Here is a 56901-nt window from a genome sequence, read left to right on the forward strand (position 1 = left end):
AACAGGACCGTGAAACGCCTTAGCGCCGATGATAGTGCAGATACCTGTGTGAAAGTAGGACACCGCCAGACGCCCCATTCAAACGCCCAGACCACCGGTCTGGGCGTTGGTTTACCCCGCGAGGTAAACAACAGTTTTTTCTGGTAACCATAGCAGAGTGGCCCCACGCCTTCCCATTCCGAACAGGACCGTGAAACGCTCCAGCGCCGATGATAGTGCCGATTGCCGGTGTGAAAGTAGGACATTGCCAGAACCCCATAATGAAGCCCGGACCAAATGGTCCGGGCTTTTTGCATTGGGTTGGCGCCACACGGGTGGTATCCTTGCGCGATTACAAAGAGATGATGGCTATTTGTGGCCTTGGCGACACGAATGGCAGAAAGGATAAGCATGTCGTACCCCATGCCGGATTTTGAACAAAAGATTTGCCCGCCTGAGCAGCTGGCTGAAAAACTCGCCGCATTGCCGCGGCCTATTGTGTTTACCAATGGCTGTTTTGATATCTTGCACCGTGGGCATGTGACTTATCTGGCGCAAGCCAGGGCTTTGGGTGCCAGCCTGGTATTGGGGCTGAATACGGATGCGTCGGTCAAGCGGCTGGGTAAGGGCGATGATCGCCCGATCAATAACGAGCTGAACCGTGCTGCGGTACTGGCGGCGCTGGCGTGTGTCGACCTGGTTACTTGGTTCGATGCAGATACCCCGGCCGACCTGATTGAGCTGGTGCAGCCGGATGTACTGGTAAAAGGCGGCGACTGGTCGGTGGACAAGATCGTGGGGAGTGCTGAAACGCTGGCACGTGGTGGCAGTGTGCATTCCATCCCTTTCCTGTTTGATACATCGACGACGGCCACTATCCGCAAGATTCGCACTGTGGAAGGCCAATGAGCGACCTGGCTTTTGCCGTACTGCGCACGCTGGCTGATGGCAAGTTCCACTCCGGCGAGGCCATGGCGCAGCAGCTGGGCTGCTCGCGCACGCTTGTGTGGCAGGCGGTACACCACCTGGAAAGCGAGTTTGGCCTGACGGTGTTCAGCGTACGTGGCCAGGGCTACCGGCTGCCGCAGCCATTTGCCTTGCTGGATGTGGCGACTATCCGTGCCCAGCTGGACGACCATGCGGCCAACGTTTTTACGTTGGCGCTGGCCGAGCAGATTGATTCTTCCAACACCCAGCTGATGACCCGTGCTGCGCAAGGTGCGCCGCATGGCTTGGTGCTGGCGGCCGAGCGCCAGACGGCCGGCCGCGGCCGCTTGGGGCGGCGCTGGCAAATGCGCCTGGGGGCGGGGTTGACGTTTTCCCTGCTGTGGCGCTTTGAGCGGGGTTTGTCCGGTTTGGCAGGCCTGTCCCTGGCGGTGGGGGTGGCTATGGTGCGCGCGCTGCGTGAGTTTGGTGCCCCGGTCAGCCTGAAGTGGCCCAATGATGTCTTGCTGGGTGGCCAGAAGCTGGCCGGTATCCTGATCGAGCTATCTGGCGATGCCCTGGGCCCAGCTACCGTTGTAATTGGTATGGGCCTGAATGTGGCGCCGCCCGGCGAGGTAGACCAGCCGGTGGCCTGCCTGGCGGATGCCGGCATAATGGTTGGCCGCAACGCGCTGATGGCGGCCTTGCTGAACCAGCTTGCCCAAGTGCTGAGCCAGTTTGATCGCGAGGGCTTTGCGGCTTTTCGTGCGGAATGGCTGGACATGGCATCGTACCTGCAGCAGCCGGTGCGGCTGACTTTCAGCCATGGCGAGCCGGTAGAGGGTGTGGCTGTGGGCGTGGATGAAACGGGTGCCTTGCTGGTGCAAACCTCAGGCGGCGTGCGCGTATTTCATGTGGGTGAAGTCAGCCTGAGGCCGCAAGCGTGAAGCTGTTGGTAGACGCCGGCAATAGCCGGGTGAAGTGGGCGCTATGGGATGGAACGGCACTGTCCCCCGTACATGCGCTGCCCCATGCCGACCTAGGGCAGTTGGCCGCATATTGGCAAGATTTGGCAGTGGATGCCGTCTTGGCGGCCAACGTAGCCAGCAGTAGCGTGCGTGCTGCCATTACCGGCGCCGCGCCTTTGCCAGTGCAATGGCAGCGGGCAGTGCCCGCGGCACTGGGCGTGCGCAACCACTACCGGCAGGTGGCTGAGCAGGGGGCAGACCGCTGGTTGGCCGTGCTGGGCGCCCGCCAGCTATGCACAGGGGATGTGGTTATCGCCAGTGCGGGCACCGCCCTGACGATTGAAGTGCTCACTGCCGAGGGCGACTATCTGGGCGGGGATATTCTGCCGGGCTACCGCCTGATGCTGCAGGCGCTGGCGCAAAACACGGCCCAGCTGGACCGTGTCGCTGGCCAGGTGTGTGACTTCCCCCAGGGTACGGAAGATGCGCTGGCGACCGGGGTGGTCGATGCACTGTGCGGGGCAGTAGAGCGGGTGGTGCGCAGGTTGGCCGCACAGCGGGGCCATGTGCCCCAAGTGTTGCTTACCGGCGGGGATGCGGCTTTGTTGCTTGCGCATCTCCCGTTTGATGCCCTTATCGTGGATAATCTTGTCATCTATGGTTTAGCAAACGTGGCGAACGGCTCATGAAGTGGTTTATTGGAACGCTGGTAGTGGTCAACCTGTTGGCCGCGCTGTATGGCGCGCTGAAACAAAAGCCAGAGGTGGATATCCACGCGCAGGAAGTGAATGCAGCCCAGCTGAAAATGCTGCCGGCCAACTGGAAACCACCTGTTGCCAGTGCCCCGGAGGCCAGCGCGCCGGTGACCGATATTGCCAGCAGCATGCCGCAGGCCGAGGCTGTGACCGTTGTGCCCACGGTGAGCAGCGCCACCACAACGGTCGCCACGCCGAAAGAGGCCAAGCCAGCCACGGTTGCCGCCAAGCCTGAAACCAAAGTGCCGGAAGCAAAAGCCGATGACAAGGCCGTAAAGCAGGCTGATATCAAGGTTGCCGAGACCAAGCCCGTGGCCGCCACACTGTGCTATAGCTGGGGTGGGCTAGACCCGCAGCAGCTAGCGCGTGTGCAGGGTGGTGTCCCCTTGCTGAAGCTGTCCAGCCCGCCACAAGCCAGCGTGGTGGACCAGCGTCGCGGCTCGGGCAAAGCCTGGGTGTTTTACCCGCCGCTCGCTACCCAAGCCGAGACGCAGACCCTGGTGGCCGAGTTGAAAGCCAAGGGTTTTGACAGCTATATCGTACAGACAGCAGGCGATTTCAAAGGCTACTTGTCTCTGGGGCTATTTGGTCGGGAAGAAGGCGCACAGGCGCTGGTGAAACGCCTGAAAGCGGCCGGTTACGACAAGACCAAAGTGGATAGCCGGGCTGAAGTGGTCAAAGTCACCACACTGAGCTTCCGCCAGCTGGATGAAGCCACGGCAGGCAAACTGAAGGCACTGCAGAAGCGCTTGTTACCAGGCATACCGCTACAAGCGTGCCGCTAGCAGCACTCATGCAAGATGCTTAACCAAGAGGCGGACGACAGTCTGCCTTTTTTATTGCCAGTAAACATGACTTGTCATGCGGCAGACACATTGCCTTGATCGCGCTGTCACAAAGATACCTTAAGGTTGCAACGTTTATTCAACGCTTGCCGCGATGGGGTTCCACATGTCTGACAGTTACAAATTCAAGCAATATGGTGTCAACGACACCTCCAATACCTGTAACAACCCGGCACTGTCCGATGTGCTGGAAGCGCGTTTTTCCCGCCGTGGCATCTTGCAGGGTACGGGTGCGCTGGGCGTAGCCGGCCTGTTCTCCGGCACCTTTGCCACCCTGGCCGAAGCCGCGCAGGGCGTGGGTAACCTGCCGGTACCGACACTGGGCTTTGCCCCGGTGCCATTTGGTTTTGAAGATAAAGTTGTCGTGCCAGCCGGCTACAGCGCCGAAGTCCTGTACGCCTGGGGCGACCCGGTAGGGATTCCGGGCAATATGCCCGCCTTCAAGCAAGATGCCTCCAACACCGCGGCAGAACAAGCCGCCCAGGCTGGTATGCACCACGATGGCATGAGCTATTTCCCGCTGCCAATGGCCGCCACCGGCTCCAAACACGGCCTGCTGGCCATGAACCACGAATACACCGACGATGGCCTGCTGCACGTAGGTGGCATGAAGCCGTGGAATGGCGAAAAAGTGCTGAAATCGCAGCACGCGCACGGTGTATCGGTGATCGAAGTAGAAGCGACTGGTAAAGGCTGGAAGGTAGTACGCCCGTCCAAGTACGCGCGCCGTATTCATGCCAATACGCCTGTTGCCATCAGCGGCCCGGCCCGTGGCCACAAGCTGATGCAGACCGAAGCCGACCCGAAAGGCCTGGAAATCCTGGGTACCTTCAATAACTGCGCCAACGGCCAGACCCCGTGGGGCACCTACCTGACCTGTGAAGAAAACTGGGATGGTTACTTCATCAACAACTCCGGTAGCCTGAACGCCAACGAAAAACGCTACGGCATCAGCGCCACCGGCGCTGGCTACGACTGGGCGGTAGAAGATTTCCGCTTCGACCTTCAGCTGAACCCGAACGAAGCCAACCGCTTTGGCTGGGTAGTGGAAATCGACCCGTTCGACCCGAAATCCAAGCCGGTAAAACACACTGCGCTGGGCCGCTTCAAGCACGAAGGTGCCACCGTTACCATCGCCCCGAGCGGCCACGCCGTGGTGTACATGGGCGATGACCAGCGCTTTGAGTACATCTACAAGTTTGTCTCCAAGAACAAGTACAACCCGAAAAACCGCAAGGCCAATATGAGCCTGCTGTCGGAAGGCACCTTGTACGTAGCGCGTTTCGATGCCGATGGCAGTGGTACCTGGCTGCCGCTGGTACACGGCCAGAACGGCCTGACCGCCGAAAACGGCTTTGCCGACCAAGGTGAAATCGCCATCATGGCGCGCCTGGCTGCCGACAAGGTAGGCGCTACCAAGATGGACCGCCCGGAGTGGATCGCCGTGAACCCGCGCAAAGCGGGCGAGGTGTACTGCACCCTGACCAACAACAGCGACCGTGGTAAAGAAGGCAAGCCGGGTGCCGATGCGGCCAACCCGCGTAACGGTAACCTGTTCGGCCACATCATCCGCTGGCAGGAAAACGGTGCCGATGCCGCTGCCGCCGGTTTCAAGTGGGACATCTTCGTACTGGCTGGCCGCCCAGACGCCGCCAAGCCGGAACACGCGGGCAATATCAAAGGCGACGCCTTCGGTAGCCCGGATGGCTTGCTGTTCGACCGCCTGGGCGTACTGTGGGTGCAAACCGACGTGTCTACTTCTACGGTGAATGCCAAGGAATACAAAGACATGGGTAACAACCAGATGGTAGCCGTGGTGCCGGAAACCGGCGAATTCCGCCGCTTCCTCACTGGCCCGAATGGTTGCGAGATTACCGGCCTGGCCTTTACGCCTGACAACAAGACCATGTTTGTGAACATCCAGCACCCAGGCGAGCCGGCTAACGAACGCAACGACCCGGCCAAGCCAACCGCTATCTCCGCGTGGCCTGATGGCCCGCAAGCTGGCCGCCCACGCGCCGGCACCGTGGTAGTACGCAAGCTGGACGGTGGTGTGATCGGTAGCTAAGCCGGCTTAAGCCAATAAAACCGCCCCGAGTGATCGGGGCGGTTTTTTTCATGGCAGCTTGTCAGGGTAATGGTGGGCAGCGTTGGCCCAGCGGGTGGCTGCGTTCTTCGGTATCCGGGTGGCTGGCAAACCAGCCCCCGCTGCTGATCACTTCGCTGCCGTGTTGTTGCTGCATCGCGGTTTCGATGCGCTGCAGGCTGTAACCCAGCAGGCAGGGGGACAGGCCTTGCGCCTGCAGGGCGGTGTAAGCAAAACGGTCGGCCTCGCGTTCGTGCTCGCGGCTGTAACTGGCACTGGCCAGCGCAACCGGCAGGGCCAGCGTCAGGCTGCTGGTATCGCCGGTGATCAGCGTCAGTGCTGCCAGCACCCCCACACTTTCTACTGCGCTACGCAGGCCATGGCGGTGTTCCACGTGGCCAGCTTCGTGCGCCAGGATGGCCAGGATTTCGTCTGGTCGCGTAACAACCGTTAGCAGCTGGTCGGTTACCACGATGGTGCCGCCCGGCAGCGCAAAGGCGTTGGGGCCGATGTCTGGCGCGTGGCGCAGCAGCACGCTGTAGCGGTAGGGGCTGTTGGCCGCTTGTAGCTGCTGGATGCCAGCCTGCAACGCTCTGGCCCGATCGCCAGGCAGGCGGCTGGCGGACAGCTCGCCACGCTGTTCCAGCCATGCCAGTGTCTGTGCGGCCAACTGTTGCTCTGCGCTGACCGGGATCAGCGGCAGCAGCCAGCCAGCTGCTGCCGGCAGGACGAAGCGCCATCCCAGCCACAGGATGGCGGCAGCGGCGGCCATGCCGCCGGCCAGTACGTGCCAGCTTTGCTGCAGCCAGTGGCTGCCGGCCTGTAGTGGTGGCAGCCCGCCTAGCAGGCGGCGGATGGCGGTTTTTTGCGCCACCTCCAGCGTGCCACCGTCGGGCAGGTGCACGCTGTCGGGCAGGGTATCGATACCGGCTTCCAACTGGCAGTTGGCCAGTAAAAAGCGGCGCTGGCCGCTGCTGGTATTGATCACCAGTTCGTCGCCGTCGCGGCCAAGCTGTACGGTTTGCGGGTGCGGGGTGTGGCCGTTGTGCCACAGCGCTTCGATGTCTACCATCCCAGATCCAGTGCCAGCATGTCGGCCAGCTCGTCGCCACGTGCGTCGTATTGCGATTGGCCCTGTGCGTATAGCCGGGCCAGGTCGGGGCCGCCTTGCAGCGTTAATTGGTTAAACGTGGTGCGCAGGGTGCGGATGCGTACCCACGGCCACGCCAGGCCCAGGCTGAAGGCCAGTGCCAGGGTGTTGGAGAAGAGCAGGGCAAGCAGGGTACGGTTTGGCAGCACCATGCGCAGGCGGTATGCGACGTTTTCGACCATCAGGCTCGTATGGTTCAGTAGCACGCGCTGGAGGGCCATACGTGCGTAAGCCAGTGCCGCTAGTAACCACAATATGCCCAGCATGCCGCCAAAGAAACCATCGATGACACGCATGCTGCCGTGACCGAAGTGGGCGTTAACCCAGGCGGGTAGATTGATGGCATTGCCAGCAAACCAGATTACCCCGCCTAGTGAGGTAAAACCGACGCCATAAAGCACAGCGGCAAACAGGCTGCCAAAGCCCGCCAGATAAAGCTTGCGCACGCAGGGCGCGATAGTCAGACTGGCCTGCCCCAGCCGGCTGTGCGGTAGCAGATAGCGCTGTTTTTGCAGCGTAGCCAGCGGCCACAGCAGGCCCAGCGACAGCAGCAGGGTGAGCCAGGATTTCAAAAAGGTACGGTAGGCATCCCCGGTGCGGCCGTCAAAATGCAGCCGCATGCCGCTCCAGCTGGTATTGGCCAGCCGGAAGCGCATCGCCTGTACCGCTAGCCACGGTGTTAGCAGCAGGGCGCCCGCACCCAGTAGCCCTTGCAGCAGTGGCGAAAACTCGGCCGAGAGCTGCCATAGCACAAACAGGCCCACCATCAGCGCGCGGCCTTTCAAGATGGCGATCGGGCTGGCGTGGTAGCCGAAGCGGCCACCGGCCACTTGGGTATGGCCGTACAGGTATTTGAGGTTGCGTACCTTGGCCCAGGCCGAGTACACGCCCAGTGTCAGGATGGACAGCACCAGATTGCTTAGCCATAGCCTGGCGTAGCCGCCGGTGGTAGCACTAAAAGCGAAAGGCAGCGTGTGCGGGATAGGGTGCATCTGCTCATCGGCCGGGTGTGTCATGGGGAGGTGCCTGTGGCTAGTGGGTGACGGATTATGTCATGGTGATGTTTGGCGATAAAACTTGCTGTCGTGCTGCGCTGGCGGCACACTTCGGGCTGCGTGCCGCGGGGTGCGCCAGCCTCAAACCGTCGGCTGTACAGATGGACGGTAATCGCCGTGGCGTCACTGCGGCGTGCTCTTTTTGTGGAGCGAACATGTCTGACGATCAAATCCGTGGCGACGGTGCCATCCGCCGCCAAAGCCTGTACGGCTCTTCCATCGAAAACACCTACGCCGGCGTGCTGTCTTTCATGCGCCGCAACTACACGCGCAACCTGGAAGGCGTGGACGTAGTGGTGTCCGGCATTCCGCTGGACCTGTCGGTGACCTTCCGCAGCGGCGCGCGCATGGGCCCGCAGGCTATCCGAGCCGCCAGCGTGCAGCTGGCCGAGCTCAAGCCCTACCCGTGGGGCTTTGACCCGTTTGAAGACCTGGCGGTAGTGGACTACGGCGACTGCTGGTTCGACGCGCACAACCCGCTCACCATCAAGCCGTCCATCATCGAACACGCCCGCACCATTCTGGCCAGCGGCGCCAAGATGCTGACCTTCGGCGGCGACCACTTCGTCACCTACCCGCTGCTGATTGCACACGCCGAAAAGTACGGCAAGCCGTTGGCGCTGCTGCACTTTGATGCCCACTGTGACACCTGGCCGGACGACGAGCCGGACAGCCTGAACCACGGCACCATGTTCTACAAGGCGGTGAAAGAAGGCCTGATCGACCCGGCCAAATCGGTACAGGTGGGTATTCGTACCTGGAACGACGATTTCATGGGCCTGAACGTGCTGGGCGCACCGTGGGTACACGATAACGGCGTGGACGCCACCATCGCCGAAATCAAGAAAACCATCGGCGACGCGCCGGTGTATGTCACCTTCGATATCGACTGCCTGGACCCGTCCGCCGCGCCGGGCACTGGCACGCCGGTACCGGGTGGCCTCACCACCGCGCAGGCGCTGAAGATCATCCGCAACCTGGGCGACCTCAACATCGTCGGCATGGACGTGGTAGAAGTAGCGCCTAGCTACGACCAGAGCGAAATCACCGCCATTGCAGCAGCGCACATCGCCTGTGACATGCTGTGCCTGATGCGCAACAAGAAGGTAGCGGGCACGTTGTAAGCCAGCTGCTGCGGCCAACGTTGGCCGCACTACCCGCACCGCGCCCGGCAGCCCGCCCGGCGCGGTTTTTATGCTTTATAGCGTGCGCGCCGCCACCACCAGCGCCAGCAGTAGCAGGCTCTCGCACACCTCGATGCCGGCCCCCAGGCAGTCGCCGGTCATGCCACCCAGTTTGCGCTTCAGGTAGGCCCACCAGAACAGCCCGGCCAGCGGCGCCAGCAGCAGCACCGGTGCTAGCCAGGCGCTGGCGGTGGCCAGTAGCAGGGTACACAGCCAGAAGCTGGGCCAGTGCGGGCGCCAGGCAAAGCGTTCGCCGCTGCCGGCCGCCAGGCTGGGTAGCGTGGCCGACCACGCCACGGTAAACAGCCGCGCCCAGGCTGGCACCAGCACCAGCCCGCCCAGCGCGGCGGCCAACCCTGCCAACGCGGTGATGCCGGCCTGGGCGCTGTGGTAGCCCGGATAAGCCGCAGGCGCATCCGGGGAAAGCGGCGCTAAGCTCAGCTTCACCAGCAGCATCAGCAGCACCAGCTTGACGATCAGCTGCGTGGCCAGGCTCAGCACGCCAAAGCTGCCCAGGTGCGGGTCTTTCAGCACCTCAAGAAAGCGCTCGCGCGAGCGGTGCGCCGCGCCCTGTGCATCGGCCAGGTCGGCCAGGCCGTCGATGTGCAGGCCGCCGGTCACCCACAGCCAGGCCAGCAGGCCGGCCAGTGCGGCCAACCAGGGGTCCACCAGGCTGCCGGCCAGCACCGCCAGCCACACAATGGCGCCCACCAGCAGGCCTACCGGCGCAAACCAGCGTGCGGCGTCGGCCAGCCACGCCGGGTCGAAGGTTTTAAGCTGCGGTGTGGGCAGGCGGGTAAGAAACTGGATCGCCAGAATGAGGGTGCGCATGGGCAATAGGCTGTGGATAAGGTTGTGGGTAAGCGGTGGGCTGCCCGTGGGCAGCCTGTGCATGGCCTGTGGGCTAGCTGGCCGGCTGCGGGGATTCCAGCCGCGTCAGGTAGGCCGGGTGGCCGTCCAGAATCGACAGCTGGGCAAAGCCGCCGCGTTGTACCGCCATCAGTCGGGCCACGTTGAACTCGGTGCCCAGCAGCTCGGCCAGCAGCACGTTGATCACGCCGCCGTGGCTCACCAGTACGCGGTGGCTGCCGCGTGCCTGCTGCATCCACTCGGCAAAGCCGGTGAGCACGCGGGTGCGGAAGGTATCGAAGCTTTCCCCGCCTTCCGGGGTAAGCAGGCCGCGCGCCAGCAGCGTTTGCCAGTCTGGCGTGGTGGCGCTGATATCGGCTAGCGGGCGGTTTTCCCACGCGCCAAAGTGGCATTCGGCGAGCTGCGGGGCCACGTGCAGCGGCACGCGGCTGGCCAGCGCCTGCTGTACGGCAAACTCGCGGCAACGCAGCAGTGGCGAGGTGGCCATGCAGCTTACCGGCGCCAGCTGCACGATGCGCTGCCAGCTGGCGGCCATGTCGGCCTGGCCCTGCGCGGTAAGCGCCAGATCGGTATGGCCGATTAGCCGCCCCTGGTGGGGAATGTCGCCGTGGCGCAGCAGGGTGAGGGTGTAAGGGTTCATGCAGCAAGCCTCCTGGCCACGAAAGCACACAGAAAATATGTAAAAACCGCCGCTGGCGCGCTGGGCTACCGGGCGGCGGCTTGGCAAGCATACCCGCCAACGGGCAGCGGGGCGATGCTGCCCGGCGGTCAATCAGGCATTTTTGCCGGCCACGCCGGCCTCGGCAAAGGTGGCCATGCCCGCGTGCAGCGCAATGGCCTGTTGCAGCAGCGGCAGCGCGGCGGCGGCACCGCTGCCTTCGCCCAGGCGGAAGCCCAGGTCGACCAGCGGGCTCAGGCCCAGCGCCTGCAGGGCCAGTGCGTGGCCGGTTTCCTGCGAGCAGTGGCTGGCCAGCAGCCACGGGGCGATGTCGGCGTCGATGGCGTGTGCGGCCAGCGCGGCGGCGGTGCTGATGAAGCCATCCAGCAGCAGCGGCACGCCCTGGCGGGCGCCTTCCAGATAAAAACCGGCCATGGCGGCGATTTCCAGCCCGCCCAGCTCGGCCAGCACGCCGTGGCCGTCCAGCGTTTGCCCGGCCACGCGGGTCAGTGCGTCGGCCACCACCTGGCGTTTTACTGCCAGGCCAGCATCGCTCACACCGGTGCCGCGGCCAACAATGGCGTCCACGCTGTGGCCGGTAAGGCGGCAGATCAGCGCGGCAGACGGTGTGGTGTTGCCAATGCCCATATCACCGGCAATCAGCAGGGTGGCGCCGTCGGCAATGGCGCGGCGGGCGGCGTGGCGGCCAACCTCTAGCGCAGCCAGCGTGTCGTCGTGGCTCATCGCCGCCTCGCGGCGCAGGTTGCCGCTGCCGGCGCGTACCTTGGCGTGCACGATGGGCAGGGCGGACAGGTCGCTGGCGACACCGGCGTCTACCACCTCCAGCCGCGCCTGGTTCACGCGTGCCAGCACGCTGATGGCGGCGCCACCGTGTACAAAATTGGCCACCATGGCGCCGGTGACTTCCGGCGGGAAGGCCGATACGCCTTCGGCGCACACGCCGTGGTCGCCGGCAAACACGGTAATGGCCGGCGACAGCGGCAGCGGGATCTCGCGCCCCTGCAGGCCAGCCAGCGTAACGGCTAGCTGTTCCAGTTTGCCCAGGCTGCCGGCGGGTTTGGTCAGCTGCTGCTGGCGGGCGTCGGCGGCTTGGCGGGTAGACAGGTTGGGGGCGGGGATACGTGGCATGAGGGGTCCTTGCATGATTTCCTGGCCTGCTGGGCAGGCGAACCGGCAGACCATACGACAGCCCGGCGCGGCTGGCAATGGGGGCTTGATGCCTATGGCTTAATTTCCCATGCTGGCGTTCTGCGGCGCAGCATCCCGCTATAATGGCGGCTTGCAGGTGTCTGCCATGCCCATGCGGCCATGGCAGGTGAAACGGGAAGCCGGTGAGAATCCGGCGCTGCCCCCGCAACGGTAAGGCCTGAGCGTACGCGCTCCAGGCATCGTATTAGCCACTGCCCCGCAGGGTGGGAAGGCACGATGCCGTATGGCCCAGCCCGGAGACCGGCCTGCACTGGACGCGGCGGAATCGCGTCTTGCTGGAGTATCGCGGGGAGGCGATCAGACAGCCTGCTGCCGGTGCCTGCCGGCAGTGCGCTTGTGTCCTTTTATTTCTCCGCACTCCCTTTTTGTCATTACGGAGTGTGTCTACATGTTCAAAAGCAAACCGCTGGCCGCGCTGGTAGCGCTGGCTTGTGCCCAGGCCGCCATGGCCAATCAGCCTGTTACCCTGGATGAAGTGGTGGTTACCGCCACACGCGGCCAGGACAAAGTACGTGAATTGCCAGTGAATGTTTCGGTGATTACCGCCCGGGATATTGCCAATAGCACGGCGCGTACGGTGCAGGATGTCTTGTCCGGGCTGGCCGGTATCCAGATACGTAACAGCACCGGCGCTGCCGATACGGCAGCGGTGGACCTGCGTGGCTTTGGCATGACCGGTATGAGCAATACCCTGATTCTGGTTGATGGTGTCAAACAGAACACCAACGATCTGTCGGCACCCAACTTGGGCGTGGTCCCGCTTGGCCAGATCGAGCGTATCGAGGTGGTACGCGGTAGTGGTGCCGTGGCCTATGGTGGCGGTGCCACCGGCGGGGTGATCAACATCATTACGCGTAATGGTTTCAGGGCGGCCGATGGCGTGCAGGCTACATTGACCGCGGGTAGCTATAACCTGAAAAAAATCGACTTGTCCGGCCATGCCAGCAGCCAGCAGGTGGCGCTGGATGCCTATGTGAAATCCCTGACCACGGACAATTACCGCCAGAACAATGCCGAGCGTAACGATAGCGGCGGCCTGGCGGCCATGGTGCGCCACGAGGGTGGCACCCTGCGCTTTTATGCCCGCACGGCCAACCAGGACACGCGTTTGCCCGGTGTCCGTAGTGTGGACGCGGCTAATGGGGTGGACGAGTTTGCCCGCAACCCGCGCGGAACCAACAAGCCCGACGATTACATGAGCACCCGCACCGACACGTGGGGTGTGCAAGCGAAGCAAGCTGCAGGCGAGGGCATGGTACTGCTGGATGTGGCGAGCAGTACCAAGAAACTGCAGGCCGAAGCTATCAGCGCCAGCTACAGCAGCAAGCGCCAGCAAAGAACCGAAGAGCTCACCGCCAGCTTGCGTTATGAGCAGGATGTCGCGCGCCATCGTCTGGTACTGGGTGTAGACGCCATGTCCGGTGATGCCGCGGTGGACAGTGTGGATACCTACGGTACGGGCAGCAAAAAGATCAAGCAGCGCCACGCCGGCGGGTTTGTCGATGTGTTGCTGCGGCCAGCCCAGGGTACATCGATCAATGCGGGTGTCCGCTCGCAGCATGTTGAAGACAGTGCCAAGGTGCATAGCGGCTATGAAAACAGCTACGGCAGCAATAAAGAGCTACGTGCCTGGCAGCTGGGCGTGCGCCAGGCGCTGATGCCGCAGCTGGATGGCTATGCCAAGCTGGGCCAGAGCTTCCGTCTGGCCAATGCCGACGAGCAGGCGTATGTCAGCACCCCGCTGTTGCCACAGCTATCGCACGACAAAGAGCTGGGGTTGTCCTGGCAGCACCAGGGCCAGGCCTTGCGGGCGGCATGGTTCCGTTATGACCTGAATCGTGAAATTCATTTCAACAAGCTCAGCTCGGCCAACGTTAACCTCGACCCGACCCGGCGCCAGGGTGTTGAGCTGGAGGGCAAGACACCGCTTGCGGCCAACCTTGACCTGAGCGCCGCCGTGACATGGCAGCAAGCCACCTTCCGCAGTGGCGTGGCCAACAACATTAGCCTGGCGGGGAAAACCGTGCCCTTGGTACCCCGGCATATGGCTAACCTGTCGCTGAGCTGGGCACCGTACGAGTCAACCCGTCTGGGCGTGCAGTGGCAGTATGTGGGCTCGCAGCGGCTGGATAACGACCAGGCCAACCAGTTTGCCAAGAAACTGGGCGCTTACAGCCTGATCAATGCCAAGCTCAGCCACGATTACAGCAAGACCGTGGGGGTGTCGCTGAGTGTGAATAACCTGCTGGACAAACAGTATGCGTCCTACGCTATCCGCTCTGGTTCTACCGGTGCGACAGGCAAATACAATCTGTACCCGGAAGCTGGCCGCAATATGCAGGCGGCCGTGACCATCCAATACTGACCACGCGCCACCCGCCCCGCCGGCAGGTTCTGGCCAGCGGGGCGTATGTTTCAGCCAGGTACACCAATGTGTCATGACTGCATCCAGCAGGGGTGGCACACGGTATAATGCGCGCTTGCAGGTGTCTGCCACGCCCGTATGGGCATGGCAGGTGAAACGGGAAGCCGGTGCAAGACCGGCGCTGCCCCCGCAACGGTAAGGCCTGAGCGTACACGCTCCAGGCATCGTATCAGCCACTGCCCCGCAGGGTGGGAAGGCACGATGCCGCATGGCCAAGCCCGGAGACCGGCCTGCACTGGACGCGGCGGAATCGCGTCTTGCTGGAGTATCGCGGGGAGGCGATCAGACAGCCTGCTGCCGGTGCCTGCCGGCGGTGCGCTAGTGTCCTTTTATTTCTCCGCACTCCCTTTTTGTCCTTACGGAGTGTGTCTACATGTTCAAAAGCAAACCGCTGGCCGCGCTGGTAGCGCTGGCTTGTGCCCAGGCCGCCATGGCCAATCAGCCTGTTACCCTGGATGAAGTGGTGGTCACCGCCACCCGTACCGCCACCCCGGTCGCCAAAGTGCTGTCCGATGTGACCGTGCTGGGCCGCGAAGAAATTGCCCAGTCCGGCAGTGTGAACCTGCCTGACCTGCTGAGCCGTCAAACCGGCATCGATATGGTCAGCAATGGCGGCGAGGGCACCGAGGCGCGCCTGAGCCTGCGTGGCAGCCGGGCAGATCATGTCATGGTGCTGATTGACGGCGTGCGTATCGTGTCGGGCACCAAAGGCACCACGTCGCTGGAGCACATTCCCCTGGCCCTGATCGACCGTGTGGAAATTCTGCGTGGCCCGGCCTCCAGCTTGTACGGTGCGGACGCGCTGGGTGGCGTGATCCAGATCTTTACCAAGCGCGGTAGCGATCGCCCTGCGCTTAGCCTGCATGCGGGTGCCGGAGCCGAGGGCAAGCGTGTCGCCGGGGCGGGGCTGGCGGGCAAGGTAGACCGTACCGCCTTCAGCCTGGCGGTAGATCATAATCAGTCTGACGGTTTTTCTGCGCGCCCACGACCGTATAACAGGGATCGTGATGGCTATGAAAACACCACCTACACCGCGAACGTGCAGCACGAGCTGGCGCCAGGGCATACCGTGGGGTTGAACGCCTACCATGCCGATGCCGTCAGCGAATATGACAGTGCGTCCACTGGCGTGGCCGCTACCCAGGCGGATGAAGGCCACTCACAAATGTCAGCCCAGAGCATCGAGCTGAAAAACCGCATCAATACCATCTGGCATAGCACGCTGCGTTACAACTACAGCACGGATAAATCGCAGACCTATACCAAGAGTAATTTCCTGACCCCTAGCGGTACCTTCGACACGCGTTTGCGCGAGTGGCAGTGGCAAAACGACTTGCAGCTGGGCCAAGCAGGCCAGCTGACCCTGGGTGCGGCCAACGTCGAGCAGTTTGTCCATGGCAGCGCCAAGATGAACCAGCGCTATCGTCGTGTTGACTCGGTATTTGCCGCGTATCAGGGCGAGTTTGGCATCCATCGTTTGCAGGGGAGTACCCGTTACGACGATAACAGCCAGTTTGGTGGCAAAACCACCGGCCAGCTGGCGTACGGCATGGTACTGAGCCCGGCGTGGTCCTGGCGTGCAGCCTACGGTACCGCGATCAAGGCCCCGACCTTTAACCAGCTGTACTGGCCGGACGTGGCACCGAATTATCGTGGTAACCCCGATCTGCAGCCCGAAACCTCCAGCACGCGCGAGCTGGGCCTGACATGGCAACAGGCAGGGCAGTACGCCAAGGTGGTGGCGTTTGATAACCGCATAGACAATATGATTGCCAACAAGTCTGATACCGACAAATTGCAAGTCAACCTCGACCGGGCCCGCATTCTGGGCGAGAGCGTTGAGGTCGGCACGGTCATCGGCGAGATCAGTCTGGCGGCCAACGTGACCTCGCAACGCGCGCGCGACGTGAAAACCGGCCGGCTACTGGCAGCGCGTGCTAAACGCTTTGGTGGTATGACCCTGGGCTGGCAGCTAGACCGTACCCTGCTCAGTGCAGAATGGCGTGCCAGCAGCAAGCGCGTGGTCGATGCAGGAAAAAACCAGTACCTGCCAGGCTATGGCGTGGTGAACCTGGGTGCCGACTACCAGCTGGACAAGCAGTGGACGCTGAATGCCAAGCTGACCAACGTGGGTGACAAGCGCTACGAAACGGTAAAAGACTACAATCAGCCGCGCCGTGGCTGGTTTGTGGGCGTACGCTACGCCCAGTAAGCCTTGTTATCATCAGGCCATGCGGCTCGCCCTTGCCGGGCGGGCCGTTTTTATTGAAAGCAGACACAGCATGACCACTACCCACCTGATCAGCGGCGGTGCCCGCAGCGGCAAAAGCCGCTACGCCGAAAGCCTGGCGCTGCAGCACGCCGGCGCCGTATGCTACGTCGCCACCGCCGAGCGCCGTAGCGACGCGGCGTTTGCCGAGCGTATCGCCCACCACCAGGCGCGCCGCCCGGCGCACTGGGGCCTGGCCGAGGTTGGCCGCCACCTGGGCGAGGCACTGCAGCACGCCGCGCCAGGTAGCCTGGTGCTGGTGGACTGCCTGGGCATGTGGCTGATGCGCTTTTTTGACGAGCACGGCCAGTTCGACGCCGCCGCCTGGCAGCAGCAGCGCAGTATCTTGCTGGCCGTGTTGGCCGCACCGCCTGCTTCTGTGGTGCTGGTGAGCAACGAAGTAGGCTGGGGCGTGGTGCCGCTGGGCGCGGAAACCCGCCATTTTGTAGACGAGCTGGGCCGCCTGAATCAGGATATTGCCCAGGTGTGCCAGCGCGTGACTCTGGTAGCCTGCGGCCAACCTTTGGTATTGAAAGGCGCAGCATGAGGCGGCTGCTGTGGTGTGCCGCAGCCCTGCTGGCCGCCCCGGCGCTGGCGGCGGTGTCGGTACGCGATGCGCAGGGCAATAGCGTGGTGCTGCCCGCACCCGCCCGCCGTGTGGTGGCGCTGGTGCCGCACGCGGTGGAGAACCTGTACGCCATTGGCGCCGGTAGCCAGCTGGTGGCGGCGGTGGATTACAGCGACTACCCGCCCGCGGCCCGCCAGCTGCCCCGCGTTGGCGGCTATAGCGGTCTGAGCATTGAAGCCATCCTGCAACAACAGCCGGACCTGATCGTGGCCTGGCGCGACGGCGGCAACCCGCGTACCGTGCAAAAGCTGCGCGAGATGGGCTTGCCGGTGTACATCAGCGCGCCGCTGCAGCTGGCGGATATCCCGCGCGAGATGCGCGACCTGGGCCAGCTTACCGGCCACGCCGCCCAGGCCGAGGCACAGGCCGCGGCGTTTGCGCGCCGCATCGCCAGCCTGCAGCAGCGCTACCGCCGCAGCGCGCCGGTGTCGGTGTTTATGCAAATAGGCGACATCCCCATTTTTACCGTCAGCAAGCACAGCTTTCTGGGCTCGCTCATTACCCTGTGCGGTGGCCACAATGTGTTTGCCGACGCCGCCCTGCCTGCGCCGCAGGTCAGTATCGAGGCCGTGGTGCTGGCGCGGCCACAGCTGATGCTGGCGTTTAATGCGGCCAACCATGCCCGTTGGCAACGTTGGCCGCAGCTGCCGGCGGTAGCGCAAGGCTTGCAACTTACCCTGGATCAGGACACGATAAGCCGCCCGGGCCCGCGTCTGGCCGGGGCTGCCGAACAACTCTGTACCACTCTGGACCATGCCAGGCGCAAGCTGGGTTTGACGCCCCCGTAGCGCTTGGCTATTCTCGCCGCCATGGAACACGAACTCGAATATCTGGAAGGCCGTGTCGCTGCGCTGATTGCGCGCATTCACGAGCTGGAAACCCAAAACAGCCGCTTTGCCTCGGCGCTGGCCGAAGCCATGCGTGAAAACGCCGAGATGAAGTTCAATCTGGAAGAAACGCGCCACCGCGTTACCCTGCTGATTGACCGCTTGCCGAAGGAGGAAGAAGCATGAGCGACGTGGTTCAGGTGGATGTCACCCTGCTGGGCCGCCATTTTTCCATTGGCACCCCGGCAGAAGAGCGCGAAACACTGGAGCAGGCTGTGCGCCTGCTGGGTGAAAAAATCGATAGTATTCAGGCCACTGGCCGCGTGATGGATACCGATAAGGTAGCCATTATGGCTGCGCTGAACATTGCTCACGATCTGTTGAAAGTGAAAGTAGGCGATGGTGGCTTGGAGATGGCCGCAATCCAGCGTAAAATACGCAGTATGAGCGAGGCAGCAGACCAGGCGCTAAGCGCCGGCCAGCAAGGCCTGCTCTCGTAGTACAGAACATCCGTCTACCCCCTGCGGTGTTCGAGAAGGCTCCCAAATTCCTTTGTACCAATGCGTTCGCTACGGTTGCTAGCCATGGTTGCAGGTGTGCCGCGTCCCTTAGCCGGATGTGCCCGAAGCAACGGGCGGGCGACCACCCTGGAAACAGGGTACAAGCGAATTTTGCCGGATCGACACTCGCGGGGGACTCCCCCCGTTTTCCCCTGTTAGCCACCCCATGACCCGCGCCGACCCGCCCAGCGACAAGGCCCTGCTGCGCAAAACCCTGCGCCGCGCCCGCATGGCCCTGCCACGTGCTTACCGCCAGCAGGCGGCGCGTGCCATGGCGCGCCATGCCTCGCGCTTGTTGCGCCGTGGCAAACACCTGGGTGCCTATATTGCCGCTGGCAGCGAGCTGGACATGGCACCGCTGATGGCCACCGCCCGCGCCCGTGGTGCTGCGCTGTACCTGCCAGTGATTCCGCAGCGCGGCCGCCGGCTGTGGTTTGCGCGCCTGGGTGCGGCCAACCTTTGGTATACCCACCCGCGCTACGGCATTGCCGAATACGCTGGCCCGCAGCTGCGCGCCGAGCGGCTGGATGTGCTGTTCGTGCCGCTGCTGGGTATCGACGCCGACGGCTACCGCATGGGGCAGGGTGGCGGTTTCTACGACAGCACGCTGGCTTTTCGCCGCCGCCACCCGCGTTATGGCAAGCCGCTGCTGGTAGGCGTGGCGTACGACTGCCAGCGCGTGGCCCGCGTGCCGCGCGAGCCGTGGGACGTGCGCCTCGATTACCTGCTGACCGAAAGCGGCTTGCACCGCTTTGCCTGAGCGCAGTGCGCGCGAAAGGACACCCCATGGCCTACTGGCTAATGAAATCCGAGCCCGACGACGTGGGCATCCAGCACCTGCAAGCCCAGCCGCAGCACCACTTTGTGTGGACCGGCGTGCGCAACTACCAGGCGCGCAACTTCATGCGCGACCAGATGCAGCCGGGCGACTTGCTGCTGTTCTGGCATTCGTCCTGCCCCGAGCCGGGCATTGCCGGTATCGCCGAGGTGGTGGCGCCAGCGCACGACGACCCCAGCCAGTTTGACCCGGCCAGCCCGTATTTCGACCCCAAATCCCACCCCGACAAGCCGCGCTGGCAATGTGTAGACGTGCGCTTCGTGCGTCGCACACGGCTGGTGTCGCCCACCGAGCTGCGCCAGCATGCCGCGCTGCACGACATGACCGTGCTGGCGCGCGGCAACCGTTTGTCCATTACCCCCGTCACGCCCGAGCAATGGGCCTATCTGCAGGAGCACGTTCTCTGATGCTGTCTTTAACGATGTTTGCCGTACTGTTGGGTTTTGGCGCCATTGCCGGTTTTTTGGCGGGCTTGCTCGGTGTGGGCGGCGGCCTGGTGATTGTGCCGGTGGTGGTGGGCGTGCTGGAGGCCGCCGGGCTGGGCGGCAATTATGTACAACACCTGGCCGTGGGCACTTCGCTGGCGGTGATGGTGTTTACCAGCGTGGCCAGCGTGCGCGAGCACCATAAAAAGGGCGCGGTAAGCTGGGGCATCGTGCGTGGCATGGCCCCGGCCATGGTGCTGGGTACCTTTGCTGGCAGCCTGCTGGCCGGGTACATCCCCAGCAACGGGCTAAAGTGGTTTTTTGTGGTATACGCCTATGTGATTGGCGCACAAATGTTTCTGGGTGCCAAGCCGCCAGCCAGCCGCAATATGCCGGGCCTGGCAGGCAAAAGCGCGGCCGGTGGCGTGATCGGCATGGTCTCCAGCTGGGTGGGCATCGGCGGTGGCTCCATGAGCGTACCGTTCATGAGCTGGTGCAATGTGCCGGTACACACCGCTATTGCCACCAGCGCTGCGCTGGGCTGGCCGATTGCGGTATCCGGTGCGCTGGGCTACCTGTCCAGTGGCTGGGGTGTGGCGGGCTTGCCGTGGGGCAGCCTGGGCTTTATCTATTTGCCGGCCATGGCGGCGCTGATGCTGATGACGGTGCTGTGCGCGCCGCTGGGCGCCCGCGCCGCGCATACGCTGCCGGTGGCCAAACTGAAAAAGGCCTTCGCCGTGCTGATGGTGGTGATGGCCAGCGAAATGCTGTGGACGCTGCTGCGCCATAGCTGAAAGGACACACGATGAAGCGCATGTTGACCGCGTGGCTGCTGGCAGGGTTGGCCGCAGGGGCGGCCAGTACCGCCGCCGCCGAAAACGGCCCGTTGTACACCGGCCAGCCCGGCGAGCTGCCGGTACAGGTGGCCATGGCTTATCTGGCGCCGGATATGGGGCGTGACGGCCAGTTCGAGTACGCCCGCCTGCGCATCAGCCAGCGCAGCCAGCCGGAATCGTTCGACCGCGTCAGCGTGAGCATCCAGCAGGATGGCTTGCTGGACGACAGCGTGCGCGCGCGGCGCTGGTCGCTGCAGCTGATCCGCGGTGCCGACAGCCGCTGGTACGTTACCCGCCAGCTGGCCGAGCAGCGCTGCTACCGCGGGCCGCAAGGCTGGCAGCGCAAGCCCTGCCCCTAACGCTAATGCCAGTCAGTTAAGCGCTTGACTAGTGGGAATCACTATCTTGGCTAACAGCCAACATGTTGGTCTGCGCCCCATCCCGTTGGCGCGAGCCGGTCAAAATGGTGTGCCCCAGGGTTGTGCTGAGCGAATCGAAGATTCGCACGCGCAAGACGCCGATTTGTTTGAGCCCCGAGCCGTTAGCGAGGGGCGAGTTCGGCGGCGCCTGGGGCGTGCCATTTTGAATGGGGTTTCGAGCAGCCCCGGGTTGCGGGGGAATGAAAAGGGGGCGGCAATCCGCCCCCTTTCCCGTCTGCCGGGCGGAACCGGCATGTAAGCATCGTCCGCATAGCGGACTCGCAAGCCGCCTTAACACAACAAACCGCCAGCCAAAAAATGCCAATCAGCGTTAACTGACTGGCATTAGCCCCTAAACGCGTCCTGTGCGCCGGCCGGTCTTTTTCGCCAGGCTGCCAGCTGCCGTGTAGGCACTGGCAGCCTGCGTCGTTATAATGTCCCGATTGAATTTTCACGCTTTTTTGCGCCAAGAGATCCCCATGCAAGAACAATACAGCCCGCGCGAGCTTGAAGCCGCCGCCCAGCAGAAATGGCAAAAAACCGCGGCCTTCAAGGCCGTGGAAGACAGCACCCGCCCCAAGTACTACGCCTTGTCGATGTTCCCTTACCCGTCCGGCAAGCTGCACATGGGCCATGTGCGTAACTACACCATTACCGACGTGCTGGCCCGCTTCAAACGCGCGCAAGGCTTCAATGTGCTGCAGCCCATGGGCTGGGACGCTTTTGGCCTGCCGGCAGAAAACGCCGCCATGAAAAACGGTGGCGCACCGGCCGCGTGGACCTACGCCAACATCGACTACATGAAAAAGCAGCTGGACAGCCTGGGCTTTGCCCTGGACTGGGAGCGCGAGCTGGCTACCTGCAAGCCCGACTACTACCGCTGGGAGCAATGGCTGTTCACCCGCCTGTTCCAGAAGGGCATCATCTACAAGAAAAACGGCGTGGTGAACTGGGACCCGGTAGACCAGACCGTATTGGCCAACGAGCAGGTAGTAGATGGCCGTGGCTGGCGCTCTGGCGCGCTGGTGGAAAAGCGCGAAATTCCGATGTATTACTTCGCCATCACTAAGTACGCTGACGAGCTGCTGAATGACCTGGACAAGCTGGACGGCTGGCCAGAACAGGTGAAAACCATGCAGCGCAACTGGATCGGCAAGAGCTTCGGCTCCGACGTGTCCTTTGCCTACGATGTAGACAGCATCGGCCACGCCGGCGAAATGAAGGTATATACCACCCGCCCGGATACCCTGATGGGCGCCACCTACGTGGCGGTGGCTGCCGAGCACCCGCTGGCCACCCAGGCCGCTGCGGCCAACCCTGCGCTGCAGGCGTTTATCGCCGAATGCAAGGCCGGCTCCGTGGCCGAGGCTGATGTCGCCAAGATGGAAAAGAAAGGCGTGGACACCGGCCTGTTCGTGGTACACCCGCTCACCGGCGCCAAGCTGCCGGTATGGATTGCCAACTACGTGCTGTGGGGCTACGGCGAAGGCGCTGTGATGGCCGTACCGGCACACGACGAGCGCGACTTCGAGTTTGCCAACAAGTACAGTCTGCCGATTACCCAGGTATACGCCCCGGCTGCCGGCGAAGACAACTTCGACGCCACCACCTGGCAAGACTGGTACGGCGCCAAGGAAGGCCTGATCACCCGCAATAGCGGCAAGTACGACGGCCTGGCCTTTGCGGCTGCCTTCGACGCCATCGTGGCCGACCTGGAAGCCAAATCCGCCGGCGCCAAGAAAACCCAGTACCGCCTGCGCGATTGGGGTATCAGCCGCCAGCGCTACTGGGGCTGCCCGATTCCTGTCATCCACTGCCCGAGCTGCGGCGACGTGCCGGTGCCGGAAAAAGACCTGCCGGTAGTACTGCCGGAGGACGTGATTCCCGATGGCGCCGGTAGCCCGCTGGCCAAGATGCCGGCCTTCTACGAAACCACCTGCCCGACATGTGGCGGTGCCGCAAAGCGCGAAACCGACACCATGGACACCTTCGTGGAGTCCAGCTGGTACTACGCCCGCTACGCCAGCCCGCAGTGCGACACCGCCATGCTGGACAAGGCTGCGGCCAACTACTGGCTGCAGGTAGACCAGTACGTGGGCGGTATCGAACACGCCATCCTGCACCTGCTGTACGCACGCTTCTTCCACAAGCTGATGCGCGACGAAGGCCTGGTAGACAGCGACGAGCCGTTCAAGAGCCTGCTGACCCAGGGCATGGTGATCTGCGAAACCTTCTACCGCGACCTGCCTAACGGCAGCAAGGACTGGATCGCGCCGCAAGACGTGGTGCTGGAGCGCGACGCCAAGGGCAAGATCATTGGCGCAACCCACCGCGTAGACGGCCTGCCGGTAGTGGTGGGCGGCGTGGAGAAGATGTCCAAGTCCAAGAACAACGGCGTGGACCCGCAGGAATTCATCGAAAACTACGGTGCCGACACCGCGCGCCTGTTCATGATGTTTGCCGCCCCGCCAGAGCAGAGCCTGGAATGGTCCGACGCCGGTGTGGAAGGCGCGTTCCGCTTCCTGAAACGCCTGTGGAAGCTGAGCCGCGAGCACGTGGCCGCCGGCATCACCGCCCCGTACAGTGCGGGCGAGCTGAACGCCAGCCAGAAAGAGCTGCGCTTCAAGCTGCACAGCACCATCCAAAAAGTGGCCGACGACTACGGCCGCCGCCTGCAGTTCAACACCGCCATCGCCGCCGTGATGGAGCTGCTGAACACCTACGACAAGGCCGATACCAGCGGTGACGTTGGCCGCGCCGTGGCGCAAGAAGTGCTGGAAGCCGCCACCATCCTACTGTCGCCTATCGTGCCGCACGTCACCGACGCTATCTGGAGCGCCCTGAAACCGGGTACCGAGCTGCTGGCCCAGGCCTGGCCGCAGGTAGACGAGAGCGCGCTGGTGAAGAGCGAGATCGAACTGATGGTGCAGGTATGCGGCAAGCTGCGTGGCAGCGTGACCGTGGCCGCCGACGCCGGCAAAGACGTGATCGAAGCCGCTGCGCTGGCGCACGAAAACGTGATCAAGTTCATGGAAGGCAAGCCGGCCAAGAAGATCATCGTGGTGCCTGGCCGCCTGGTCAACATCGTGGTTTAAACCCGTACCCGCGCCCCGACACACCCTGTCGGGGCGGGTACACGGCGCGGCCTGGCCCGCGCCGTTTTTATCGGTAACACGCCATGAAGCGAACTTTGCACTGTGCTGTTCTGGCTTTGGGTATCAGCCTGCTGGCGGGCTGCGGCTTTCACCTGCGCGGCATGTCTGCCCCGCTTGCGCCGCTGTCGTTTAGTAGCCTGAGCCTGCAAAGCACCGGCTCGCTGGACGAAGCCCTGCGCCTGGCGCTACAGCGCGATGGCCGCCTGACGCTGCTGGACAGCCAGGCCCAGGCTACGCTGCGCGTGGTGGATGAAGAAAGCCGCAAGGATATTCTCACCATTAACCGTGGCGGTAAGGTCAACGAATACCTGCTGATTTATCGTGTGAACGCCACCGTGCAGCGCCTGACTGACGACGCCCCCGAGGCCATGTCGGTGGTGGTGCGCCGCGAGCTGAGCTATAGCGACGCCGCGGTGCTGGGTAAAGAGCGCGAAGAAGCCCTGCTGTGGGCCGATATGCGCCGCGACGCTGCCGAACAGCTGGTGCGCCGCCTGTCCTACCTGCCGGCGGTCACGCCTGCCAAGCCTGCCCATGCCAGCCCTCAGCCCTGACGCCCTGAAAGACCAGCTGGCGCGCAGCCCGCTGGCGCCACTGTACGTGGTGTATGGCGAGGAAGCACTGCTGGCGCTGGAGGCGGCCGACAGCCTGCGTGCCACCGCGCGCCAGGCCGGCTATCTGGAGCGCGAAGTGCTGACGGTGGAAGGCGGCTATTTTGACTGGTCGCGCCTGCGCGATGCCATGAGCAGCGTGTCCCTGTTTGCCAGCCTCAAGCTGCTGGAAATCCGCATCCCCGGCGGCAAGCCGGGCGTGGAGGGTGCCGAGGCACTGCAACAGTTGGCCGCCAACCCGCCGCAAGACACCATCACACTGATCCAGCTGCCCAAGCTGGACAAAACCCAGCAAAAAGCCAAATGGTTCGTCGCGCTGGAAAAGCACGCCGTACTGGTAGAAGCCCGCCCGGTAAACCGTAACGATCTGCCCGCGTGGATCAGCCGCCGCCTGAAAGCCCAGGGCCAGAGCGTGGCGCACGATAGCGCAGCGTTCTTTGCCGACCGCGTAGAGGGCAACTTGCTGGCGGCCAAGCAGGAAATCGACAAGCTGGCCTTGCTCTACCCCAAGGGCGAGCTGAGCCTGGCCGATATCCGCGATGCGGTGGCCAACGTGGCGCGCTTTGACGTATTCCACCTGTCCGAAAGCTGGCTGGCAGGCGATACCGCCCGCGCCACCCGCATGCTGGACGGGCTGGAAGCAGAAGGCGAGGCCCCGGTGCTGGTGTTGTGGTCGTTTACCGAAGACGTGCGCATGCTGATCAAGCTGGGCCGTGGCCTGAAAGAAGGCCGCCAGGTGCGCGACATGGCCGGCGAGCTGCGCCTGTGGGGCGACAAACAAAAGCTGGCTACGCCGGCGGTACAGCGCATTGGCCCACGCCGCCTGACCGACGCACTGGCTGCCTGCGCGCGCATAGACCGCCAGATAAAAGGGGTAGAACAAGGCGACGCTTGGCACAGCCTGAAAAGGTTGGCCGCGAGCCTGGCGGCACGCTAAAGCAGAAAATAAAAAAGCCGGATCTTGCGATCCGGCTTTTTTGTTGCGCATGGCGCAAGCGGGTTTACAGCGGGGTATCCGCCGGGAAGGTCACGTGTACCCGGCCACCCACGGTGGCGGTTGCCGCAGATAGCAGGCTCTGGCCTGTACGCTTCTCGTAGGAAGCCAGTACCTTGGCCACGTACATCCGGGTTTCCGGGTAGGGCGGGATACTGTTGCGGTATTTGCTGACACTGCCCTCGCCGGCATTGTAGGCGGCGATAACCAGGGGCATGTCCTGCTTGAACGCGGTCAGCAGGAAGCGCACATAGCGCGCACCGGCTCGCAGGTTGTCCAGCGGGTCTGCCGGGTTGCTGGCGCCAAAGCGGGCGGCAGTTTGCGGCATCAGCTGCATCAGGCCTTGTGCGCCTTTGGGCGACAGGGCTTCCGGGTCGTAGCCCGATTCCACCGCAATGATGGCGTGCAGCAGCTGGGGATCGACTTTTTGCTCGCGGGCAACTTTTGCGATCAATTTGTTGAAAGTGGCAGCCTGGCGCGCATTGTACGATGGCGCTTTCACTACCGGGATATCGAGCGCTTTGATGGCTTTGACGGCCGGGGGCTTACGGAAAGGCGGTACTGCCTCCGGGTTTAGCTTGGTACCCAAGCCCGGCGCAATGGCGTCATCCAGCTCGCGGTAAAGGCCTAAAGCGTGATCGGTTTGGATATCACTCCAGCTGTCGGCCCAAGCCGCAGGCAGGGTGGCAAAGGCGATCAGCCCGGCCAGTATCGGTCGTATAGTCATGAGTAAAGAACCAATGCCCTTGCGGGCGGAACATGCATGGTACTGATTCTCTTGGGTAATTTCCAGTTTTTGCGTGAATTTATCAAAGCCGAGTGTGTAATGCAGGGTGATTCTTATGGCTTAAAGCTTGCTATAGCTGGCTTTGCGGGGTGCTGGGCTGGCAAAATTTTTTTGCCTAAAAAAAAGGCAAAAGGGTGCCGCAGCACCCTTTTTTGTCACCTTGCGGCCAGCTTAGTGGCTATGCGCCGGGCTGGCTGGCGGGGTCAGTTTTACCCCGGTAGCCGGTTTGGCCGGCTTGCTGTCGGCCGCTGGAATCTCGTCCCAGCGGGTTTCACCGCGCACGCATTTTTGTACCACTTTAAACCAGGCAGTTTCGCCAGCCTGCGCAGGCAGGGTGCCGCGGAAGACGAACTCGTCATAGAAATCGTCGGGTAGGTTGCCGCCACGCCATTCGATTTCGCTTACGTCCTCACGCACGGTGGTGCCATGGTTATCGAAAGGCACCACGGCTTTTTTGACGGTAGCCAGCTGCCAGCCTGCTTTGGGCATGGGTTTGGCCAGGCGGAAACCTGCCGGCAGCAGCACGCGCACGCTGGTGGTGGGGCTGCCATCGCAGCCATGCGGTACGCGCAGTACGGCTTTGTAGCCGCTGCCGGCAACCGCCTGCTGGGTTTCCAGTGATACATGGGCCAGGGCGGGCAGGGTGGCCAGCGCCAGAAGCGGGGCGAGCAGGAAAGCTTTCATGGGATGCATGCCATCAGTCGGGGATATGGCGTGGCAGTGTAGCCACGCACCCCGTGGCTGCCCATGTGGCAAATTGTCGCAGTGCGCGCCGTGCTATTCGCGGTGGTAAGGGTGGTTATTCAGGATGGAATACGCCCGATACAGCTGCTCGGCCAGCAGCACACGCACCATGCCGTGTGGCAGGGTCATGGCAGACAGCTGCAGCATGATGTCGGCGCGGGCTTTCAGTGGCTGCGACAGGCCGTCGGCCCCGCCGATAACGATGCAGATGTCGTCGCCGCCGGCCATCCAGTCTTTCATGGCGCCAGCCAGCTGTACCGATGTCCAGTTTTTGCCGCGCTCGTCCAGGATGACCAGCTTGCTGCGCGGCGGTATGGCCGCCACGATGCGCTCGTGCTCGGCGGCAATGCCTTTTTCGGCGGTCACGCCGCCGCCGCGTTTTTCCGGCTTGATTTCTTTGAGCTCGAACTGGATGTCGCGGCCAAAGCGTTTGGCGTAGTCGCCAAAGGCGTCGTCTACCCAGCGCGGCATCTTGCTGCCGACGGCTAGCAGGGTGATTTTCATGGGTGCGTCCCCAAAAAGGTTGGCCGCAGCGCCTTGCGGGGCTGCGGCCAACGGTTTACTGCACGGGCCTAGCTTAGACGGCAGCGTTCCACGGGCGGCCGCCTACCGGCACGAAGGATGGCTTTTCGCCGCCCCACAGTGCTTCGATATCGTAGTAGTCGCGTACCGCTGGCAGCATCACGTGGATCACCACGTCGCCGGCGTCTACCAGGACCCATTCGCCGCTTTCGTGGCCTTCGGTACCCACCAGGTCGATGCCTTTTTCTTTCAGGGTCACGGCGACGTTATTGGCCAGGGCTTTGACCTGACGATTGGAGTCGCCGGTGCACACGATCAGGCGTGCAAACAGCGAGGTCAGCTGGGTGGTGTCCAGCTCGACGATATCTTTACCTTTTACGTCTTCCAGGGCTTCTACAGCCAGCTTGGCGATGTCTTGAACTTGCATGGTATTCCTTGAGTAGTGTGTCGGGGACGTAATGTCACGTCAGCGTCCGGTGCCAACAGAGGTCCCGTAAAGAGCAAACGGCCGCGGGACGGCGGCACGTGCAATTCATAGCCTGCCACCGTCTACCGGTATAGCTGGTGCTGGCGGATATAGGCCAGTACCGGCTTGGCAATCAGCCCGCTGCAGTCGCTGCCACTGGCGAGACGGGCTCGCAGTTCGGTGGCAGAGAGGGGGACGGGTGGCAAGGTCAGGGCGCGGATTGTACCGGAAGGCGCGCTGTTTGAAAAATCAGATACTTGCGCGGCCTGCCACAGGCTGGCGATATCGGGGTGCAGGCGGCCAGGGTCAAAGCCCGGGCGGGCGGCTACGGCCAGGCTGGCGAGCTGCAGCAGTTCGCGCCAGCGGTGCCAGGTGTGCAGTTTTTCCAGCGAATCGCCGCCTACCAGAAACCACAGCGTGCACGCGGCGGGCAGCTCGGCGCGGATTTCTTCCAGTGTTTCAATGGTATAGGCGTGGCGGGCGCGCTGTACTTCGCGGCCGTCGGCCAGCCAGCCGGGCCGGCCGGCAATGGCCAGCTGCACCATGGCCAGGCGCTGGGCGGCGCTGGCGGCGGGGCCTTGCTGGCGGTGGTAGGGCTGGCCGGCGGGGATCAGGTGCAGGCGCGTGAGCGCGCATTGCTGCCAGAACGCGTCGGCCATGCGCAGGTGCGCCGCGTGGATGGGGTCGAAGGTGCCGCCAAACACGCCCACGCAGCACGGCGGGTGCTCAGTTGGCGTAGCCATCCACGATCAGGTCGAGCTGGCCGGTGGCAGGGTGAATCACCAGGCCGTGTACCGGGATGTCTTTGGGCATCAGCGGGTGGTTGCGGATGGTGTGCACGGTGTGGCGCACGCTGTCGTGCACATTGTCAAAACCCTTCAGCCAGGCGTCCAGGTCGATGCCGGCGCCGCGCAGGGTGGTGATGGTGTCGGCGCTGACGCCGCGCTCCTGGGCATTGGCCAGAATGCGGGCGGGGTCGATGGCGCGCATGCCGCAGTCGTGGTGGGCTACTACGCAGATTTCTTCAGCACGCAGCTCGTATACCGCTACCAGCAGGCTGCGCATCACCGAACCCCACTGGTGGGTAACCAGCGCGCCAGCGTTTTTGATCAGTTTGGCGTCGCCGTTTTTCAGGCCCATGGCCTTGGGCAGCAGCTCTACCAGGCGCGCGTCCATGCAGGCCAGTACGGCCAGGTTTTTATCGGGGAATTTGTCGGTTTCGAATTGTTCGTACTCGCGCGCTTCAACGAAGGCACGGTTGTGCTCCAGCAGGCTATTCAGCAGTCCCATCGGGGTCTCCAGTGTGACAGCCACCGGGGCAGGCGCGGGGCGGGCGACGCCGGGTGGCTGGCTTGGTTCGCGCCACGGCCAGCAGGTGGGTGGCCGTGTTGCAGCACGTGGCAGGCCGCGGATGGCGGCTGCCGCTACGGGATGTTGGTATGTTTGCTCTATATATGGCGGGCGTCATGCTACCACGAGGTGGCACTTCATGCTGCCAGCGCCTTGCGCAGGCATAGCTGGCGCTTGGCCACCTGGTAGCCCTGGCGCTGGTAGAAACGGTGTGCTTCGGTGCGATGTTCCTGGCTGCGCACGGTGACCTGTGCCACGCCTTGCTGGCGCGCCCAGGTTTCGGCGGCGGTGAGCAGCAGGGCGCCGATGCCGTGGCCGCGCACCCGCTCGGCCACCACCAGGCCGCCGATTTCCAGCGCCGGGTCCGATTCCAGCAGCGGGCGGATGTAGCCGTGTATCCAGCCGCACAGGCCGCTGGCGTTTTCGGCGACCAGCAGCAGATGGGTGGCCGGCTGGGACAGCAGTGCGGCCAACCTGGGGGCCAGCTGTTCGGTGCTGGCGGGGTAGCCCAGCTCGCTGCAGAGCGGGGCAAGGGCGGCGACATCGTCGGGGCGGGCGGGGCGCAGGTTTACCATTTGGCGTAGTGGTCTTCGGTAACGCCTACCAGCTGGTTTACCGCATAGGCGCGGCCGCTGTCGGGGTGGATGAGGGTGCCTGTAAAGGTGCCGATGGGCTGGATATAGCGGCTGGCGGCAATGAACAGGTCTTTGTTTTCGCCACGTGCGCCCTCGGGGTAGAACTGCAGGTCTACCGCACCATCATCGGTATGGATGTGCCAGGGGGCCAGCGGGTTGGCCGCATCGTAGCGGAAGTGGGCAGGGCCGGCGGCCAGCAGCTCGCCATCCAGCCAGATGGCGTTTTCTGCATCGCCCATATAGCCGGCTTGCAGGTTGAAGCCTAGCGCGGGGCTGTGCGCGCTGGCCCAGCGCCAGCTGGTTTCGCGCGCCAGCAGGCCGTTGGAGGCATCCAGGCTGGCGATGGCGCCATCCAGAGACAAGCGCTCGCCAGCGCACTCGGCAAAACCGCTTACCGCCAGGGCACTGCTTTTATGGGTGGCGTGCGCCTGCCAGTTGGCCGGGGCGATCACGGCCAGGGTTTGCTCTGGCATGGGCAGGGCAATATGTGCGGCCAACTTCAGCGCCGCGGTATTGATGGTGAGCTCGATGCGGTTGTCTGCCCGGCGAAAGGCGATGCGCTGTTTGCCGCGCCGGAAGGTGGCGTCGCCAAAGACGCGGTTTTCGATTTGCGTGGCCAGCAGGGGCAGGCCATCTGCGCTAAAGCTGGCCAGCAGGGTACGCTGGCGGCGGTCAAACACGTAGGCAAAGGCACTGCTGATCCAGCCCACATCCACCACGGCCACGCCGATAAAGTAATGCTCGTGGGCCAGCGCCGCGTATTGCCAGCGCTTGTGGTGCAGCGGGCGCAGCAGTTGCCTGATGGCCGGCATGCGCAGGGCTTGCCAGGAAAGCTGGGCCACCACGCCCTGATAAGTACCAAAAGCGGGTATGCCGCGTTCGTGTACCAGGCGCGCCGGTGCCGGGGGGAGTGAGCTGGTTGCCATCAGGCCGGGGCGGACTGCCGCCCATGTGTAAAAAGACACTCGAGTCTAGCGCACATTGCCCCTGCTGCGCACGATGCCGGCATGTTGGCCGCCAAAGCTTGCACGTTGGCCGCAATAGCTAGCGCTGGCAGGCTCGGCGTGTTGCCGCCTTGCGACACCGGGCCTGACCGCATGCGCAGGTGCCCGGTAGCGTACGGTGAAAGCCAGGTGCGGGGCTTTGCCATAATTTGTTACATTGTGCCTGGTGCTACCGGTGTGCGTAGGCGGCCGGGAGTAAACAGGTGGGCAGCAAGATGGTGTTGGCAAGGTACCTGTTTTACACTATCAATAAATACATAATATTTGTGCTCTGCCAAAGTATGCAAAACACACTATAGGGGGTCACCACATGGATTTGACTGTGTTGCACGATAACGCAAACCGTGCCGCCAGCCTGCTGAAAAGCCTGGCCAATCAGGACCGGTTGCTGTTGTTGTGCCAACTGGTTGCCGGCGAGCGCACGGTTTCCGAGCTGGAAAAGCTCACCGGCATCCGCCAGCCTACCTTGTCGCAGCAGCTGGGCGTGCTGCGCAACGAGTCGCTGGTGAGCACACGGCGCGAAGGCAAATGGATCTATTACCGCGTGGCCAGCCAGGAAGCCATGGCGATTCTGGAAACACTCTACGGCCTGTATTGCGGCGCCCAGCAGGAAGCTGCTGTCAGCGAGCGGCCCTCCAGTGCCGCGTAGCAGCGCATGAGCCTATGCCTGCATGTGTACGCTACGCCAGCCCGTTCCGGGCTGGCGTTTTGCCGTGGCAGGGCATGCAGCAACGGATTGCGCGTGCAACTTATCACTCAGGCGCTCTATCATAGCTGCATGACTTTGCGCCCCCGTCTTGTCGCCCTGGCGACCTCGCTGGCCCTGATCTGGCCCGCTGCCCCCACTACCGCCCATGACCTGCCCAACCTGGGTACGGTGGCCGAATCCGCCTTGCCCCAAGCCGAGGAAAACCGCATCGGCCGCGATATCCTGCGTAGCCTGCGCGACGATGGCGACGTGATAGACGATGCCGAAGTGGGCGACTACCTGGCCGACCTGGGGGGCAGCCTGGCTGCCACCGCACAGGCACCTTTGCTTAGCTTCAGCTTCTTTACCGTGAACGACCGCAGCATCAATGCCTTTGCCCTGCCCGGCGGCGTCATCGGCGTGCATAGCGGCTTGTTGATGGTGGCGCAAAGTGAAGGCGAGGTGGCCTCGGTGCTGGCGCATGAAATCGCCCACGTTACCCAGCGCCATCTGGCGCGCATGCAGGAAAACAAAGGCAAGAACCAGCTGTGGCTGCTGGCCGCGGTGCTGGCAGGTGCGTTGGCCGCGTCGCGTAGCGGCAATAGCGATGCCACCTTTGGCGCACTGAACGCCGGGGTTGGCCTGTCCATCAGCCAGCAGCTGGCCTACAGCCGCGATTTCGAACGCGAAGCCGACCGCCTGGGCATGCAGTACCTGGCGGCAGCCGGTTTCGACCCGCGCGCCATGCCGGCGTTTTTCGAGCGCCTGCAACAAGAGCAGCGCCATAACGATAACAATGCACTGGGTTTTTTACGTACGCACCCGCTCACCGGCGAGCGCATCAGCGAAGGCCAGAGCCGCGCGCAAAGCTACCCGGTAAAAATGCGCGCCAACAGTGCCGATTTTGTCCTGATGCGTGAAAAGCTGCGTATCGTCACTCTGGGGGCGCAGGACGCGCTGGCCTATTACCAGACGGCACTGGCCAGCGGCCGCTATCTAAACCGGGGCGCCATGCTGTACGGCCAGGCCCGCGCCCTGTTGGCACTGGGGCAAACCGTAGCAGCCCAGGCATTGTTGCCTGCGGTACGCCAGCAGCTGGGCAGCCACCCGTCGGTACTGCTGCTGGAGGGCGATATCCAGCGTGCTGCGGCCAACCTGCCTGCTGCCATCCAGACCTACCACCAGGCCTTGCAAACCTGGCCGGCCCGCCGTGCCCTGCGCCTGGCCGAAATCGACACCCTGCTGCAGGCCGGCCGTGGCAGCGATGCCCGACAGGCTATTGATGCTGCGCTGCTGCGCTACGGCGACGATGCCCAGCTGTGGCGGCTGTCGGCCCGTAGCTACGGCGAGGCCGACGCCTTGCGCTACCATGCCGCGCTGGGCAATGCGTTCTTTTTCGAACAAAAGTTCGATTCCGCACGTGTGCAGTACCAGCTAGCCAGCCAGGCGCGTGGTGACGACTTCTATCTGCGCTCCTCTATCGAGGCCCGGCTGCGGGAGCTCGATATCCTGTTGAAACCCGCCCGCTGAGCACGCGAGACGGCGGTATTTCCCCTGCCATTTTTCCGCGCGATGCACTGTACCGGGCAAAAGCCCGCCAGCTGCGCCCGGCGTAGTGTTATGACAACATGACGCTGGCACACGGCAATCGCAAAAATACAACATGATGCGGCGCAATATCCCTGATTTTAAAGCTGGTTTTGAGTGAAAACCCCAATAGCCTATTCCGCCCGACAACAGGCAGGATTTACACTCTGCACCGTGTAAGAAAGTTTTCGTTTCCGCAAATTTTATTTGCGAAAATGTTCGCTTATAATCCGTGTTGAACCGAAGCGGCCCACACCCGGGCCGGAAACCACATGCAGGGCGTCGCAATAAGACGCCCCTAACAATAATGTGAGGATGTGAGATGGCAGCAATCTACCCTGACGATATCGACCCGATTGAAACCCATGAGTGGACCGATGCGCTGGAGTCCGTACTGGACAGCGATGGCGCTGAACGCGCCCATTTCCTGCTGGAAAAAATGGTTGAGCGCACCCGTCGTCGCGGCGCCCACCTGCCATTCGAAGCCACCACGGCTTATCAGAACACCATCCCGGTAGGCAAAGAGCAAAAGTCGCCGGGCAACCACGAGATGGAGCACCGCATCCGCTCGATCAACCGCTGGAACGCCATGGCCCTGGTGCTGCGTGCCGGCAAGAAAGACCTGGAGCTGGGTGGCCACATTGCCTCCTTCCAGTCGTCTGCCACCCTGTACGACGTAGGCTTCAACCACTTCTGGCGCGCCCACAACGACGAGCAAGAAGGCGATCTGGTGTACTTCCAGGGCCATATTTCCCCAGGCGTGTACGCCCGTGCCTACCTGGAAGGCCGCCTGAGCGAAGAACAGCTGGACAGCTTCCGTCAGGAAGTGGACGGCGGTGGCCTGTCGTCCTACCCGCACCCGTGGCTGATGGAAGACTTCTGGCAGTTCCCGACCGTATCCATGGGCCTGGGCCCGTTGATGGCCATCTACCAGGCACGCTTCCTGAAGTACCTGGAAAGCCGCGGCCTGGCCAAGACCCCTGGTCGTAAAGTGTGGTGCTTCTGCGGCGACGGCGAGATGGATGAGCCGGAATCCCTGGGCGCGATTGCCCTGGCCGCACGCGAAGGCCTGGACAACCTGGTATTCGTGATCAACTGCAACCTGCAGCGTCTGGACGGCCCGGTACGCGGTAACGGCAAGATCATCCAGGAACTGGAAGGCGACTTCCGCGGTTCCGGCTGGAACGTGCTGAAAGTGATCTGGGGCTCGCGCTGGGACCCGCTGCTGGCCATGGACACCAAAGGCCTGCTGAAAAAACGCATGGACGAGTGCGTGGACGGCGACTACCAGACCTTCAAATCCAAAGACGGCGCCTACGTGCGCGAGCACTTCTTCGGTAAATACCCGGAGCTGCGCGAGATGGTTGCCAACATGTCGGACGAGGAGATCTTCAACCTCAACCGCGGCGGCCACGACCCGCACAAGGTGTACGCGGCGTACCACGAAGCTTCGTACAATGCCAACGGCCGCCCGACCGTGATCCTGGCCAAGACCATTAAAGGTTACGGCATGGGCTCCAGTGGCGAAGCGCAAAACGTGGCGCACCAGGCCAAGAAAATGGCCCTGGAAAACCTGCGCAAGTTCCGCGACCGCTTTGCCATCCCGGTGTCCGACGAAGACCTGGAAAAAGTACCGTACTACAAGCCGGCAGAAGACAGCCCGGAAATGCAGTACATGCGCGAACGCCGCGCCGCGCTGGGTGGCTACCTGCCAGCCCGCAAACCGGTGAAAACCCCGCTGGCCGTACCAGGCCTGCACGTGTTCGACAGCCAGTTCAGCGATTCTGGCGAGCGCGAGTTCTCCACCACCATGGCGTTTGTACGTCAGCTGGGTATCCTGCTGAAAGACAAGAACATCGGTAAACAGATCGTGCCGATCGTGCCGGACGAATCCCGCACCTTCGGTATGGAAGGCATGTTCCGCCAGTACGGCATCTGGTCTACCCAAGGCCAGAACTACGTACCGCAGGATGCCGACCAGCTGATGTTCTACAAGGAATCCAAAGATGGCCAGATGCTGCAAGAAGGCATCAACGAGCCAGGCGCGATGTCCTCGTGGATTGCGGCAGCGACCAGCTACGCCAACCACGGCATCCCGATGATTCCGTTCTACATCTACTACTCCATGTTCGGCTTCCAGCGCATTGGCGATCTGGCCTGGGCAGCGGGCGACATGCGCGCACGCGGCTTCATGCTGGGCGGCACCGCCGGCCGTACCACCCTGAACGGTGAAGGCCTGCAGCACGAAGACGGCCACAGCCACATCCAAGCTGGCCTGATTCCGAACTGCATCAGCTACGACCCGACCTTTGCCTACGAGCTGGCCGTGATCCTGCAAGATGGCCTGCGCCGCATGTATGTAGAACAGCAAGACGTGTTCTATTACATCACCCTGATGAACGAGAACTACACCCACCCGGCCATGCCGCAGGGCGCCGAAGACGGCATCCTGAAGGGTATGTACCTGTTCAAGGACGGTGGCGACGCCGAGGTGAAAGTACAGCTGATGGGCTCCGGCACCATCCTGCGCGAAGTCATCGCTGCGGCCGACCTGCTGCGCAACGACTTTGGCATTGCCTCCGATATCTGGAGCGTGACCTCGTTCAACGAGCTGCGTCGTGACGGTATGGAAACCGCCCGCCACAACTTGCTGAACCCGCTGGGCGAACAGCGCCTGTCCTACGTAGAGCAGCAGCTGGCCGGCCGCAGCGGCCCGGTGGTGGCGTCTACCGACTACATCCGCAACTACGCCGACCAGATCCGCGAGTACGTACCAGGCCGCTACGTGGTACTGGGTACCGATGGTTATGGCCGCTCCGACAGCCGCGCCAAGCTGCGCGAGTTCTTCGAAGTGAACCGTTACTACGTGGTGGTAGCCGCCCTGTCGGCGCTGGCACGCGAAGGCAAGATCGACGCAGCCCGCGTACAGGAAGCCATCACCAAGTACGGCATCAACGTGAACAAGCTGCCGAGCTGGAAGGTATAAGCCGCCTGCGGCCAACCTTGGGGCAGGGCGCGCCGTACGGCGCGCCCTGCACAAGCCGAATAGTGGCAGCCGGCGTTTACCCGCCCGCTGCCCCACGATGTGGATAAAGCCATGAGCAATCTGATCGAACTGAAAGTGCCCGACATTGGCGGGCACAGCAATGTAGACGTGATCGAAGTATTCATCCAGCCCGGCCAGACCGTTGCCGTAGACGACAGCCTGATCACGCTGGAAACCGACAAAGCCACCATGGAAGTACCGGCCGACACCGCCGGTGTGGTGAAAGAAGTGCGCGCTGTACTGGGCGGCAAGATTTCCGAAGGCGACGTGATCGCCATTATCGAAGTCGGCGCCAGCGCAGCGGCTCCGGCCCCGGCTGCTGCCGTCGCTGCCCCCGTGGCGGCCGCACCGGCACCGGTGGCAGCGCCTGCACCGGCACCCGCTGCTGCCCCGGCTGCTGCGGCCAACGTTGGCCGCAGCGAGATCCGCATTCCGGATATCGGCGGCCACAGCGGTGTGGACGTGATCGAGGTATCGGTCAAAGTGGGTGACGAGATCAAGGTGGACGATAGCCTGATCACCCTGGAAACCGACAAAGCCACCATGGAAGTGCCGGCGACCGCCGCTGGCCGCGTGGTAGAAGTGAAAGTAAAAGTAGGCGACAAGGCCAGCGAAGGCGACCTGATCGTGGTAGTAGAAGGCGCTGGCGCCGCTGCTGCACCGGCGGCTGCCGCCCCTGCGCCCGTGGCTGCCCCGGCACCTGCTGCCGCGCCAGCCGCCGTAGCCGCGCCTGCTGCTGCACCTGTGGTAGCCCCCGTAGCCGCTGCTGTGGCTGCTGCGTTCAACGAAGCCGGTTTTGCCAAGTCGCACGCCGGCCCGTCGGTACGCAAGCTGGCCCGCGAGCTGGGCGTGGACCTGTCCAAGGTGAAGGGCTCCGGCCGCAAAGGCCGTATCGTTGAAGACGACGTGAAGGGCTTCGTGAAAGCCGTGCTGCAAAACCCGGCTGCGCTGGCACCGGCTGCCGCCGCACCGGCGGGTAGCGGCGTGGGTCTGGACCTGCTGCCGTGGCCGAAAGTGGACTTTGCCAAGTTCGGCCCGATCGAAACCAAGCCGCTGTCGCGCATCCAGAAAATCTCTGGCGCCAACCTCAGCCGCAACTGGGTGATGATCCCGCACGTTACATTCAACGACGAATGCGACATCACCGAGCTGGAAGACTTCCGCAAGACCATCGGCAAAGAGTGGGAAAAATCCGGCCTGAAGATCAGCCCGCTGGCCTTCATCATCAAGGCCGCCGCCGAAGCGCTGAAGGCGTTCCCGGCGTTCAATAGCTCGCTGGACGGTGACAACCTGGTGCTCAAGCAGTACTACCACATCGGCTTTGCTGCCGACACGCCGAATGGCCTGGTGGTACCGGTGATCAAGAACGTGGACCAGAAGGGCATCAAGCAGATCGCCAAGGAACTCACCGAGCTGTCCGCGCTGGCGCGCGACGGCAAGCTGAAGCCTACCGACATGCAGGGCGCCACCTTCACCATCTCGTCTCTGGGCGGCATTGGCGGCAGCAGCTTCACCCCGATCGTGAATGCGCCGGAAGTGGCCATCCTGGGCGTGTGCAAATCGCAGATCAAGCCGGTATGGAACGGTAAAGAGTTCGCCCCGCGCCTGATGTGCCCGCTCTCGCTGTCCTTTGACCACCGCGTGATCGACGGCGCCGCTGCGGCCCGCTTCACCGTGTATCTGGGCAAGCTGCTGTCCGACGTACGTCGCCTGATCCTGTAATCATGCCTGGCGCAGGTTGGCCGCGGCCAGCCTGCCCGCCATTGCGGATGGAAAACCATGAGCAATCTGATTGAACTGAAAGTGCCGGACATCGGCGGCCACAGCAATGTGGACGTGATCGAAGTGTTCGTGAAAGTAGGCGACACCGTTGCCAAAGACGACAGCCTGATCACGCTGGAAACCGACAAAGCCACCATGGAAGTCCCGGCCGAACAAGCTGGTGTGGTGAAAGAAGTGCGTACCGCCGTGGGCGGCAAGATCTCCGAAGGTGACGTGATCGTCATCATCGAAGCCGCCGGTGCCGCTGCTGCGGCCAACCCTGCGCCAGCGGCCGCCCCGGCAGCTGCTGCCCCCGCCGCTGCCCCCGCAGCCGCGCCGGTAGCGGCCCCGGTGGCCGCCAGCCATGGCGGTGCTGCCGATATCGAGTGCGACGTACTGGTGCTGGGCGCCGGCCCTGGCGGCTACTCCGCTGCCTTCCGCTCTGCCGACCTGGGCCTGAAAGTGGTACTGGTCGAGCGCTACGCCACCCTGGGCGGCGTGTGCCTGAACGTGGGCTGCATCCCGTCCAAGGCGCTGCTGCACAACGCGGCGGTGATCGACGAGGTGAAACACCTGGCCGCCAACGGCATCAAGTTTGCCGCGCCGGAAATCGACATCGACATGCTGCGTGGCTACAAGGAAAAAGTCATCGGCAAACTCACCGGTGGCCTGGCCGGCATGGCCAAGGCACGCAAGGTGCAAGTGGTGCGCGGTGTCGGCCAGTTCCTGGACCCGTACCACCTGCAGGTGGAAACCACCGAAGGTAACGGCCAGGACAAGACCGGCGCCAAGCAGGTGATCAAGTTCAAGAACGCCATCATCGCCGCTGGTAGCCGCGTGGTGAACCTGCCGTTCATCCCGCAAGACCCGCGCATTGTGGATTCCACTGGCGCGCTGGAGCTGAAAACCGTGCCTGGCAAGATGCTGGTGATCGGTGGCGGCATCATCGGCTTGGAAATGGGCACCGTGTACTCCACGCTGGGCGCGCGCCTGGACGTGGTGGAAATGATGGACGGCCTGATGCAAGGCCCGGACCGTGACCTGGTGAAAGTATGGGAGAAGTACAACGCCCATCGCTTCGACAACATCATGACCGGCACCAAAACCGTCGCCGTAGACGCCCGTGAAGACGGCATCTACGTGACCTTTGAAGGCGCCAAAGCCCCTGCCGAGCCGCAGCGTTACGACCTGGTACTGGTTGCCGCCGGCCGCGCGCCGAACGGCAAGCTGATTGCTGCGGAAAACGCCGGTATCGCCGTGACCGACCGTGGCTTTATCGAAGTGGACAAGCAGCAGCGCACCAACGTGCCGCACATCTACGCCATCGGCGACATCGTTGGCCAGCCGATGCTGGCACACAAAGCGGTGCACGAGGCACACGTGGCAGCGGAAAACTGCGCTGGCCACAAAGCCTACTTCGACGCCCGCGTGATTCCGGGCGTGGCGTACACCGACCCGGAAGTAGCGTGGGTAGGCGTGACGGAAGAGAGCGCCAAGCGTGACGGCATCAAGATCGAAAAAGCGGTGTTCCCGTGGGCTGCTTCCGGCCGCGCCATCGCTAACGGTCGCGACGAAGGCTTCACCAAGCTGATTTTCGATGCCGAGACCCATCAGGTCATCGGCGGCGCCATCGTGGGTACCCACGCCGGCGACATGCTGGGCGAAATCTGCCTGGCGATCGAAATGGGCTGCGACGCCACCGACATCGGCAAGACCATCCATGCTCACCCGACCCTGGGCGAGAGCATCGGCATGGCCGCCGAAGTGGCGCACGGCAGCTGCACCGACCTGCCGCCGCAACGCAAGAAGTAAGCACCGCGCCTGCGGCCAACGTTGGCCGCACAGCCAGGTAGCAAGGGCAAGCCCACGGGCTTGCCCTTTTTGCATGTCGGCGGGCCGTACCGCTGCGGGTGTCGGTCAGGGCTGGCCGAGCACGCTATGGCGTGCCAGGCTGCGCCACAGCGCTGGCCATTGTTCTGCCCAGCAGCAGGTGTGATCAACGCCGGGCATCACCATGATGGCTTGCTGCCTGGCGGGCGACCGCTGGGCGAAGGCCCGGGCAATCTGTGCGGGCACAACCTCATCCTGCTGCCCCACCAGATGCCATTGCGGGGTGGCGTGCAGTGCGGCGGCGACGTCCCCCGGGTTCAGCGAGCCTTCCAGCGGGCTGATGCGGTGGTGCGCCACCCATTGTTGTGTTTCCAGGTTGCCGGCTACGGTGACCAAGGCGGCAATGTCGTGCCGTCGGCTAGCCACCAGCGTGGCGATAGCGCCGCCACCTGAGTAGCCCACCAGTATTAACCGTGTGGCACCGTAGCGTGTCTTGAGCTGGCTGATGGCCTGGTTGGTGGCCTCGACAGTGCTGTTGGCAAAGCGCGCGTGGGTCCAGTATGGCATCTGGCACAGCGGGTCTGGCCTGGCCTGGTATTGGCATGGCCGCGCCAGATAGGCTGCCTGGCCTTGTGGCTGGGCCAGTGCCAACTGCAGGGCTAGCGGGTTCAGCGGGGTAGGGTCGAAGGAAGGCTGTGTGGCAGAGAGCCAGGCCAAGCCGTCGCCTTCTATGTAGATGCTAAGCGTCTGATATGTTCTGGCGGGGGGCGGCCCGAAGCCTTGCAGGGTGAAGGTCGTGCTGGGCAGGGTGATGGCTTGCCAGCCTTTGGCCTTGGCCAGTTGCTGCGCGGTATCGGTGCGCATGGCCAGGTCCGGCAGGCTCTGGCAGGCTGCCAAGGCTGGCAGCAGCACGCAGGGCAAAAGGTGTTTCAGCGCAGAGCGAGCATTCATGAGCGGCAGGGTAAACGGCAACGGCCACAGCGCATAGGGCGGTGGCCGGTTTGCCAAGGCGTTTAGAAAGACCAGCGTGCTTTGAGCGATGCAGTCTGGTTCAGGAAGGCCTCGCGGTGTTCGGCATCATAGCGCAGGGTAATTTCTGTCCCCTGGCTGGTGACGTGGGTGATACCCAGCCCGGCACGAGCAGTCCACGGGTCCGGGTCCAGACCGTAGGTGGTAAAGGCCGCGCTACTGGCACCGGCAAAGGTGGCAGTAATGCTGGAGCGTTTGGCCATGGTGTTGTACCCCACGCCCAGGTTGGCCGCTACGCTGGTATGGTCATTAAGCTGATGGCTGAGTTTGCCATCCAGCCCCAGTACCAGCTCTTCACTGTCACGGCTGTCTACGTTCAGGTTCAGCAAGCCTGCGCCAGATTCCCGGTAGGCTTTATCCTTGATCCAGGTGTAATCCGCGCGCAGCGACGGGGTAAGGGTGGTTTTCGCGTTTAGCTGGTAAGCACGATCAATACTGGCGCCCAGGTGGCTGGTGTAGCTCTGGAAGCTGGATTCTGCCGTGGTACTGGTAAAGGCGATCCGGCGCTGGCCTTTATTGCTGTTCTGCCCCACATCTGCCTGGAAGTTCAGGTCGGTATTGGCAGACAGGTTATAGCTGCCGTAGGCAACCAGCTGGAACACCTCCACGTCGGCACTTTGCTTGGCGATCGACGAATTGCTGTCCACGCTGGCATTGGCATAGGCCGAGGCGATACCCAGGCGGAGCTTGTCGTTCAGGTTGCCATCCACACCAAATGCCAAACCTGTGGTGGTGGATTTAAAGCCCGACACACCTTGCTGGTCGTTCTGTTTGGCCCAGGAGCCAAACGGTTTTACCCAGACATATTTGTCACCAAAGAAGTGCTCGCCAGAGGACAAGCCGCGGCCGGAACCCAGGCGCGACTGGATGACACGGTTAATGCCGGCCAGGGCATTGCCGGTGGCTGCCATGGAGCCACCCGTCAGCAGGGGCAGTACTTGCGAAGCCGCGTCGGAGACTGCTTTGTCACCAGACAGATTGGCATTGGTAAAGATGGCTAGCAGGTTGGCGTTGGCATCGATCACGGCGGCCGCACCAAACGCCGGGTTGTTGTTGGTGTTGTTGCTGGCTACCAGCACGCGCAAACCACTGCCCCCGCCGCCGCTGGCGATTTCACCCTGCTGCGCCAGGTAGGCAATCAGGTTTTTCACAAAATCGCTAATGCCCGGGTAGCTGTTGCTATCCAGAAAGCCGGTTTGCAGGAAGTTCACATCCAGCACCGAAATCACAGTACCGGTAGGCGCGTTGGCCAGGGTACCTACCCCCCAGGCAACGGCTGCGCAGTCGGTTGTGATACAGGTGCCGGTACCGGCGGAGGGAAAGAGGGCGCTAGCGGGGAACGTCACGCTAGCAGTCTGATTATTGATGCGAAAAGCCTGGTTTACCGTGGTGGCGCCCGAGCCGTACTGGGTAGGGTTACCGAGTGTGCCGCCCCCCAGGCTGGCGATGAACTCCACAATAGCGGCGTTACGTGTCGCACCAAAACCCGGGTTCTCGCCCATAAGAAATAATGTGCCGCCACCATTCAGGTAACTGGCATAAGCGGTTTGCTGTGCTGTTGTGATTGGTGCATTGGCGCCTAGGTCCCACACCTGGCCGTACGAAGACAGGCCGCTGGGTGTGTAAGAGGCTGCATTGCTACTGATGTTTATCGTTGTCGGCGTATTTCCCTGCGAAGTCTGCACGGAGGCCAAACCGACGGCTTCGTCACCATCCACTTGATAGTCATAAATGAGCACATTGGCGGCCATAGCAGACAAAGGGAGGGCCAGAGAGCAGGCGAGAGCGATGGTTTTGAGTTTCATGCAGGTTCTCCAGGAGTGGCTCGTGTGTTGTTTTGTATTTCAGCCTAGAAAACGAATCTGCATATTTCAATATAATGTATAAAAATTAATATTTTTTTTAAACAATTATTGGTTTTCCACGCAATGACACGCCTCGTGTGGGGGCGCTGCGCCATGATCGGCCTGCCGCTGCGGTGACAGGCCATCTGGCCGTTGCTGCTGTTTATTGTGGTGCTGTTGGCGGTGTGCCTGAAAACTGGCGGACGGTCGTGGCGCTGGTCGGCGTTTCCGCTGCCAGACAGGGCCGCGTCAGCCGGTTGCTCATATGGCTGACCGGCGCTTGTACCTGCGGTGGCAGCTGGCGGCCAACCCTTTGTGCGGCAGCGTGCTGCCACGTACTACGCCTACTTAGCGCCAGGCTTTTACCCAGTGCGGGACGTTGGCCGCATTCATCGCGCCAGCCTGGCACCGTGCTGTCACGCCGTGCAGAAACAGGATAAGCGTCAGGATGCGGCGGACATGGAAGCGCTACACCAATGTGGTTTCCGTCTGGGTGTCAACGTTGGCAGCGCGTGTCGTTGGCAGCAGCTCGGCGGGGTAGTCGGCAAACAGGCGCTGGCGCAGCTCGCTACGGCTGCCCAGGTGGCAGCCCAGGCGCCAGTCTTCCAGTAGTTGCAGGGCCAGTTCGAACAGCGGGTAATCCAGCCGGTACAGCAGGCCGGGCTGAAAGCTGCCGCCGTCTTGCAGGGCGGCGAGTAACTGGCGCAGGATGTCCCGTTGCTCGGCAGGCAGCGGGTCGGGCAGGGCTGGGTGAGGTAGATGACGCATGAGGGTTGACTCCTTTATGCAGCGAAAAGGCTTTCTCCTGTCATGCTAGGTGGGGTACCGGTAAACCTGTAGCCCGAACCGCCGCCAGTTTGCACTGCATCAAACACCGCTGCGATTACCTGGCCGGGCTGTGGCTTTCCTTGCACGGATAAAAAAACGCCGCACGGCGGCCAACCGTGCGGCGTTTGCTCTTACCAGGCTCAGTTCAGTACGCTGTCGCTGCGTTTCCCCAGGTTCTGGATGCGGGTGTCGTTTTCTTCCAGTGTGTCCGCCACGTTGAAAGCCGTGCTGGCGTACAGGCTTTTCAGGTATTTCATCAAGGCGTCCTGCTCGCTGCCCAGGGTAGCGGTGCTCGTGCTGGCGGCACCGCCGGCAGTGCCGCCCGTCATGGCGGTAGTCAGGTCGATCAGGTTGCTCAGCGTGGCCGGGAACGGGTAGCCATCACCCCGGTTAGCCAGGAAGTTCAGCGTAACCAGGCGGAAGGTACGGTTGGCGTTGCCTTGCAGCACGCCGTTTTGTACCACCACGTCATTGCCCACCTTCAGCGAACGGATGCGCTGGCCGGTGGTGGTCACGTTGAAGCTGCCGTCCAGCACCTGGGCGGTCTGGCTGGCGTCGTAGCTGAAGCTCATGCCGCCCACTTGCGGGAAGCGGCCCTGGCTGCCCAGGCTGGCTACGCCGTGTTCCAGCAGCTGTTTCAGTTGCTGGGCGCTGATATCCATCACCCACAGTTTGTTGTTGAATTTGAGTGCGGTTTCGATGGCCAGCTGCGAGATGTCGCCGGCGGCACGGTTGCTGTCCACGCTAGCCTTGGGTGGCGCTAGCGTAGCGCCGGCGGTACTACCGGCGGCAGCGACCACCTCGCCGATTTCGGAGCGGATGCCGCCGCCGTTTTTCAGCGAGATCTGCACCGTGCTGTCGTGCAGGCGGGCGTACCACAGGTTGGCGTCAGCACTGAGGTTGCCGAAGTTGGTTTCCTGGTTGCGTACGGCCAGGCGGCGGCCTTCCAGGAACACGCCTGTTTTGCCAAATACATTGCCATCCTTGCTGCGCAGCACGTTTTTCACGCCTTCGCGCAGTTCTACCACGCGGGTCATGGCGGTCTGGTTGCCGGTTTCGCTGGTGGCCCAGGCGCCGGACAGTGTGGCGTTGAAGTGTGCCGGCATCAGCACGCCCTTGGCATTGAACGGTGCCATGAAGCGGCCCAGGTATTTGTAGTCGGCGTCCACGTTAACCACCACCACGGGCTGGCCAGCGGCATCGGTGGTTTGGTAGGGGTAGCTGCCGGCCGCGGTGTCGCCGGTGCGCAGTGTGTCGTTGCTGTCTGCCAGCAGGGTGTTGGAGCCGCCGGCCACGATGATGTCAACGTTGCGCAGCTTGCGCGCCAGCGCCTTTTCGGTGTCCAGTGTTTGCATGTGCGCCAGCAGGACCACTTTATTGATACCGGCGGCGCTCATTTCGTCTACACCACGCTGCAGCACGGCGGCCAGGCCATCGATATCGACATTGCTGCTGGCGATGGTGGGTTTGAAGTCCAGCCCGTCTGTGGTGGTAATGTTCTTGAACACGGGCGAGCCGGCGCCAATCAGGCCGATGGTTTCGTTACCGACTTTCACGGTGCTCCAGCCCGACAGCTTGCCTTTCTGGTCGCTGGCGCTGCCGCCGTTGGCTACCGCCAGGCTGCGGGTATTGCTATCCAGGCTGAAGTCTACGTTGTAGCTCAGGTGCGGAAACTGCGCCCCCACCCAGCTGCCGGCAGGCTTGATGATGTCGGTAAATTGGCGGGTGCCCAGGTCTAGCTCGTGGTTGCCGATGGTGGATGCCTGTACGCCCAGTGCATTGAGCAGGGCCATGTCGGCGCGGCCAACTTCGGGCGTCCCCAGCAGGCTGGCCAGCGAGCTGTCGTTGGCCGCATTGAAGCGCGGGCCGGGGATGTAGTTGTCGCCCGAGCTCACCAGCAGGGTTTGCTGCGGGTAGCTGCTGCGAAAGCCGCTGATGAGCCCGGACAGATGGGCGACCGAATTCAGCGCCGTGCTGTCAGAGCCGTCGGCGTCGGAAAAATGCAGCAGTTGCAGGGTGAAAGCCGGTTGTTCTTCGGCCTGGTTGGTGCCGGACCCGCCGCATGCGCTCAGCAGCAGGCTGCCTAGCAGGGTCAGGGCCAGAAACGGGGAAGGGTGACGCATGGACATGGCGAACTCCGCAAAGTGGGTGTCGCTATGCTTGCGCCTGAATGTGACGTGGGCATGAAGCTATTTATCGATAGCTGTTGATACTGGGCGCCAGTAGCGTTCAGCTAGCTGGCGTTGTGTCGTTGTTGCCCGGCGCGCTGCTTGCCATGGCCCCGTTCGGCCCCGCTGCTAGCCTTTTTGCAGCCCGGCGTTTACCCAGCGCTGAATGTTGGCCGCATCCATCGCCCCGGCCTGGCGTTGTACTTCCCGGCCATTCACAAACAGGATCAGCGTGGGAATGCTGCGAATGTTGAAGCGCTGCCCCAGCGTGGTTTCCGTCTGGGTATCGATTTTGGCAAAGCGCAGCTGGGGCATGGCGGCGGCGGCTTGGGCAAAAGCCGGGCCCATCATCTGGCAGGGGCCGCACCATGGTGCCCAGAAATCCACCACCACCGGTATGTCGTTGCGCGTGAGGTGGCGTTCGGCGTTGTCCACGTTCAGCGCCACAGGCTGGCCGTGCAGTAGCGGCTGGTGGCACTGGCCGCAGTTGGGGGCTTCGCCCAGGCGGGTGGCGGGCAGGCGGTTGATGGCGTGGCAATGCGGGCATACCAGGTGCAGGGCGGTGGCGGTGGTCATGGCGGTGCTCCGGAAACGGTGTGCTATGGATATCGGTGCAGGCAGCACAGTTTCAAGGGTTGCAGAATGTTGGCCGCAGTCGTGCCAGTTTATTGGCATAATCCGTGGCTGACATAGGGAGACACAGATGAAAAAATGGTTAGGCGCGACCTTGCTGGTGTTGGCCGCCGCGGCGCCTGCAGGTGAGGTAGCCGGGCATTACTACCTGAGCGGCGTGCGCGAGGTGGGTTCCGAGTTAGTACTACGGCCGGATGGCGCCTTCCAGTGGATGATCAGCTACGGCGCGGTAGACCGTTTTGCCCAGGGGCGCTGGCAGCGCCACGGTGACAAGGTGCAGCTGCGCACTAGCCAGCCCGCGGCCGAGCCGGTTTACCGCGTGTTCCGTGAAGACGAGTTGAACATACACAACCCCCCTGCCGCTGGCCGCTGGGTAGCCATTGTGGGCATGCCGAACGTGGGGCCGATGAGCGGGGTAGACGTGCACTTTGTGGGCCAAAGTGGCCAGACGCTACAGGCAGTTACCGACCGCAACGGCGATGCGCAAGTGGCCGCGCCTGCAGGCGACAGCTGGGTGCGGGTAGGGCTACGCCGTGCCGGCAGCCAGGCCGCATTGCAGTGGCTGGCACTGCCGCCTGCGCGCAGTAGCGCGCGTATTGCGGCTTTTGCGGTAGATGACACGGCATATGTGCTGCCGCAGGCATTTCGCCAGGCCACCCTGCGGGTGGAGGGTGAAGCGCTGATCATGGAGCTGGAAGGGCAAGCGCTACGCTATCAGCGCTAGCCGGAGCAGGGCGCTGACCGTTATTGCCACATTCAAGCCCGATGGCATGAAAAATGGCTTGCCGGCTCGCGGCGCTTGCACCGGCAGCGTGTGCAGCGCCTTGCCAGGCCGGCTCGCGCTATGCTTTTGGTGTTCTATGGTGTGGCGGCTTGCTGCCAGGCAGGGCTTTGGTGATGCTGCACTGCGATGTGGCGCGCAGTGCGGGCTACACGGGTCTGTCGGGCGTGCTGCCCGCACAGGCCAGGCTTTCTTCAACACAGGAAGGAAACACCATGAGCATTTTTGGCAAGATCATGTCCACGCTGGGCATGGGCGATGACAAACCCGCCACCCCCGCCCCTGCGGCCAAGCCAGCCCCCGCCCCGGCCGCTGCCACCGTGGCCGCCCCGGCTGCAGTGGTGGCCGCGCCGCCGGTAACGGCCATTACCGTGATTGATGTGGTAGCGCAGCTATCCAGCCGCGCCGCCAGCCACGCCGAGCCGCTGAACTGGCAGACGTCGATTGTGGATCTGCTCAAGCTGCTGGGGCTGGATAGCAGCCTGGCCGAGCGCAAGGCGCTGGCACAGGAGCTGGGCTGCCCGGCCGACAAGCTGGCCGATTCTGCCCAGATGAACACCTGGCTGCACAAGAGCGTGCTGCAAAAGCTGGCCGCCAACGGCGGCAATATCCCGGCCAACCTGCTGGACTGATCCAGCATGGTTCAGGCGCCCGGTGTGGCTTGATGCCCCGCCGGGCTTTGTTTTTGGTGCGGCCAACGTGTGCCTCGCTGCGGTGTACAAGGCGGGTAGCGGTACCGCCTGCCGGCTTACGCTGCTGTAGGTGGCGCGGCGTGCAGCTGTAGCAAGTCCCAGCGGTTGCCGTACAGGTCTTCAAACACGGCTACCGTGCCGTAGTCTTCCGTGCGCGGGGTTTCGCAAAAATGTACCCCTGCGGCCAACATGCGCTGGTAGTCCTGCCAGAAATCGCGGCTTTCCAGAAACAGCCATACCCGCCCGCCCGCCTGGTTACCGATAAAGCCGGCTTGCCCAGGGTTGGCCGCCCGGGCCAATAGCAGCGCACAGCTGCCACCGGGCGGGGCCACCACCACCCAGCGTTTGTCGCCTTGCGGGGTGTCTTCCAGCAGGTGAAAGCCAAGCTTGCCGGTAAACCAGGCAATGGCTTCATCGTAGTCGCGCACCATCAGGGCCACGCGTGACAGCAGGGTAGACATAGGGCTCCTTTGCCATGGTCTGGGGGATTTTTGTGAGAAGGGGCGAAGTTTATCGCCGAAAAGCCAATTGTAAATTATCGAAAATTGCCGATATGGCAATATCAGCTAGCCGGTAGTTTTGTTTTAACTGTCATCTGCTCTAACATGGAGCGTCCTGCCCACCCCCGTCTGTCATCATGCGCCGTGCCCTGCTATTGCTTGCCTTGTGTTCCCCGTCTGCCTGGTCCGCGCTGGATTATCAGGTAGAGATTATTGCGCCTGACAGCCTGAAAACCCTGCTGCAAAACAATCTGGATTTAACACAACTGCGCGAAGACGAGGCGCTGCAGGAAAGCGACCTGCAGGCCATGATGGCCAGCACGCCGGACGAGGTAAAAAAGCTGCTGGAAACCGAAGGCTACTTTGCAGCCAAGGTCACGGTACAGCGCGATGGCAACATTGTGCGCGTGCAGCTGGACCCGGGCGAGCCGGTGATGGTGTACGACGTGAACGTGACCCTGCAAGGCCCGGTGCGGCAGGAGCCAGACTACGGGCGCTTCATCAGTACCGCGCTGGCCGAGTGGGTGCTACCCATAGGCGGCCAGTTCCGCCAGGACGACTGGGACAGCAGCAAAAAAGGCGTATTGCGCCCACTGCTGCTGGAGCGTTTTCCGCTGGCAAAAATTACCACCGCCCGTGCCGACATCGACCCCGGCAAGCACAGCGCAGAGCTGAATGTGGTGATAGATAGCGGCCCGCGCATCAGCTACGGCCCGCTGCAGATCCTGGGCGCGCAGCGTTACCCCGAGCAGGTGATACGCGGCCAGGCCAACTTTCGCGAGGGCGGCCCCTACAAGCAGGCCGACATTCTGGACTACCAGGCCAGCCTGGAGCGCGACAGCCACTACAGCAATGTCGTGGTGGCACCTTTGTGGGAGACCAGGCAGGACGACCGCGTACCGGTACAGGTGAGCGTGACCGAAATGCAGCGGCAAAAGCTGGATACCGGCTTGAACTACAGCACCGGCGATGGCGCCGGCGTGCGCCTGGGCTACGAGCATTACAATATCTTCAAGCGCGGCTACACCGGCTCGGTGGTGTACGACTGGAAACAAAGACGCCAGCGGCTGGACCTGGGCCTGGGTTTCCCGCGTACCGGTAGCGGCTACTCGCACGCCATCAACCTGAGCCGCCGCCACACCGAAGCCGACAATACCGTGACCGATACCAACGAGGCGGGGGTGTTTCGTATTCGCCAGGTCGGCAATATCGAGTCGCGGCTGGGGCTGGAATACCTGGTGGAAAAAGAAGTACTGGCCAACACCCTTACCCGTGATAACCGCGCCATTGTCGTGTCGTATGGCTGGACGCAACGCGCCATCGACAACGCCCTGCGCCCCGGGCGCGGCTACATGATAGAAGCGCAGGCCGCCACCACGGTAGGCAATGTGGCCAGCGATACCCGCTTTAGCCGCGGCTACCTGCGGCTGTCCAACTACTGGACGCCCGCCTTCCTGACCCGCAGCACCCTGGTCACCCGTGTGGAGGCCGGCCAGGTCTGGGCGCAAGACAGCACCGAAGTACCCGCCTCGCGCCTGTTCAAGGCCGGTGGCGTGAACAGCGTGCGCGGTTACAACTACCAGAGCCTGGGCGTGGACGATAGCAATGGCACCATTAGTGGCGGGCGCGTGATGGCCACCGCCAGCGTGGAATACCAGTACGCCGTCACGCGTGACTGGCGTGCCGCCCTGTTTTACGACGCTGGCGATGCGGCCAACAGCTGGCAGGACGTGCGCGTGGCCAAGGGCTGGGGTGTCGGTGCGCGCTGGCTTACCCCCATTGCACCGCTAGCTTTTGATATCGCCCGTGGCGAGCGCGACCACCGTTGGCGCTGGAACCTGAACCTGGGATTGGCATTTTGAACCCGCAACACCCCACCCCCGATACGCCGCCAGAAGACACCATGCCGGCGCTGCCGCGCCGCCGCCTGCTGGGGCGGCTGTTCTGGCTGCTGTGTTTGTTGCCGCTCCTGCTGCTGGGTGCCAGCGGCTGGTGGTTTACCGCCACGCCGGCCGGCTTTGCCACGCTATGGCACTGGGCTGGCCAGCTGAGCGCCGGCCAACTGCAGGTTGGCCGCGTGCAGGGCACGCTGTGGCAGGGCTTTACTCTGCAAGACCTGCGCTGGACCACACCCGACAGCCAGCTGGGCATCAGCCGGCTGGCTCTGGACTGGCAGCCGCAGGCGCTGTGGCAGCGCCAGCTGCATATCCGCCAGCTGGCGCTGGGCACGGTCAGCTGGCAAAGCCGCCCCGACCCGCAGCCCAAGCCGGCACAGCCGCCTACCGACCTGAGCCTGCCGCTGACCATCCGGCTGGATAGCCTGAGCCTGGCGCAGCTGCAGCTACCCGCGCAAAAGCTGCAACTACACGGCCTGCAGGCCAGCTACCGCTACCAGGATGCGCAGCACCAGCTGCAGCTGGCGCAGCTGGGTACCCCCTGGGGCGCACTGGGCGGGCAGCTGGCGCTGGGCGACGCCTCGCCCTTTGCGCTGCAAGGCAAAGTACATTACCAAGGCCAGCTCGAAGGCGTGGCCACACAAGGCCAGCTGGGCATGAGCGGCAGCCTGCTGCTGCCGCAGCTGCAGGGCGAGGTGACCGCACGCGGCCTGTTGATTGCGCTGAACGGCAAGCTGGCACCGTTTGACGTGACGCCGCTGCGCCGCCTGCGCCAGCTGGACCTGCGCGTCGGCGGCATCAACCCGCAAGCCTTCCAGCCCGCCTGGCCGCAGGCCGCGCTGGCCCTGTCGGTACAGCTTACCCCGCAGGATGCCGACACCGTGGCCGGTGGCCTCAGCCTGGTGAACAGCCAGCCGGGCGCACTCTCGGCCAAGCGCTTGCCGCTGTCGCTGCTGTGGGGCGATTTCCGTATTCATAAAGACACCTTGCTGCTGCCGGGGCTGACCGCGCAGCTGGCCGGTGGCCAGGCCACACTGCGCGGCCAGGCCAGTGCCAAGGCGCTGGCGCTGCAGCTGGGCCTGACCGGGCTGGATAGCCAGGCGGTGGATAGCAGCCTGCCGGCGCACAAAGTCTCCGGCACGGTAGGGATCAGCGGTAGCCCGCAGCTCCCCGCCCTGGCCCTGAAGCTGGCCAGCGGCAAGCTGGCGGTGGAAAGCCGCGTTGCGCTGGCCGACAAGCCGCGCCGCGTCACGCTGGACGACCTGCTGCTGCGTACCGGGGTAGGCCGTTTCCAGGGTAAGGGGCAGTACCTGATTGACGATAAGGCGCTGGGTTTTGACGGCCGCTTTGTCAGCTTCGACCCCAGCCTGCTGGATACCCGCCTGCCGCGTGGCAATATCAATGGCCAACTGCTGGCCACCGCCCGCCTGGCCAGCCGGCCGCAGGGCGATGTGTCGTTGAAGTTTGCCCCCAGCCAGCTAGGTGGCGCCGCGCTGGGTGGCCAGCTGGCGCTGACATGGCAAGCGCAGCGTGTCAGCGCGGTGAACGCCGACCTGAGCCTGGGCCGCAACCGCCTGCAGGCACAAGGCGCTTACGGTGCGGCAGGCGACACGCTGAAGCTACAGTTGGCCGCACCCGACCTCAGCCCGCTGGGCCCGGCTTTTTCCGGCGAGCTGAACGCCCAGCTGGCGCTAGCCGGCACCCCGGCGCGCCCGGATATCAGCGCCCAGGTGCAGGCCAGCCGTCTGGTACTGCCTGGGGGTATCGAGCTGGCCAGCCTGACAGCAGACGGGCGCAGCGGTACCGCCGAGGACAGCCCCTTCCGCCTGATGCTGCAAGGGCGCGGCCTGCAAGCCGCTGGCCAGCGCCTGGACGACCTCACCCTCAACACAAACGGCGTGCGCGCTGCGCACCAGCTGAGCCTGGCCGTGCGCGGCCAGCTGCAGGGCAAGCCGCAAACGCTGAACCTGGCCCTGCAAGGCGGGCTGGATACCCATACCCTGCGCTGGCGCGGCACCCTGGCCAGCCTGCAAACCGACGGTGCTGTGGCACTGCGGCTGGCCGCCCCGGCCGCGCTACAGCTGGCGCAAGACAGCGTTACCCTGGCGCCTAGCCGCTGGCAGGCACTGGGTAGTAGCTGGCAGCTGGGCGAAACCAGCTGGCAGCAGGCGGCTGGCTGGCGCAGCCAGGGCCAAGTCAATGCGCTGGCGCTGTCAGCGCTCGCCCCGTGGTGGACGCCGCCCATGCCGCAAGACCTGGTCGTGGCCGGGCAGTGGTCGCTGGCGGGGCAGCACGGCCTGCCGCAGGGCAAGATTGCGTTGCAGCGCCTCAGCGGCGACTTGACCCTGCCGGCGCAGGGCGGCCACCCGGCACAAAGCCTGGGCCTGAGCCGCGCCACGCTGCAGCTGGGCCTGGGCGAAAACGCCCCCTTTAGCCTGCAGCTGGACACGCGTTTTGGCCGCGTGGCGGGCGAAGGCAGCATCAACCTGCCGGCAGGCAGCACCAATCTGGACAACGCCAGCATCAACGGCCGCCTGAACGCCGCCGTGCCCGCCCTGGCGGTACTGCAAAGCCGCATGCCGGCCGGTACCGAGCTGGATGGCAGCCTGGCGGCCAACCTGACGCTGAGCGGCCCGCTACTGGCACCGCAGCTGGGCGGTACGGTAAGCGGCCAGGGCCTGCGCTTTATCGAGCGGCGCAACGGCATTCGCCTGGAGCACGGCGTGCTGGCGGCGCGGCTATTGGGGCGCAGCCTGCAGATCGACACGCTGCAGTTCGGCAAAGACGGCGAGATCGGTGCCAATGGCCAGCTCTCGCTGGATGGCGACATCCCGCTGGCCGCGGTGACGCTGACGCTGAAACGCTTTGCCGTGCTGGATCGCCCGGGGCGACGCCTGCTGGTGTCGGGTAGCAGCAAGATCAGCATCGAGCAGGGCCGTGCCATGGTGCGCGGCAACTTTACCGTCGACCATGGCCGCTTCGACCTGCCCAAGCTGGGCGGCCCCAAGCTGTCGTCCGATGTGTACGTGGTGGGGCGCACGGTAGACGAGGGCGGCAAAGCCCTGCCGCTGGGGATGGATATCACCGTCACGCTGTCGGACGACGTGCGCTTTGCCGGTAATGGCCTGGATGCCTGGCTGGGGGGCGATATCCGCCTGCTGGCCCAGCCCGGTGGCCAGCTGCAGGCGCGCGGGCAGATCCGCGTGGACAAGGGCCGGTTCAAGGCCTACGGCCAGGACCTGGACATCAACCGTGGCGTGGTGAGCTTTACCGGCCCGCTGGATAACCCGTCGCTGGATATCCGCGCCAAGCGCCGCATGTCGCAGGTGGGGGCGGGGGTGGAAATTACCGGCTCGGTACTGACGCCCACGGTGAAGCTGGTGGCCGACGAAGCCATGTCGGAAAAAGACAAGCTGTCCTGGCTGATCCTGAACCGCGCCGCCACCAGTGGCGAGCGCGACAGCGATATTGCCGGTGCCTCGGCCGGTGGCTTGCTGGCGGGGATGGTGAATGACAAAGTCGGGCTGTTCGACGATGTGGGCGTGCAGTCGCGCGCCGAAAGTACCAGCGCCAGCGGCACGGTAAGCCCGGCCGAACAGGTGGTGGTGCTGGGCAAGCAGCTCACGCGCGAGCTGTATGTGGGCTACGAGTACGGCCTGCGCAGCGCCGAGCAAGCCATCCGCCTGAACTACCAGCTGTCGCAGAAGCTGTCGCTGGTGGGGCGTCTGGGCTACGAGGTGTCGTCGGAGCTGCGCTATACGCTGCGCTTTGATTAGCAGCCGCTAGCGCTACCAGGCTGTACCACGCCGGTAGCGCTGTCAGGCTGCATTACGGCGCAGGGTTGGCCGCTACCAGTGCGGCGGCGGCGTCCAGCGCTAGCGGCCGGCCGGTCAGGTAGCCCTGCACCGCCTCGCAGCCTAGCCGCGCCAGTGCGGCCAACTCTTCTTCGGTTTCTACCCCCTCGGCCAGCGCTTCCATTTTCAGGCTCTTGGCCAGCGTGATGATGGCCAGCACGATGGCGGCGTTGTCGTGGCGGTTTTGCAGGTCGGTGACAAAACAGCGGTCGATTTTGACCGTGTCCGGCGCAAAGTCTTTCAGGTAGGCCAGGCTGGAATAGCCGGTGCCGAAATCATCTACCGCCAGCCGTACGCCCAGCGCTTTCAGGCCGTCCAGCGCCGCTTTTACTGTGCCGGTGCGCTCCAGCAGCGCGCTTTCGGTCACTTCTATTTCCAGCTGCGCCGGCGCCAGGCCGGTGTCGCGCAGGGTGCTGGCCACCAGCTCGGCAAAGCCCGGCTGCAGCAGCTGCCGCGGCGATACGTTCACCGCCATGGTCAGCGGCGTGTCCTGCTGCGGCCAGGCGGCGGCCAGCTGGCACGCCTGCTGCAGCACCCAGCTGCCGATCTCCACGATCAGGCCGGATTCTTCGGCTACCGGGATGAACTCGGCCGGCGAGGTGGCCACGCCGTCGGCGTCGGTCCAGCGCAGCAGCGCCTCGAAGCCGGACAGGCGGCGGTCTTCCACCCAGTATTTGGGTTGCAGCATCAGGTGCAGCTCCTGGCGCGCCAGGGCGCCGCGCAGGCGGTTTTCCAGCAGCAGGCGCTGGCGTACCTCGGCGGTCATGCGTTCGGTAAAGAAGCGGTAGTTGTTGCGGCCCTGCGCTTTGGCTTCGTACATGGCCATGTCGGCATTTTTCAGCAGCAGCTGGGCGTCTTTGCCGTCATCCGGGCTGATGGAAATACCGATGCTGGCGGTAATCACCAGCTGGTGGCCATCCAGCACAAAAGGCTGGCGCAGGGTGTCCAGCACGCGCTCGGCGATCAGCGCGGCCTGGGCGTTGTCGGCCAGCTCGGGCAGGATCATCACGAACTCGTCGCCGCCAGTGCGGCCAACGGTGTCCATGTCGCGCACCACGGCGCGGGTGCGCCGGGCTACTTCCTGCAGCAGGGTGTCGCCGGTGGCGTGGCCCAGCGTGTCGTTGATGTTCTTGAAACGGTCCAGGTCCATGAACAGCACGGCCACCTTGTGGCGGCTGCGCTCGGCCACGCGCAGCGACTGCTGCAGGCGGTCCATCAGCAGCAGGCGGTTGGGCAGGTCGGTCAGGTAGTCGTATTCGGCCAGGTGCTGCACCCGTGCCTCGGCTTCTTTGCGCTCGCTGATATCGGAAAACAGCGCGATATAGTTGGTGAGCGTGCCGTGGCTATCGCGCAGGGCGTTGATGCTGAGCCACTCGGGGTAGATTTCGCCTGTTTTGCGCCGGTTCCAGATTTCGCCAGACCACTGGCCGCGCGCGGTCAGGTGGTTCCACAGGTCGTGGAAGAAGTCGGCGTCGTGCTTGCCCGAGCTGAGCAGGGCAGGGGTCTGCCCCAGCGCTTCGGCCTCGCTATAGCCGGTGATGGCGGTAAAGGCCTGGTTCACGGCCACGATGCGGCTGGCGGGGTCGGTGATGACGATGGCTTCGGTGCTGGCTTCAAATACCTTGGACGCCAGGCGCAGCTCGCGTTCCTGTTCGATGCGGGTACCGATATCGCGCGCCGTGGCGCAGCGGTATCGCTCGCCCTGGTAGTCCACGGTGCTGAGTTTGACTTCCAGCGTTACCGGCCCGTGACAGCACAGCAGCTGCAGCTCGGCGCTGTCGCCATCTGGCAGGGCGCTGGCAAACAGTTGCTGCAGGGTGTCCTCGTGGCAGCCGTCAAAGCACTCGCGCGCGCGCTGGTTGCGGTAGGCCACCTGCCCGTGGGCGTCGCGCAGCACGATGATGTCGGCGGCGCTGTCGCTCATGTAGCGGGTCAGCTCGATTTCGCGGGCGTTTTGTTCCAGCGCGTTTTGCCGGCTTTCTATCTGCTGGCGGTAGCCGTCGGCCAGCTGGCGCATCCAGCGCGAGAAATACAGCGAAAACAGCACCGCCAGCAGCAGGGCGGCCAGGAAGATACCCAGCGTGGCCAGTACGCGGGCCTGGGTCTGCTCGCCCAGGCGCTGTTGCAGCTTGCCATCGTCGCCCAGCAGCATGCTGGTGGGGGTCACGGCAATCACGCGCCAGCCCCAGGCGGCCATGCGGCCAACGTAGGCGGTGTACTGCACGCCCTGCAGGCTAAAGTCGACAAAGCTGCCCACCGGCGCATATTGCAGGCGTTGCTGCAGGCGGGCGCCCAGTGCGGCGTTGCCCGGCAGGAAGCCTTGCAGCTGCCGGCCTTGCTGGTTCAGCACGATAAAGCCGCCGCGCTGGCCGGTGCGCATTTGCGCCAGCAGCGCCAGGCCCTGCTTTTGCAGGTCCATGGCCACATTGTCTACGTATTCGCCCCCCCCGATCAGCCAGCCCAGCGGCTCGAAGCGCCGTGCGTAGGCCACCTTTTCTGCCATGCGCTTTTCACCGGGGCGGTACCAGCGGTAGCTGGCAAAGCCGGCACCCTGGGCGTTGTGCGTGGC

General features: G+C 63.5%; 48 protein-coding genes, 1 rRNA gene, 1 other RNA gene and 2 riboswitches (1 of these 52 only partly in view). Of the genes, 30 read left to right on the forward strand and 20 right to left on the reverse strand.

Going from position 1 to position 56901, the window contains the following annotated elements; genetic code table 11:
* Nucleotides 1-139: 139 nt before the first annotated feature.
* The 6 genes from rrf to FLQ44_RS14655 all read left to right on the forward strand — a co-directional run bounded on the left by rrf (nucleotide 140) and on the right by FLQ44_RS14655 (nucleotide 5539).
* Nucleotides 140-253: ribosomal RNA gene (gene rrf, locus FLQ44_RS14630) — 5S ribosomal RNA — on the forward strand.
* A gap of 137 nt (nucleotides 254-390) precedes the next feature.
* The gene (gene rfaE2 / locus FLQ44_RS14635; protein ID WP_147694991.1) at nucleotides 391-888 is read left to right on the forward strand and encodes a D-glycero-beta-D-manno-heptose 1-phosphate adenylyltransferase; all 498 of its coding nucleotides are present in this window, start codon (nucleotides 391-393) and stop codon (nucleotides 886-888) included.
* On the forward strand, nucleotides 885-1850 hold the full coding sequence (locus FLQ44_RS14640; RefSeq protein ID WP_147694992.1) for a biotin--[acetyl-CoA-carboxylase] ligase: 966 nt from the start codon (nucleotides 885-887) through the stop codon (nucleotides 1848-1850). The genes rfaE2 and FLQ44_RS14640 overlap by 4 nt, the downstream gene beginning before the upstream one ends.
* Nucleotides 1847-2560 carry a type III pantothenate kinase gene (locus FLQ44_RS14645; RefSeq protein WP_147694993.1) on the forward strand — a complete coding sequence of 238 codons (714 nt, stop codon included), beginning with the start codon at nucleotides 1847-1849 and terminating at the stop codon, nucleotides 2558-2560. The genes FLQ44_RS14640 and FLQ44_RS14645 overlap by 4 nt, the downstream gene beginning before the upstream one ends.
* Nucleotides 2557-3411 carry an SPOR domain-containing protein gene (locus FLQ44_RS14650; RefSeq protein WP_147694994.1) on the forward strand — a complete coding sequence of 285 codons (855 nt, stop codon included), beginning with the start codon at nucleotides 2557-2559 and terminating at the stop codon, nucleotides 3409-3411. Before FLQ44_RS14645 ends, FLQ44_RS14650 begins: the two co-directional genes overlap by 4 nt.
* 166 nt (nucleotides 3412-3577) lie before the next feature.
* On the forward strand, nucleotides 3578-5539 hold the full coding sequence (locus tag FLQ44_RS14655) for a PhoX family protein (RefSeq protein WP_147694995.1): 1962 nt from the start codon (nucleotides 3578-3580) through the stop codon (nucleotides 5537-5539).
* A gap of 61 nt (nucleotides 5540-5600) precedes the next feature.
* Here the strand turns inward: FLQ44_RS14655 and FLQ44_RS14660 are convergent, their stop codons facing one another.
* Complete coding sequence (locus FLQ44_RS14660; RefSeq protein ID WP_147694996.1) at nucleotides 5601-6629, reverse strand: M48 family metallopeptidase; 1029 nt, start codon at nucleotides 6627-6629, stop codon at nucleotides 5601-5603.
* Nucleotides 6623-7723, reverse strand: a complete 1101-nt coding sequence (locus FLQ44_RS14665; protein WP_147694997.1) for a YjgN family protein — start codon at nucleotides 7721-7723, stop codon at nucleotides 6623-6625. Before FLQ44_RS14665 ends, FLQ44_RS14660 begins: the two co-directional genes overlap by 7 nt.
* 194 nt (nucleotides 7724-7917) lie before the next feature.
* On the opposite strand from FLQ44_RS14665, the gene speB reads away from it, so the two are divergent.
* Complete coding sequence (gene speB / locus FLQ44_RS14670; RefSeq protein ID WP_147694998.1) at nucleotides 7918-8886, forward strand: agmatinase; 969 nt, start codon at nucleotides 7918-7920, stop codon at nucleotides 8884-8886.
* A 75-nt stretch (nucleotides 8887-8961) separates the two neighbouring features.
* On the opposite strand, the gene FLQ44_RS14675 is transcribed toward speB, so the two are convergent.
* From FLQ44_RS14675 to cobT, 3 genes are all read right to left on the reverse strand, one after another.
* Nucleotides 8962-9777, reverse strand: a complete 816-nt coding sequence (locus FLQ44_RS14675) for an adenosylcobinamide-GDP ribazoletransferase (RefSeq protein ID WP_147694999.1) — start codon at nucleotides 9775-9777, stop codon at nucleotides 8962-8964.
* A gap of 73 nt (nucleotides 9778-9850) precedes the next feature.
* Nucleotides 9851-10456 (reverse strand): histidine phosphatase family protein, encoded by a 606-nt coding sequence (locus tag FLQ44_RS14680; RefSeq protein ID WP_147695000.1) that lies wholly within the window; start codon nucleotides 10454-10456, stop codon nucleotides 9851-9853.
* Nucleotides 10457-10588: 132 nt separating this feature from the next.
* Nucleotides 10589-11623, reverse strand: a complete 1035-nt coding sequence (gene cobT / locus FLQ44_RS14685) for a nicotinate-nucleotide--dimethylbenzimidazole phosphoribosyltransferase (RefSeq protein WP_240801295.1) — start codon at nucleotides 11621-11623, stop codon at nucleotides 10589-10591.
* Nucleotides 11624-11761: 138 nt separating this feature from the next.
* Nucleotides 11762-11967: riboswitch (cobalamin riboswitch) on the forward strand.
* 125 nt (nucleotides 11968-12092) lie between these two features.
* Here cobT and FLQ44_RS14690 point away from each other — a divergent pair.
* The 14 genes from FLQ44_RS14690 to holA all read left to right on the forward strand — a co-directional run bounded on the left by FLQ44_RS14690 (nucleotide 12093) and on the right by holA (nucleotide 25631).
* The gene (locus FLQ44_RS14690) at nucleotides 12093-14069 is read left to right on the forward strand and encodes a TonB-dependent receptor (RefSeq protein ID WP_170252987.1); all 1977 of its coding nucleotides are present in this window, start codon (nucleotides 12093-12095) and stop codon (nucleotides 14067-14069) included.
* A 102-nt stretch (nucleotides 14070-14171) separates the two neighbouring features.
* Nucleotides 14172-14377: riboswitch (cobalamin riboswitch) on the forward strand.
* Nucleotides 14378-14502: 125 nt separating this feature from the next.
* A complete protein-coding gene (locus FLQ44_RS14695) occupies nucleotides 14503-16341 on the forward strand; it encodes a TonB-dependent receptor domain-containing protein (protein ID WP_147695003.1) in 1839 nt (612 codons plus the stop codon).
* Nucleotides 16342-16411: 70 nt separating this feature from the next.
* Nucleotides 16412-16945, forward strand: coding sequence for a bifunctional adenosylcobinamide kinase/adenosylcobinamide-phosphate guanylyltransferase (gene cobU, locus FLQ44_RS14700; protein ID WP_147695004.1), 534 nt, complete (start codon nucleotides 16412-16414; stop codon nucleotides 16943-16945).
* On the forward strand, nucleotides 16942-17814 hold the full coding sequence (locus FLQ44_RS14705) for a cobalamin-binding protein (RefSeq protein ID WP_147695005.1): 873 nt from the start codon (nucleotides 16942-16944) through the stop codon (nucleotides 17812-17814). Before cobU ends, FLQ44_RS14705 begins: the two co-directional genes overlap by 4 nt.
* A 21-nt stretch (nucleotides 17815-17835) precedes the next feature.
* Nucleotides 17836-18039, forward strand: a complete 204-nt coding sequence (locus FLQ44_RS14710; protein WP_017507600.1) for a hypothetical protein — start codon at nucleotides 17836-17838, stop codon at nucleotides 18037-18039.
* Nucleotides 18036-18353 (forward strand): cell division protein ZapA, encoded by a 318-nt coding sequence (locus FLQ44_RS14715; RefSeq protein ID WP_017507599.1) that lies wholly within the window; start codon nucleotides 18036-18038, stop codon nucleotides 18351-18353. The genes FLQ44_RS14710 and FLQ44_RS14715 overlap by 4 nt, the downstream gene beginning before the upstream one ends.
* Nucleotides 18354-18368: 15 nt before the next feature.
* Nucleotides 18369-18552, forward strand: a non-coding RNA gene (ssrS, locus tag FLQ44_RS14720) — 6S RNA.
* Nucleotides 18553-18579: 27 nt separating this feature from the next.
* Entirely contained in the window at nucleotides 18580-19173 is a 594-nt protein-coding gene (locus FLQ44_RS14725) for a 5-formyltetrahydrofolate cyclo-ligase (RefSeq protein WP_147695006.1), read from the forward strand.
* Nucleotides 19174-19199: 26 nt separating this feature from the next.
* Entirely contained in the window at nucleotides 19200-19658 is a 459-nt protein-coding gene (locus FLQ44_RS14730) for an EVE domain-containing protein (protein WP_147695007.1), read from the forward strand.
* Entirely contained in the window at nucleotides 19658-20470 is an 813-nt protein-coding gene (locus FLQ44_RS14735) for a sulfite exporter TauE/SafE family protein (protein ID WP_147695008.1), read from the forward strand. Before FLQ44_RS14730 ends, FLQ44_RS14735 begins: the two co-directional genes overlap by 1 nt.
* An 11-nt stretch (nucleotides 20471-20481) precedes the next feature.
* Nucleotides 20482-20871: a hypothetical protein gene (locus FLQ44_RS14740; RefSeq protein WP_147695009.1), complete on the forward strand. Its 390-nt coding sequence runs from the start codon at nucleotides 20482-20484 to the stop codon at nucleotides 20869-20871.
* Between the two features lie 539 nt (nucleotides 20872-21410).
* Nucleotides 21411-24026, forward strand: a complete 2616-nt coding sequence (gene leuS / locus FLQ44_RS14745) for a leucine--tRNA ligase (protein WP_147695010.1) — start codon at nucleotides 21411-21413, stop codon at nucleotides 24024-24026.
* Between the two features lie 83 nt (nucleotides 24027-24109).
* The gene (locus FLQ44_RS14750; RefSeq protein ID WP_147695011.1) at nucleotides 24110-24637 is read left to right on the forward strand and encodes an LPS-assembly lipoprotein LptE; all 528 of its coding nucleotides are present in this window, start codon (nucleotides 24110-24112) and stop codon (nucleotides 24635-24637) included.
* Nucleotides 24618-25631: a DNA polymerase III subunit delta gene (gene holA / locus FLQ44_RS14755; protein ID WP_147695012.1), complete on the forward strand. Its 1014-nt coding sequence runs from the start codon at nucleotides 24618-24620 to the stop codon at nucleotides 25629-25631. Before FLQ44_RS14750 ends, holA begins: the two co-directional genes overlap by 20 nt.
* Before the next feature lie 64 nt (nucleotides 25632-25695).
* Here holA and FLQ44_RS14760 read toward each other — a convergent pair whose 3' ends face one another.
* The 8 genes from FLQ44_RS14760 to FLQ44_RS14795 all read right to left on the reverse strand — a co-directional run bounded on the left by FLQ44_RS14760 (nucleotide 25696) and on the right by FLQ44_RS14795 (nucleotide 31118).
* A complete protein-coding gene (locus FLQ44_RS14760; RefSeq protein ID WP_147695013.1) occupies nucleotides 25696-26415 on the reverse strand; it encodes a lytic transglycosylase domain-containing protein in 720 nt (239 codons plus the stop codon).
* Nucleotides 26416-26646: 231 nt separating this feature from the next.
* Entirely contained in the window at nucleotides 26647-27159 is a 513-nt protein-coding gene (locus FLQ44_RS14765; RefSeq protein WP_147695014.1) for a YcnI family copper-binding membrane protein, read from the reverse strand.
* A 93-nt stretch (nucleotides 27160-27252) separates the two neighbouring features.
* On the reverse strand, nucleotides 27253-27723 hold the full coding sequence (rlmH, locus tag FLQ44_RS14770; RefSeq protein ID WP_147688240.1) for a 23S rRNA (pseudouridine(1915)-N(3))-methyltransferase RlmH: 471 nt from the start codon (nucleotides 27721-27723) through the stop codon (nucleotides 27253-27255).
* Nucleotides 27724-27796: 73 nt separating this feature from the next.
* Complete coding sequence (rsfS, locus tag FLQ44_RS14775) at nucleotides 27797-28168, reverse strand: ribosome silencing factor (protein WP_017507585.1); 372 nt, start codon at nucleotides 28166-28168, stop codon at nucleotides 27797-27799.
* A gap of 122 nt (nucleotides 28169-28290) precedes the next feature.
* The gene (nadD, locus tag FLQ44_RS14780) at nucleotides 28291-28950 is read right to left on the reverse strand and encodes a nicotinate-nucleotide adenylyltransferase (protein WP_147695015.1); all 660 of its coding nucleotides are present in this window, start codon (nucleotides 28948-28950) and stop codon (nucleotides 28291-28293) included.
* On the reverse strand, nucleotides 28934-29497 hold the full coding sequence (locus FLQ44_RS14785; RefSeq protein WP_147688237.1) for a beta-class carbonic anhydrase: 564 nt from the start codon (nucleotides 29495-29497) through the stop codon (nucleotides 28934-28936). The genes nadD and FLQ44_RS14785 overlap by 17 nt, the downstream gene beginning before the upstream one ends.
* A gap of 197 nt (nucleotides 29498-29694) precedes the next feature.
* On the reverse strand, nucleotides 29695-30132 hold the full coding sequence (locus FLQ44_RS14790) for a GNAT family N-acetyltransferase (protein ID WP_147695016.1): 438 nt from the start codon (nucleotides 30130-30132) through the stop codon (nucleotides 29695-29697).
* Complete coding sequence (locus FLQ44_RS14795) at nucleotides 30126-31118, reverse strand: DUF2804 domain-containing protein (protein ID WP_147695017.1); 993 nt, start codon at nucleotides 31116-31118, stop codon at nucleotides 30126-30128. Before FLQ44_RS14795 ends, FLQ44_RS14790 begins: the two co-directional genes overlap by 7 nt.
* Nucleotides 31119-31506: 388 nt before the next feature.
* Between FLQ44_RS14795 and FLQ44_RS14800 the strand changes: the two genes are divergently transcribed.
* The 5 genes from FLQ44_RS14800 (at nucleotide 31507) to lpdA (ending at nucleotide 40090) form a co-directional block, all read left to right on the forward strand.
* Complete coding sequence (locus tag FLQ44_RS14800; protein ID WP_147695018.1) at nucleotides 31507-31845, forward strand: ArsR/SmtB family transcription factor; 339 nt, start codon at nucleotides 31507-31509, stop codon at nucleotides 31843-31845.
* A 129-nt stretch (nucleotides 31846-31974) separates the two neighbouring features.
* Nucleotides 31975-33414: a M48 family metalloprotease gene (locus tag FLQ44_RS14805; protein ID WP_147695019.1), complete on the forward strand. Its 1440-nt coding sequence runs from the start codon at nucleotides 31975-31977 to the stop codon at nucleotides 33412-33414.
* Between the two features lie 379 nt (nucleotides 33415-33793).
* A complete protein-coding gene (aceE, locus tag FLQ44_RS14810; RefSeq protein ID WP_147695020.1) occupies nucleotides 33794-36457 on the forward strand; it encodes a pyruvate dehydrogenase (acetyl-transferring), homodimeric type in 2664 nt (887 codons plus the stop codon).
* A gap of 111 nt (nucleotides 36458-36568) precedes the next feature.
* Nucleotides 36569-38239 (forward strand): dihydrolipoyllysine-residue acetyltransferase, encoded by a 1671-nt coding sequence (aceF, locus tag FLQ44_RS14815; RefSeq protein WP_147695021.1) that lies wholly within the window; start codon nucleotides 36569-36571, stop codon nucleotides 38237-38239.
* A gap of 57 nt (nucleotides 38240-38296) precedes the next feature.
* Entirely contained in the window at nucleotides 38297-40090 is a 1794-nt protein-coding gene (gene lpdA / locus FLQ44_RS14820) for a dihydrolipoyl dehydrogenase (protein ID WP_147695022.1), read from the forward strand.
* 105 nt (nucleotides 40091-40195) lie between these two features.
* Here lpdA and FLQ44_RS14825 read toward each other — a convergent pair whose 3' ends face one another.
* The 5 genes from FLQ44_RS14825 to trxC all read right to left on the reverse strand — a co-directional run bounded on the left by FLQ44_RS14825 (nucleotide 40196) and on the right by trxC (nucleotide 46553).
* On the reverse strand, nucleotides 40196-41059 hold the full coding sequence (locus tag FLQ44_RS14825) for an alpha/beta hydrolase family protein (RefSeq protein ID WP_206208907.1): 864 nt from the start codon (nucleotides 41057-41059) through the stop codon (nucleotides 40196-40198).
* 62 nt (nucleotides 41060-41121) lie between these two features.
* Nucleotides 41122-42639, reverse strand: a complete 1518-nt coding sequence (locus FLQ44_RS14830; RefSeq protein ID WP_170252988.1) for an autotransporter outer membrane beta-barrel domain-containing protein — start codon at nucleotides 42637-42639, stop codon at nucleotides 41122-41124.
* Between the two features lie 810 nt (nucleotides 42640-43449).
* On the reverse strand, nucleotides 43450-43749 hold the full coding sequence (locus FLQ44_RS14835) for a hypothetical protein (RefSeq protein ID WP_147695024.1): 300 nt from the start codon (nucleotides 43747-43749) through the stop codon (nucleotides 43450-43452).
* A 200-nt stretch (nucleotides 43750-43949) separates the two neighbouring features.
* Nucleotides 43950-45938, reverse strand: a complete 1989-nt coding sequence (locus FLQ44_RS14840) for a bifunctional metallophosphatase/5'-nucleotidase (RefSeq protein WP_206208908.1) — start codon at nucleotides 45936-45938, stop codon at nucleotides 43950-43952.
* 168 nt (nucleotides 45939-46106) lie between these two features.
* Nucleotides 46107-46553 carry a thioredoxin TrxC gene (gene trxC, locus FLQ44_RS14845; RefSeq protein WP_147695025.1) on the reverse strand — a complete coding sequence of 149 codons (447 nt, stop codon included), beginning with the start codon at nucleotides 46551-46553 and terminating at the stop codon, nucleotides 46107-46109.
* A 127-nt stretch (nucleotides 46554-46680) separates the two neighbouring features.
* Between trxC and FLQ44_RS14850 the strand changes: the two genes are divergently transcribed.
* Together FLQ44_RS14850 and FLQ44_RS14855 are read left to right on the forward strand one after the other, a co-directional pair.
* Complete coding sequence (locus FLQ44_RS14850; protein WP_147695026.1) at nucleotides 46681-47334, forward strand: hypothetical protein; 654 nt, start codon at nucleotides 46681-46683, stop codon at nucleotides 47332-47334.
* Nucleotides 47335-47606: 272 nt separating this feature from the next.
* On the forward strand, nucleotides 47607-48023 hold the full coding sequence (locus FLQ44_RS14855; RefSeq protein ID WP_147695027.1) for a DUF3597 domain-containing protein: 417 nt from the start codon (nucleotides 47607-47609) through the stop codon (nucleotides 48021-48023).
* Between the two features lie 116 nt (nucleotides 48024-48139).
* Here FLQ44_RS14855 and FLQ44_RS14860 read toward each other — a convergent pair whose 3' ends face one another.
* The gene (locus FLQ44_RS14860) at nucleotides 48140-48544 is read right to left on the reverse strand and encodes a VOC family protein (protein ID WP_147695028.1); all 405 of its coding nucleotides are present in this window, start codon (nucleotides 48542-48544) and stop codon (nucleotides 48140-48142) included.
* Between the two features lie 176 nt (nucleotides 48545-48720).
* On the opposite strand from FLQ44_RS14860, the gene FLQ44_RS14865 reads away from it, so the two are divergent.
* Both FLQ44_RS14865 and FLQ44_RS14870 read left to right on the forward strand, forming a co-directional pair.
* Nucleotides 48721-50445 carry an autotransporter assembly complex protein TamA gene (locus tag FLQ44_RS14865; protein WP_147695029.1) on the forward strand — a complete coding sequence of 575 codons (1725 nt, stop codon included), beginning with the start codon at nucleotides 48721-48723 and terminating at the stop codon, nucleotides 50443-50445.
* Complete coding sequence (locus FLQ44_RS14870) at nucleotides 50442-54254, forward strand: translocation/assembly module TamB domain-containing protein (protein ID WP_147695030.1); 3813 nt, start codon at nucleotides 50442-50444, stop codon at nucleotides 54252-54254. Before FLQ44_RS14865 ends, FLQ44_RS14870 begins: the two co-directional genes overlap by 4 nt.
* Nucleotides 54255-54306: 52 nt before the next feature.
* Here FLQ44_RS14870 and FLQ44_RS14875 read toward each other — a convergent pair whose 3' ends face one another.
* A protein-coding gene (locus tag FLQ44_RS14875) for a bifunctional diguanylate cyclase/phosphodiesterase (protein WP_147695031.1) crosses the window boundary here: on the reverse strand, nucleotides 54307-56901 show its 3' portion. The gene runs 522 nt beyond the window's last position; the window shows 2595 of its 3117 coding nt (coding positions 523-3117); the start codon falls outside the window, past its right edge; it ends in the stop codon at nucleotides 54307-54309.

The sequence above is a fragment of the Vogesella mureinivorans genome, from assembly GCF_007644035.1.
GTDB classification, from domain to species: Bacteria; Pseudomonadota; Gammaproteobacteria; order Burkholderiales; family Chromobacteriaceae; genus Vogesella; species Vogesella mureinivorans.

Coding starts and splice junctions, on each gene's coding strand:
- rfaE2 (WP_147694991.1), top strand. CDS start 391: ATGTCGTACCCCATGCCGGATTTTGAACAAAAGATTTGCCCGCCTGAG.
- FLQ44_RS14640 (WP_147694992.1), top strand. CDS start 885: ATGAGCGACCTGGCTTTTGCCGTACTGCGCACGCTGGCTGATGGCAAG.
- FLQ44_RS14650 (WP_147694994.1), top strand. CDS start 2,557: ATGAAGTGGTTTATTGGAACGCTGGTAGTGGTCAACCTGTTGGCCGCG.
- FLQ44_RS14655 (WP_147694995.1), top strand. CDS start 3,578: ATGTCTGACAGTTACAAATTCAAGCAATATGGTGTCAACGACACCTCC.
- FLQ44_RS14660 (WP_147694996.1), bottom strand. CDS start 6,629: ATGGTAGACATCGAAGCGCTGTGGCACAACGGCCACACCCCGCACCCG.
- FLQ44_RS14665 (WP_147694997.1), bottom strand. CDS start 7,723: ATGACACACCCGGCCGATGAGCAGATGCACCCTATCCCGCACACGCTG.
- speB (WP_147694998.1), top strand. CDS start 7,918: ATGTCTGACGATCAAATCCGTGGCGACGGTGCCATCCGCCGCCAAAGC.
- FLQ44_RS14675 (WP_147694999.1), bottom strand. CDS start 9,777: ATGCGCACCCTCATTCTGGCGATCCAGTTTCTTACCCGCCTGCCCACA.
- FLQ44_RS14680 (WP_147695000.1), bottom strand. CDS start 10,456: ATGAACCCTTACACCCTCACCCTGCTGCGCCACGGCGACATTCCCCAC.
- cobT (WP_240801295.1), bottom strand. CDS start 11,623: ATGCCACGTATCCCCGCCCCCAACCTGTCTACCCGCCAAGCCGCCGAC.
- FLQ44_RS14690 (WP_170252987.1), top strand. CDS start 12,093: ATGTTCAAAAGCAAACCGCTGGCCGCGCTGGTAGCGCTGGCTTGTGCC.
- FLQ44_RS14695 (WP_147695003.1), top strand. CDS start 14,503: ATGTTCAAAAGCAAACCGCTGGCCGCGCTGGTAGCGCTGGCTTGTGCC.
- cobU (WP_147695004.1), top strand. CDS start 16,412: ATGACCACTACCCACCTGATCAGCGGCGGTGCCCGCAGCGGCAAAAGC.
- FLQ44_RS14705 (WP_147695005.1), top strand. CDS start 16,942: ATGAGGCGGCTGCTGTGGTGTGCCGCAGCCCTGCTGGCCGCCCCGGCG.
- FLQ44_RS14710 (WP_017507600.1), top strand. CDS start 17,836: ATGGAACACGAACTCGAATATCTGGAAGGCCGTGTCGCTGCGCTGATT.
- FLQ44_RS14715 (WP_017507599.1), top strand. CDS start 18,036: ATGAGCGACGTGGTTCAGGTGGATGTCACCCTGCTGGGCCGCCATTTT.
- FLQ44_RS14725 (WP_147695006.1), top strand. CDS start 18,580: ATGACCCGCGCCGACCCGCCCAGCGACAAGGCCCTGCTGCGCAAAACC.
- FLQ44_RS14730 (WP_147695007.1), top strand. CDS start 19,200: ATGGCCTACTGGCTAATGAAATCCGAGCCCGACGACGTGGGCATCCAG.
- FLQ44_RS14735 (WP_147695008.1), top strand. CDS start 19,658: ATGCTGTCTTTAACGATGTTTGCCGTACTGTTGGGTTTTGGCGCCATT.
- FLQ44_RS14740 (WP_147695009.1), top strand. CDS start 20,482: ATGAAGCGCATGTTGACCGCGTGGCTGCTGGCAGGGTTGGCCGCAGGG.
- leuS (WP_147695010.1), top strand. CDS start 21,411: ATGCAAGAACAATACAGCCCGCGCGAGCTTGAAGCCGCCGCCCAGCAG.
- FLQ44_RS14750 (WP_147695011.1), top strand. CDS start 24,110: ATGAAGCGAACTTTGCACTGTGCTGTTCTGGCTTTGGGTATCAGCCTG.
- holA (WP_147695012.1), top strand. CDS start 24,618: ATGCCAGCCCTCAGCCCTGACGCCCTGAAAGACCAGCTGGCGCGCAGC.
- FLQ44_RS14760 (WP_147695013.1), bottom strand. CDS start 26,415: ATGACTATACGACCGATACTGGCCGGGCTGATCGCCTTTGCCACCCTG.
- FLQ44_RS14765 (WP_147695014.1), bottom strand. CDS start 27,159: ATGAAAGCTTTCCTGCTCGCCCCGCTTCTGGCGCTGGCCACCCTGCCC.
- rlmH (WP_147688240.1), bottom strand. CDS start 27,723: ATGAAAATCACCCTGCTAGCCGTCGGCAGCAAGATGCCGCGCTGGGTA.
- rsfS (WP_017507585.1), bottom strand. CDS start 28,168: ATGCAAGTTCAAGACATCGCCAAGCTGGCTGTAGAAGCCCTGGAAGAC.
- nadD (WP_147695015.1), bottom strand. CDS start 28,950: ATGGCTACGCCAACTGAGCACCCGCCGTGCTGCGTGGGCGTGTTTGGC.
- FLQ44_RS14785 (WP_147688237.1), bottom strand. CDS start 29,497: ATGGGACTGCTGAATAGCCTGCTGGAGCACAACCGTGCCTTCGTTGAA.
- FLQ44_RS14790 (WP_147695016.1), bottom strand. CDS start 30,132: ATGGTAAACCTGCGCCCCGCCCGCCCCGACGATGTCGCCGCCCTTGCC.
- FLQ44_RS14795 (WP_147695017.1), bottom strand. CDS start 31,118: ATGGCAACCAGCTCACTCCCCCCGGCACCGGCGCGCCTGGTACACGAA.
- FLQ44_RS14800 (WP_147695018.1), top strand. CDS start 31,507: ATGGATTTGACTGTGTTGCACGATAACGCAAACCGTGCCGCCAGCCTG.
- FLQ44_RS14805 (WP_147695019.1), top strand. CDS start 31,975: ATGACTTTGCGCCCCCGTCTTGTCGCCCTGGCGACCTCGCTGGCCCTG.
- aceE (WP_147695020.1), top strand. CDS start 33,794: ATGGCAGCAATCTACCCTGACGATATCGACCCGATTGAAACCCATGAG.
- aceF (WP_147695021.1), top strand. CDS start 36,569: ATGAGCAATCTGATCGAACTGAAAGTGCCCGACATTGGCGGGCACAGC.
- lpdA (WP_147695022.1), top strand. CDS start 38,297: ATGAGCAATCTGATTGAACTGAAAGTGCCGGACATCGGCGGCCACAGC.
- FLQ44_RS14825 (WP_206208907.1), bottom strand. CDS start 41,059: ATGAATGCTCGCTCTGCGCTGAAACACCTTTTGCCCTGCGTGCTGCTG.
- FLQ44_RS14830 (WP_170252988.1), bottom strand. CDS start 42,639: ATGGGCGAGAACCCGGGTTTTGGTGCGACACGTAACGCCGCTATTGTG.
- FLQ44_RS14835 (WP_147695024.1), bottom strand. CDS start 43,749: ATGCGTCATCTACCTCACCCAGCCCTGCCCGACCCGCTGCCTGCCGAG.
- FLQ44_RS14840 (WP_206208908.1), bottom strand. CDS start 45,938: ATGTCCATGCGTCACCCTTCCCCGTTTCTGGCCCTGACCCTGCTAGGC.
- trxC (WP_147695025.1), bottom strand. CDS start 46,553: ATGACCACCGCCACCGCCCTGCACCTGGTATGCCCGCATTGCCACGCC.
- FLQ44_RS14850 (WP_147695026.1), top strand. CDS start 46,681: ATGAAAAAATGGTTAGGCGCGACCTTGCTGGTGTTGGCCGCCGCGGCG.
- FLQ44_RS14855 (WP_147695027.1), top strand. CDS start 47,607: ATGAGCATTTTTGGCAAGATCATGTCCACGCTGGGCATGGGCGATGAC.
- FLQ44_RS14860 (WP_147695028.1), bottom strand. CDS start 48,544: ATGTCTACCCTGCTGTCACGCGTGGCCCTGATGGTGCGCGACTACGAT.
- FLQ44_RS14865 (WP_147695029.1), top strand. CDS start 48,721: ATGCGCCGTGCCCTGCTATTGCTTGCCTTGTGTTCCCCGTCTGCCTGG.